The organism is Amycolatopsis sp. NPDC049252 (assembly GCF_043197175.1).
Lineage (GTDB): Bacteria > Actinomycetota > Actinomycetes > Mycobacteriales > Pseudonocardiaceae > Amycolatopsis.
Genome location: NZ_JBICSQ010000012.1, coordinates 3,785 through 61,455, shown reverse-complemented (window position 1 = coordinate 61,455; position 57,671 = coordinate 3,785). Strand labels below are relative to the sequence as shown.

At 71.3% G+C, this 57,671-nt stretch carries 53 protein-coding genes and 1 riboswitch (1 of these 54 cut by a window edge); of the genes, 19 read left to right on the top strand and 34 right to left on the bottom strand.

Features of this window, described 5'->3' with window-relative positions; translation table 11 throughout:
- On the top strand, positions 1-367 hold the 3' portion of the coding sequence (locus ACGFMK_RS16905; protein WP_392763423.1) for an SDR family oxidoreductase. The gene continues 1,613 nt to the left of window position 1, outside the view; 367 of the gene's 1,980 nt are visible here — the last part of the coding sequence; its start codon lies off the left edge, out of view; the stop codon is at positions 365-367.
- A gap of 314 nt (positions 368-681) precedes the next feature.
- Positions 682-2,478, top strand: coding sequence for a hypothetical protein (locus ACGFMK_RS16900; protein ID WP_392763420.1), 1,797 nt, complete (start codon positions 682-684; stop codon positions 2,476-2,478).
- On the opposite strand, the gene ACGFMK_RS16895 is transcribed toward ACGFMK_RS16900, so the two are convergent.
- The 3 genes from ACGFMK_RS16895 to ACGFMK_RS16885 form a co-directional block, all read right to left on the bottom strand.
- On the bottom strand, positions 2,479-3,117 hold the full coding sequence (locus tag ACGFMK_RS16895; RefSeq protein ID WP_392763417.1) for a S1 family peptidase: 639 nt from the start codon (positions 3,115-3,117) through the stop codon (positions 2,479-2,481).
- Between the two features lie 336 nt (positions 3,118-3,453).
- Positions 3,454-3,651, bottom strand: coding sequence for a hypothetical protein (locus ACGFMK_RS16890; RefSeq protein WP_392763415.1), 198 nt, complete (start codon positions 3,649-3,651; stop codon positions 3,454-3,456).
- A gap of 72 nt (positions 3,652-3,723) precedes the next feature.
- Complete coding sequence (locus tag ACGFMK_RS16885) at positions 3,724-5,052, bottom strand: PLP-dependent aminotransferase family protein (RefSeq protein ID WP_392763412.1); 1,329 nt, start codon at positions 5,050-5,052, stop codon at positions 3,724-3,726.
- Between the two features lie 80 nt (positions 5,053-5,132).
- On the opposite strand from ACGFMK_RS16885, the gene ACGFMK_RS16880 reads away from it, so the two are divergent.
- The gene (locus ACGFMK_RS16880; protein ID WP_392763409.1) at positions 5,133-5,789 is read left to right on the top strand and encodes an O-methyltransferase; all 657 of its coding nucleotides are present in this window, start codon (positions 5,133-5,135) and stop codon (positions 5,787-5,789) included.
- A gap of 4 nt (positions 5,790-5,793) precedes the next feature.
- Here ACGFMK_RS16880 and ACGFMK_RS16875 read toward each other — a convergent pair whose 3' ends face one another.
- On the bottom strand, positions 5,794-7,755 hold the full coding sequence (locus tag ACGFMK_RS16875; protein WP_392763407.1) for a transglycosylase domain-containing protein: 1,962 nt from the start codon (positions 7,753-7,755) through the stop codon (positions 5,794-5,796).
- Between the two features lie 89 nt (positions 7,756-7,844).
- Positions 7,845-8,573: a GntR family transcriptional regulator gene (locus ACGFMK_RS16870; protein ID WP_323331756.1), complete on the bottom strand. Its 729-nt coding sequence runs from the start codon at positions 8,571-8,573 to the stop codon at positions 7,845-7,847.
- 201 nt (positions 8,574-8,774) lie between these two features.
- Between ACGFMK_RS16870 and ACGFMK_RS16865 the strand changes: the two genes are divergently transcribed.
- A complete protein-coding gene (locus ACGFMK_RS16865; RefSeq protein WP_392763404.1) occupies positions 8,775-9,002 on the top strand; it encodes a hypothetical protein in 228 nt (75 codons plus the stop codon).
- Here ACGFMK_RS16865 and ACGFMK_RS16860 read toward each other — a convergent pair.
- The 11 genes from ACGFMK_RS16860 to ACGFMK_RS16810 all read right to left on the bottom strand — a co-directional run bounded on the left by ACGFMK_RS16860 (position 8,989) and on the right by ACGFMK_RS16810 (position 23,119).
- Positions 8,989-10,356: an L-serine ammonia-lyase gene (locus ACGFMK_RS16860; RefSeq protein ID WP_392763401.1), complete on the bottom strand. Its 1,368-nt coding sequence runs from the start codon at positions 10,354-10,356 to the stop codon at positions 8,989-8,991. The two genes, ACGFMK_RS16865 and ACGFMK_RS16860, sit on opposite strands and share 14 nt — an antisense overlap.
- 14 nt (positions 10,357-10,370) lie before the next feature.
- The gene (gene lipA / locus ACGFMK_RS16855) at positions 10,371-11,372 is read right to left on the bottom strand and encodes a lipoyl synthase (protein ID WP_392763398.1); all 1,002 of its coding nucleotides are present in this window, start codon (positions 11,370-11,372) and stop codon (positions 10,371-10,373) included.
- Positions 11,369-12,643: a serine hydroxymethyltransferase gene (gene glyA / locus ACGFMK_RS16850; protein WP_392763395.1), complete on the bottom strand. Its 1,275-nt coding sequence runs from the start codon at positions 12,641-12,643 to the stop codon at positions 11,369-11,371. The genes lipA and glyA overlap by 4 nt, the downstream gene beginning before the upstream one ends.
- The gene (gene gcvH, locus ACGFMK_RS16845; RefSeq protein ID WP_392763392.1) at positions 12,643-13,020 is read right to left on the bottom strand and encodes a glycine cleavage system protein GcvH; all 378 of its coding nucleotides are present in this window, start codon (positions 13,018-13,020) and stop codon (positions 12,643-12,645) included. The genes glyA and gcvH overlap by 1 nt, the downstream gene beginning before the upstream one ends.
- A gap of 12 nt (positions 13,021-13,032) precedes the next feature.
- Positions 13,033-14,136 carry a glycine cleavage system aminomethyltransferase GcvT gene (gene gcvT, locus ACGFMK_RS16840; RefSeq protein ID WP_392763389.1) on the bottom strand — a complete coding sequence of 368 codons (1,104 nt, stop codon included), beginning with the start codon at positions 14,134-14,136 and terminating at the stop codon, positions 13,033-13,035.
- Between the two features lie 8 nt (positions 14,137-14,144).
- A complete protein-coding gene (gene gcvP / locus ACGFMK_RS16835; RefSeq protein WP_392763681.1) occupies positions 14,145-16,976 on the bottom strand; it encodes an aminomethyl-transferring glycine dehydrogenase in 2,832 nt (943 codons plus the stop codon).
- Between the two features lie 44 nt (positions 16,977-17,020).
- A riboswitch (glycine riboswitch) is annotated at positions 17,021-17,118 on the bottom strand.
- Positions 17,119-17,799: 681 nt separating this feature from the next.
- On the bottom strand, positions 17,800-18,444 hold the full coding sequence (locus ACGFMK_RS16830; RefSeq protein WP_392763387.1) for a hypothetical protein: 645 nt from the start codon (positions 18,442-18,444) through the stop codon (positions 17,800-17,802).
- Positions 18,445-18,932: 488 nt separating this feature from the next.
- Complete coding sequence (locus ACGFMK_RS16825) at positions 18,933-19,700, bottom strand: 3-oxoacyl-ACP reductase (protein ID WP_392763384.1); 768 nt, start codon at positions 19,698-19,700, stop codon at positions 18,933-18,935.
- Entirely contained in the window at positions 19,700-21,064 is a 1,365-nt protein-coding gene (locus tag ACGFMK_RS16820) for an aldehyde dehydrogenase family protein (protein ID WP_392763382.1), read from the bottom strand. Before ACGFMK_RS16820 ends, ACGFMK_RS16825 begins: the two co-directional genes overlap by 1 nt.
- The gene (locus ACGFMK_RS16815; protein WP_392763379.1) at positions 21,061-21,774 is read right to left on the bottom strand and encodes a gamma-glutamyl-gamma-aminobutyrate hydrolase family protein; all 714 of its coding nucleotides are present in this window, start codon (positions 21,772-21,774) and stop codon (positions 21,061-21,063) included. Before ACGFMK_RS16815 ends, ACGFMK_RS16820 begins: the two co-directional genes overlap by 4 nt.
- Positions 21,755-23,119, bottom strand: a complete 1,365-nt coding sequence (locus ACGFMK_RS16810; protein ID WP_392763376.1) for a glutamine synthetase family protein — start codon at positions 23,117-23,119, stop codon at positions 21,755-21,757. The genes ACGFMK_RS16815 and ACGFMK_RS16810 overlap by 20 nt, the downstream gene beginning before the upstream one ends.
- Before the next feature lie 225 nt (positions 23,120-23,344).
- On the opposite strand from ACGFMK_RS16810, the gene ACGFMK_RS16805 reads away from it, so the two are divergent.
- Positions 23,345-23,866, top strand: a complete 522-nt coding sequence (locus tag ACGFMK_RS16805; protein WP_392763373.1) for a general stress protein — start codon at positions 23,345-23,347, stop codon at positions 23,864-23,866.
- Positions 23,867-23,970: 104 nt separating this feature from the next.
- Here the strand turns inward: ACGFMK_RS16805 and ACGFMK_RS16800 are convergent, their stop codons facing one another.
- From ACGFMK_RS16800 to ACGFMK_RS16785, 4 genes are all read right to left on the bottom strand, one after another.
- Positions 23,971-24,870: an alpha/beta fold hydrolase gene (locus ACGFMK_RS16800; protein WP_392763678.1), complete on the bottom strand. Its 900-nt coding sequence runs from the start codon at positions 24,868-24,870 to the stop codon at positions 23,971-23,973.
- A gap of 185 nt (positions 24,871-25,055) precedes the next feature.
- On the bottom strand, positions 25,056-26,291 hold the full coding sequence (locus ACGFMK_RS16795; protein WP_392763371.1) for a DUF1700 domain-containing protein: 1,236 nt from the start codon (positions 26,289-26,291) through the stop codon (positions 25,056-25,058).
- Positions 26,288-26,614 carry a PadR family transcriptional regulator gene (locus tag ACGFMK_RS16790; RefSeq protein ID WP_392763368.1) on the bottom strand — a complete coding sequence of 109 codons (327 nt, stop codon included), beginning with the start codon at positions 26,612-26,614 and terminating at the stop codon, positions 26,288-26,290. The genes ACGFMK_RS16795 and ACGFMK_RS16790 overlap by 4 nt, the downstream gene beginning before the upstream one ends.
- Before the next feature lie 88 nt (positions 26,615-26,702).
- Complete coding sequence (locus tag ACGFMK_RS16785) at positions 26,703-27,146, bottom strand: Lrp/AsnC family transcriptional regulator (protein WP_392763365.1); 444 nt, start codon at positions 27,144-27,146, stop codon at positions 26,703-26,705.
- A gap of 69 nt (positions 27,147-27,215) precedes the next feature.
- Between ACGFMK_RS16785 and ACGFMK_RS16780 the strand changes: the two genes are divergently transcribed.
- Complete coding sequence (locus ACGFMK_RS16780; RefSeq protein WP_392763363.1) at positions 27,216-28,118, top strand: SMP-30/gluconolactonase/LRE family protein; 903 nt, start codon at positions 27,216-27,218, stop codon at positions 28,116-28,118.
- 952 nt (positions 28,119-29,070) lie between these two features.
- On the opposite strand, the gene ACGFMK_RS16775 is transcribed toward ACGFMK_RS16780, so the two are convergent.
- From ACGFMK_RS16775 to rsmD, 11 genes are all read right to left on the bottom strand, one after another.
- On the bottom strand, positions 29,071-30,237 hold the full coding sequence (locus ACGFMK_RS16775) for an MAB_1171c family putative transporter (RefSeq protein WP_392763361.1): 1,167 nt from the start codon (positions 30,235-30,237) through the stop codon (positions 29,071-29,073).
- Positions 30,234-30,755 (bottom strand): hypothetical protein, encoded by a 522-nt coding sequence (locus tag ACGFMK_RS16770; protein WP_392763675.1) that lies wholly within the window; start codon positions 30,753-30,755, stop codon positions 30,234-30,236. The genes ACGFMK_RS16775 and ACGFMK_RS16770 overlap by 4 nt, the downstream gene beginning before the upstream one ends.
- A 1,268-nt stretch (positions 30,756-32,023) precedes the next feature.
- Positions 32,024-32,458, bottom strand: coding sequence for a helix-turn-helix domain-containing protein (locus ACGFMK_RS16765; protein WP_392763359.1), 435 nt, complete (start codon positions 32,456-32,458; stop codon positions 32,024-32,026).
- 58 nt (positions 32,459-32,516) lie between these two features.
- Positions 32,517-33,386: a bifunctional DNA-formamidopyrimidine glycosylase/DNA-(apurinic or apyrimidinic site) lyase gene (mutM, locus tag ACGFMK_RS16760; RefSeq protein WP_392763357.1), complete on the bottom strand. Its 870-nt coding sequence runs from the start codon at positions 33,384-33,386 to the stop codon at positions 32,517-32,519.
- 142 nt (positions 33,387-33,528) lie between these two features.
- Positions 33,529-34,296, bottom strand: a complete 768-nt coding sequence (gene rnc, locus ACGFMK_RS16755; RefSeq protein WP_392763356.1) for a ribonuclease III — start codon at positions 34,294-34,296, stop codon at positions 33,529-33,531.
- A 14-nt stretch (positions 34,297-34,310) separates the two neighbouring features.
- The gene (gene rpmF, locus ACGFMK_RS16750) at positions 34,311-34,493 is read right to left on the bottom strand and encodes a 50S ribosomal protein L32 (protein WP_247062158.1); all 183 of its coding nucleotides are present in this window, start codon (positions 34,491-34,493) and stop codon (positions 34,311-34,313) included.
- Positions 34,494-34,563: 70 nt separating this feature from the next.
- A complete protein-coding gene (locus ACGFMK_RS16745) occupies positions 34,564-35,172 on the bottom strand; it encodes a YceD family protein (protein ID WP_392763355.1) in 609 nt (202 codons plus the stop codon).
- A 77-nt stretch (positions 35,173-35,249) separates the two neighbouring features.
- Complete coding sequence (locus tag ACGFMK_RS16740; RefSeq protein WP_392763353.1) at positions 35,250-35,978, bottom strand: DivIVA domain-containing protein; 729 nt, start codon at positions 35,976-35,978, stop codon at positions 35,250-35,252.
- A 219-nt stretch (positions 35,979-36,197) separates the two neighbouring features.
- Positions 36,198-36,902, bottom strand: coding sequence for a ribonuclease domain-containing protein (locus ACGFMK_RS16735; protein ID WP_392763351.1), 705 nt, complete (start codon positions 36,900-36,902; stop codon positions 36,198-36,200).
- Between the two features lie 136 nt (positions 36,903-37,038).
- Positions 37,039-37,524: a pantetheine-phosphate adenylyltransferase gene (gene coaD, locus ACGFMK_RS16730; protein WP_392763348.1), complete on the bottom strand. Its 486-nt coding sequence runs from the start codon at positions 37,522-37,524 to the stop codon at positions 37,039-37,041.
- Between the two features lie 42 nt (positions 37,525-37,566).
- The gene (rsmD, locus tag ACGFMK_RS16725; protein WP_392763346.1) at positions 37,567-38,127 is read right to left on the bottom strand and encodes a 16S rRNA (guanine(966)-N(2))-methyltransferase RsmD; all 561 of its coding nucleotides are present in this window, start codon (positions 38,125-38,127) and stop codon (positions 37,567-37,569) included.
- Between the two features lie 123 nt (positions 38,128-38,250).
- On the opposite strand from rsmD, the gene ACGFMK_RS16720 reads away from it, so the two are divergent.
- Positions 38,251-40,365 (top strand): HelD family protein, encoded by a 2,115-nt coding sequence (locus ACGFMK_RS16720; RefSeq protein WP_392763343.1) that lies wholly within the window; start codon positions 38,251-38,253, stop codon positions 40,363-40,365.
- Positions 40,366-40,566: 201 nt separating this feature from the next.
- Here ACGFMK_RS16720 and ACGFMK_RS16715 read toward each other — a convergent pair whose 3' ends face one another.
- From ACGFMK_RS16715 to ACGFMK_RS16705, 3 genes are all read right to left on the bottom strand, one after another.
- Entirely contained in the window at positions 40,567-44,316 is a 3,750-nt protein-coding gene (locus ACGFMK_RS16715) for a hypothetical protein (RefSeq protein ID WP_392763673.1), read from the bottom strand.
- Between the two features lie 93 nt (positions 44,317-44,409).
- The gene (locus ACGFMK_RS16710; protein WP_392763340.1) at positions 44,410-44,850 is read right to left on the bottom strand and encodes a Clp protease N-terminal domain-containing protein; all 441 of its coding nucleotides are present in this window, start codon (positions 44,848-44,850) and stop codon (positions 44,410-44,412) included.
- Positions 44,851-44,856: 6 nt separating this feature from the next.
- A complete protein-coding gene (locus tag ACGFMK_RS16705; protein WP_392763338.1) occupies positions 44,857-45,060 on the bottom strand; it encodes a hypothetical protein in 204 nt (67 codons plus the stop codon).
- Between the two features lie 60 nt (positions 45,061-45,120).
- On the opposite strand from ACGFMK_RS16705, the gene ACGFMK_RS16700 reads away from it, so the two are divergent.
- From ACGFMK_RS16700 to ACGFMK_RS16645, 12 genes are all read left to right on the top strand, one after another.
- Complete coding sequence (locus ACGFMK_RS16700; RefSeq protein ID WP_392763335.1) at positions 45,121-46,515, top strand: FAD-dependent monooxygenase; 1,395 nt, start codon at positions 45,121-45,123, stop codon at positions 46,513-46,515.
- 8 nt (positions 46,516-46,523) lie between these two features.
- Positions 46,524-47,516, top strand: coding sequence for an LLM class flavin-dependent oxidoreductase (locus tag ACGFMK_RS16695; protein WP_392763333.1), 993 nt, complete (start codon positions 46,524-46,526; stop codon positions 47,514-47,516).
- 494 nt (positions 47,517-48,010) lie between these two features.
- Positions 48,011-48,805, top strand: coding sequence for an MlaE family ABC transporter permease (locus ACGFMK_RS16690; protein ID WP_392763330.1), 795 nt, complete (start codon positions 48,011-48,013; stop codon positions 48,803-48,805).
- A 2-nt stretch (positions 48,806-48,807) separates the two neighbouring features.
- A complete protein-coding gene (locus tag ACGFMK_RS16685; protein ID WP_392763327.1) occupies positions 48,808-49,659 on the top strand; it encodes an MlaE family ABC transporter permease in 852 nt (283 codons plus the stop codon).
- Complete coding sequence (locus tag ACGFMK_RS16680) at positions 49,656-50,930, top strand: MCE family protein (RefSeq protein ID WP_392763324.1); 1,275 nt, start codon at positions 49,656-49,658, stop codon at positions 50,928-50,930. Before ACGFMK_RS16685 ends, ACGFMK_RS16680 begins: the two co-directional genes overlap by 4 nt.
- Positions 50,927-51,931 carry an MCE family protein gene (locus ACGFMK_RS16675; protein WP_392763322.1) on the top strand — a complete coding sequence of 335 codons (1,005 nt, stop codon included), beginning with the start codon at positions 50,927-50,929 and terminating at the stop codon, positions 51,929-51,931. The genes ACGFMK_RS16680 and ACGFMK_RS16675 overlap by 4 nt, the downstream gene beginning before the upstream one ends.
- On the top strand, positions 51,928-52,920 hold the full coding sequence (locus ACGFMK_RS16670) for an MCE family protein (RefSeq protein WP_392763319.1): 993 nt from the start codon (positions 51,928-51,930) through the stop codon (positions 52,918-52,920). The genes ACGFMK_RS16675 and ACGFMK_RS16670 overlap by 4 nt, the downstream gene beginning before the upstream one ends.
- Positions 52,917-53,948 (top strand): MCE family protein, encoded by a 1,032-nt coding sequence (locus ACGFMK_RS16665; RefSeq protein ID WP_392763316.1) that lies wholly within the window; start codon positions 52,917-52,919, stop codon positions 53,946-53,948. The genes ACGFMK_RS16670 and ACGFMK_RS16665 overlap by 4 nt, the downstream gene beginning before the upstream one ends.
- The gene (locus ACGFMK_RS16660) at positions 53,945-55,027 is read left to right on the top strand and encodes an MCE family protein (protein WP_392763314.1); all 1,083 of its coding nucleotides are present in this window, start codon (positions 53,945-53,947) and stop codon (positions 55,025-55,027) included. Before ACGFMK_RS16665 ends, ACGFMK_RS16660 begins: the two co-directional genes overlap by 4 nt.
- Complete coding sequence (locus tag ACGFMK_RS16655) at positions 55,027-56,235, top strand: MlaD family protein (RefSeq protein ID WP_392763311.1); 1,209 nt, start codon at positions 55,027-55,029, stop codon at positions 56,233-56,235. The genes ACGFMK_RS16660 and ACGFMK_RS16655 overlap by 1 nt, the downstream gene beginning before the upstream one ends.
- Entirely contained in the window at positions 56,223-56,723 is a 501-nt protein-coding gene (locus ACGFMK_RS16650; protein WP_392763308.1) for a hypothetical protein, read from the top strand. The genes ACGFMK_RS16655 and ACGFMK_RS16650 overlap by 13 nt, the downstream gene beginning before the upstream one ends.
- Positions 56,723-57,671 (top strand): hypothetical protein (locus ACGFMK_RS16645; RefSeq protein WP_392763305.1); only part of this gene is annotated, 949 nt, incomplete at its 3' end. The genes ACGFMK_RS16650 and ACGFMK_RS16645, both read left to right, overlap by 1 nt.

Genomic DNA, 57,671 nt, shown 5'->3' with positions numbered 1-57,671 from the left:
CGGGCTGGCCGCCGGGCGCGAAACGCTCTCGGACGGCGTCACCTTCACGTCCGTCCGGATGCCGCTGGTGCGGACGCCGATGATCGCGCCGACCGGCTACCGCGGGATCCCGTCGAGCAGCCCGGAACGCGCGGCCGCGCTCGTCGTCAAGGCTCTCGAAGAGCGGCCCGCGATCCTCAGCCTTCCCGAAGGACGGGCGGCCGAGCTGGCCACGCTCGCCGCGCCGCGGCTCTCCCGCTTCGCCGCGCACCTCGCCTACAGCGCGGCGCGGGAGTCGGCGCCCGAGGCCCGCGGCCTGCGGAGCCGGCCCGCACCGGCGGCCGTCGCGGCGGCGATCACCCGCGTTATCTGGCGCAATCGTGCTTGATCCGTGCGAATTCCGGCAAAACCCTGGTTTCCCGGCGACGGTACTTCTACCCTCGCGCGAGTCTCGTTCATCAGGACGAGCGTGAACTGGGGAGTTCGAAATGCCGAATTTCAGTACCGGGGAACGCAGCGCGGTCGCGGACCAGACCGCCGCGATCGGCACCGCCCGCACCACGACCGGGTGACACTCACCAAGTCCGTGAAGGCCACCTTGAGGGACTCTGAGTCCCTCAAGGTGGCCTTCACGGCATTCGGGACGACCCCGGCCGCTACCATCGCTTCCCGGGTGTGATCGGGAGCGGAAGGCGGGCGGGCGTGGACGTGGCGAGTCCTGTGCGCGCCACCGCCGCCCCGGAACCCGCTCCCCCGGCGCGGTCCCGGCCGCTGCTGCGCTGGAGCGTGCACGCCTGCTGGGTCGTGCTGCTCGCGCTGGCCACCGAACTGCGCGTCGGCCGCTTCGGCTTCCACCCCTCCGACCAGGGCTTCATCCTCGCCCAGGCGTGGCGGGTGCTGCAGGGGGAAGTGCCGCACGCCGAGATCATCTCCGCGCGCCCGCTCGGGTCCGCGGTGCTGCACGTCGTCGACTTCGCGCTGCCGATGCCGCTGTTCTTCGGGTCCAGCTTCCTGTCCATGATCGAGATCATCGTGGCGACCATCGGATTCGCCGCGCTGGTCACCCGCCGCCGCGTGCTGGCCTGGGGGCCGGGCATGACGGCGATGGTCGCCGCGGCCTCGCTGATCAACCTCAACGCGTTCCCGCTGATGGCCTGGCACACGGTCGACGGCATCACGCTCACCGCGTGCGGCGCCTGGGCCCTGGACACGGGCCTGCGCGGCGACCACGCGCTCGCCCGGCGCGGCGGCCTGGCCCTGCTCGGCTGCGCTGTCTTCGTCAAGCAGAGCTTCGCGCTCGCCGCGGTGATCGGCGTCTTCTGGCTGCTGCTGCACCCGTCGACCCGGGCCGGCGCGCTGCGGACGGCACGCTGGTGGCGCCGGCTCGTCCTCGACCTCCTGTCCCTCGGTGCGCCCGGGCTGGCGTACGTGGCCTGGGTGAGCCTGGGCGGCGGGTTCTCCGAGATGGTCGAGCAGCTCACCGGCGGCGTGCCCGCGTACGGCGAACGGCTGCTCGGGCTGTGGCTGGACGATCCGGAGGTGCTGACCCGGGCGCCGGTGCGGGAACTGAGCTTCTTCGCCGCGATCTCGGTGGTGCTGCTCGCGGTCCGGCTGCCGGGCGACCGGCTCGGCGCCGCCGGGCGCGCGGCGTCCTGGGTCCTGGTGCTGGGCGGCGCGACGGCCGTGGTCCTGACCGTGGTCGACGGCCGGTTCACCGGCTCGTCGCGCTGGGCGGACGTGCTGTGGTGGATCGTCGCGCTGAGCGTGCTGGTCAACGCGGCCGTGACGCGGAAGGTCCCGTGGGCCGGGCTGCTGGTGCTCGCCACCGGCTTCATGACCAGCCTGTCGTGGGGCAACGACACCCCGACGCTGCTCACCGGCACACTCGCGCTGACGACGTTGCTGCTGCTGAGCGCCGTCGTGCCGCCGCGCCCCCGGCTGGCCCGGCGCTGGGTGACGGCGACGGCCGGCCTGACGGCGGTGGCGGTGTGCGGCTGGGTCGTCGTCGCGCGGCACGACCAGGCGGCCTACCTCGACCTGGGCCACGACAAGCTGACCGAGGACCTCGGCGCGGTGACCCCGGCGATGAGCGGGATCCGCACGAACCCCTCGACGTTCCGGTACGTCCAGCAGATCCGCGACTGCCTGACGGAGTTCCCGGCGGGCCGGACGGCGATCCTGCCGGACAGCTCGTTCGCCTACCCCGCGTTCGGGCTGCGCAACCCGTTCCCGCTGGAGTGGCCGCTGCCGCTGGAGATCGTCGGCGACGCCCCGCAGCGCATGCTGGCCGAGGCGGACGCCCTCAACCGCGAGGGCGACTACCTGGTGCTGTTCCAGACGGATTCGATCCGGCAGCTCGCGACCGGCGGCCCGGTGCCGACGCAGATCCCGCTCGACACGCCGGTGTTCGACTACCTCGGGCTGGAGAAGGCGATCCAGGCGAAGCTCACCGGGCAAGCGGTGACCTGCGGCAGTTTTGTCGGGAAGTACGCGCGCTGATCAGCCTTCGGTGATCTGCTGGTGGATCCAGCCGGCCACGACGTCGACCCGGGCGATCACCTCGAGGCCGGGCTGGGGGCACGCCGGTCCGTCGTTGACGATCGCCACGAGGGTGCCGGTGCGGTCGTCGTCCGAGGTGAAGAACGGGCCGCCCGAGTCGTCCTTGCACGGGCTGTTCTCGACGGTCCGCGTCACCACCGGCGCGGCTTCGAGGGTGGTCTGCCGGATCTTCGCGACGGTGAAGTTCCCGCGCTTGAGGTGATCCGACGGCGCGACGACGGTGGCCGACACCGACCCCCAGCCGGCGAACTTGAGCGGCTGCCCCTTCGACGGCGGCTCGTCCGCCAGCTTCAGCGGGGTGATGCCGGTGATCGGCTTGCTCAGCTTGACGACGGCGAGGTCGTTGAGCGCGGACTGCCGGACGTCGACGACCTGCGCGGATTCGCCGCCGGTGTCGCTGTCCTTGAGCTTCCCGAGCGTCACGGTCATGTGGTAGCGCGGCTTGCCCCCGACCCGGACGTCGTTGACGTCGTGGAAGCAGTGCCCGGCGGTGACGACCCACTCGGGATCGACGAGCGAGCCGCTGCACGCGCCGCTGCGCACGCTGCCGTCCGGGACCGGAATGTCCTGGGAAGTCAACTTCGCGTTGAACGGAAGGACCGGATCGGGCACCGGACGGCTGAGCACCGGAGTCGTCGGACTACTCGCGGTAGTACTGCTGGGGGTCACCGCCGTGTGCCGTGGCGCATCGGCACTCGCGATCAGCGACGCGCCGAAAGTGGTGTATGCGCAGGCCAACCCGGCTCCCACGACAGCCGCGACAGCGGCAGCCCCCAGCCTCGGCCCGCGGCGGCCGCGCGATTTCGTCCTCACTCTTATGAGTACGTATGCCAGGCCGAGATGGTTGCGTGATCTAATCCACGAACAGCTCGTCCGGGCCGCCAGACGCCAACGTAACGAGGGCTTTCAAGGCCGCTAGTCCACGAACAAGTCGTCCGGCGTGCCGGAGGCGAGAGCCGCGAGGGCTTCCAGGGCCGCAGCCAGGGTCTCGACCGGCGGCGCCGACACCGCGATCCGCACCGCGTTCGGCGCGTGGCCCGGCAACACCGCGTACGCCGACGCCGGCGACAACGCGATCCCCCGGCGACCCGCCGCCGCGACCGGAGTCTCCACCACCGCAATCCGCACCGCGTTCGGCGCATGCCCTGACAACACCGCGAACCCCCTCCGGCCGAGACCGGCGAGCTAGTCCACGAACAAGTCGTCCGGCGACCCGGAGGCGAGAGCCGCAAGGGCCTCCAAGGCCGCAGCCAGGGTCTCGACCGGCGGCGCCGACACCGCAATCCTCACCGCGTTCGGCGCGTGGCCTGGCAACACCGCGTACGCCGACGCCGGCGACAACGCGATCCCCCGGCGAGCCGCCGCCGCGACGAACGTCTCCGCTCGCCACCGCTCCGGGAGCACCCACCAGCGGTGGTACGACGCCGGGTCGCCCAGCACCGTGAAGCCGGCCAGCTTCTCTTCCAGCACCGAAGCCCGCGAAGCCGCGTCGCGGCGCTTCGCCGTCTCGACCTCCGCCAGGGTGCCCGTGGTGATCCAGCGGGTCGCCGCTTCAAGCGCGAACCGCCCAGCCGCCCAGCCGCCCGACCGGACCGCCGACGCCAGCCGCGTGGTCCACGCCGGCGGGGACACCAGGAAACCCGCCGTCAGCCCCGGTGCGACCCGCTTGGACAGGCTGTCCACGAACACCGTCCGCTCCGGCGCGAACGCGGCGAACGGGCGGAAGTCACCCCGGAGGAACGTGTAGATGCCGTCCTCGATCACCGGGATGTCCAGCCGGGTCACGGTTTCGGCGAGGGCCGCCCGCCGGGACGGGGGCATCGTCGTGCCGAGCGGGTTGTGCAGGGTCGGCTGGACGTACAGCGCGCGCACCGGCCCGGCCGCCTCCAGCGCCGCGGGCACCAGCCCGTCTTCATCCGTCTCGACCGGCACCAGCTCGACGCCGAGCCGCGCGGCGACCCCCTTGAGCACCGGGTACGTCAGCGACTCCACCGCGAGCCGCTCCCCCACCGGCACGAACGCGGCGATCGCCGCCGCGATGGCCTGGCGGCCGTTGCCGGTGAACAGCACCGTCGCCGGGTCCGGCCGCCAGTCGCCGCGGGTGAGCAGCGCGGCCGCCGCCGTCCGCGCGGCCGGGGTGCCCGCCGCGCCGACCGGGTGCAGCGCCGCGGTCAGGACGTCCTGGCGCAGCAACGGTTCCAGCGCGCGGGCGAGCTTCGCGGACTGGCCGGGCAGCACGGCGAAGTTGAGTTCGAGGTCGACGCGGGCGTCACCGGGCTCGGCGAGCGCGGGCTCCGGCGGCGGCTTCGCGGCCCGGACGAACGTGCCCCGGCCGACCTCGCCGACGGCCAGGCCGCGCCGGACGAGCTCGCCGTAGACGCGGGCCGCGGTGGAGTTCGCGATGCCGTGCTGCCGCGCGAAGCGGCGCTGCGGCGGGAGCCGGTCACCGGGGCGCAGGCGGCCGGCTTCGATGTCGGCGGCGAGGGTGTCCGCGACGACGCGGTAGTCGTCCATGTCCACCTTCCACGTCCACCTTCCGGACCGGCCGTCCCGGTCATGATCCCACCGGCGCGGATCCCGCTAGGTTGGGTCCCATGACCGACAACACCTGGGCCGCGGTCGACGCGTACTTCGCCGACGCCGTGCTGAGTCCCGATCCGGTGCTCGACGCCGCGCTGGCCGACTCCGCGGCCGCCGGGCTGCCGTCGATCGCCGTCGCCCCGAACCAGGGCAAGCTGCTGAACCTGCTGGCGCGCCTCGCCGGCGCGCGGTCGATCCTCGAGATCGGCACGCTCGGCGGGTACAGCACGATCTGGCTGGCCCGCGCCCTCCCGGCCGGCGGCAGGCTGGTCACTTGCGAGTACGAGCAGAAGCACGCCGACGTCGCGCGGGCGAACCTGGCGCGCGCGGGCTTCGGCGAAGAGATCGTCGACATCCGCGTCGGTGCCGCGCTCGACACGCTGCCGACGCTCGACGGGCCGTTCGACTTCGTGTTCATCGACGCGGACAAGATCAACCTGGCCGGGTACGTGAGCGCGGCGCTGGAGCTGTCGCGGCCGGGCACGACCATCGTGGTCGACAACGTCGTCCGGCAGGGCACCGTGGTCGACGCGGAGAGCACCGACCCCTACGTCGTCGGCGCGCGGCGGATGTTCGAGCTGCTCGCCGCCGAACCCCGGCTGGACGCGACCGCCGTCCAGACCGTCGGCGGCAAGGGCCACGACGGGTTCGTGCTCGGCTTGGTGCGCTGAGGTCTCACCGCCTCGGACGGACTTCCGGAGGCGGCGGCGCGAGCACCTTCCGCTCGCCCCCGCCGCCGAGCGGGCGGATCGGCAACCCGTCGAGGGCCGCCGCCATGAACGTGCGCCAGATGTCCCCGGGGACGACGTCACCGGTGAGCTTGGCGCCGTTCGCGTCCTTGAGCAGCCGCTCGTCGTCGGAGCCGATCCAGACCGCGGTGGCCAGCTGCGGCGTGTAGCCGACGGCCCAGGCGTCCTGGTTGTCCGGCGAGATGCCGTGCTCCGCCTCGCCGGTGCGCAACGCCGCCGGGCGGCCGTCGTCGAGCTTCGTGACGAGCGTGCCGGTGACGTCCTGGGCGATGCGGCGGCTCACGTCGCCATCCCCGTCGAAGGCCGGGCGCGCGGCGTCGGTGTGCTCCCAGACGACCGCGCCGCTCTCGTCGCGCACCTTCGCCACGAGGTGCGGGGTGACACGCCGGCCGTCGGCGGCGAAAGTCGCGTACGCGCCCGCCATGTCCAGCGGCCGCAACGGGTACCGGCCGATCGCGATGCCCGCGCCGATCAGGAAGCCGTCCTTCTCCCGCATGGTCGGCACACCGTCGACGGTCTCCGGGATCCCGGCCTGCCGCGCGGCCTCGCTCACCGCGTCCGGGCCGAGCTGTTTCGCCAGGGCGATGAACGGGCCGTCGGCGTGGTTTTCCATGGCGGCGCGCGGGGTGCACACGGGGCCGCAGAGGGCCGGGTACTGGAAGGTCTCGCCGAGGAACTGCTGCTTCTCCGGTGACGGGAGCGGCTGGTCCGGGCCGAACCCGCGGCGCAGCGCCGCGACGAGCGTGAACGGGTAGAACGCCGAACCGGCCGCGTGCGGGGTGCTCGCGTAGTCGCGGACGCCCTGGTCACCGCCCTGGTAGGCGCGCACGGCCCCGGTCTCCGGTTCGACGGCGACGACGGCGCCGCGGAACTCCTGGGGCTCGCCCTTCAGCCTGTCCTGCAACGACTTCCTGGCGGCGTCCTGCGCCTTCCGGTCCAAAGTGGTCTCGACGGTCATGTTGCCCTGCTGCAGCCGGCCGAGCGGGAAGCCGTCCTGTTCGAGCTCGGCCAGCACCTGCTGCTTGACGTGGAACTCGTCGTAGGTGACGCGGCCCGCGCGGGTTTCCGACGGCGGCTGGATCTCCCGGCCGGGGTAGCTCATCTCTTCGTCGCTCTTCACGTACCCGCGCGCGACGAGCTTGTCGTGCACGTACTGCCAGCGCCGCGCGGCGTGCGCGTCGCCGGAGGCCGCCGGGTCGTGCACCGACGGCGACTGGATCATCCCGGCCAGGAACGCGGCTTCGCTCCAGGTCATGGAGTCGTCGAGCGGCTTGCCGAAGTAGGCGTTCATCGCCGCGGCGGGCCCGAACGTGCCGCGGCCGAAGGAGATGATGTTGACGTAGCTCTCGAAGATCTGTTCCTTGCTCTGTTCCTGGGTGATCTTCGTGGCCAGCACGAGCTCGGCGAACTTGCGCCCGATCGTGGCGTCGTCGTCGCCGGTGGACTTCTTGATGTACTGCTGGGTGATCCCGGACCCGCCGCCGACGCCGGTGAGGAACGCGCGGCCGATCCCGGTGGGGTCGAACCCCTGGTTGTCCCAGAAGGTCGGGTCTTCGGTGGCGATGATCGCGTCGCGCAGCTTCGAGGGCACCTGCGCGTAGGGCACGAACATCCGGTCGCCGTCGGCCGGGATCACCTTGAGCAGCGGCGAGCCGTCCGAGTAGTTCAGGACGACGGTCTTGTCGAGCCCGGCGAGGACTTCCTGCGGGCTGCGGACGTCGAGCACCAGGTAGGCGATCCAGAAGGCGATCAGGGGACCGCCGATGAGCACACCGGCGGTCCAGTACCCGATGCGCCGGATCCGCCGCCACCGCCGTCGCCGCGGGGTGCCGGGTTCGGCGTCGTCGGCGTCATCGGCACCGTCGGGTTCCGTCGTCGTCGAGGTCACGAATGGATGACGCCCGGTTGGCTGAAAAGGTTCTGTGGAGAATTAACGAGGTTGTTCGAATCCTGTCAAGACGCCCTGACGGCGTCAGGTCAGGCCAGGAAGGCGCGCAGCAGGGAGGCCGTGCCCTCGATGTGCTCCGCCATCACCTGGCGGGCCGCTTCGGCGTCGCCCGCCAGGATGGCGTCCACGATGGCCTCGTGCTGGGCGTTCGAGTGCTCCAGGTTGGGCTGCAGCAGCGGGATCCGGTCGAGCAGCTGGTTCACCTTGGTCCGCGCGTCGGCCATCGCCGTGGTCAGCGAGCCCGATGCCGTGACCTCGGCGATCGCCAGGTGCAGGCGGGAGTCCTTGCGGCGGTAGTCCTCGAGGTCCGCGCCCGCCGCCTCGGCCAGGGTGCCCGTGAGGTGCTGGCGGTCGGCCGGGCTCAGCGACCTCGCCGCGGCCATCTCCGCCGCGCCCGTCTCCAGGACGTAGCGCAGGCTCAGGGCGTCCTCCAGCACCACCGAATCGACGGCGGCCGCGTCGGGTGAGCGCTCGGGTGGGCCGGGCAGGGTCTCGTTCACGAACGTGCCGCCGTAGCGGCCTCGTCGTGACTCGACGTAACCGGCGTCGGAGAGGGCGCGGATGGCCTCGCGGAGCGTGACGCGACTGACCCCGAGCCGTTCGGCGAGCTCGCGCTCCGACGGAAGCCGCTCCCCCGCGCCCACCACGCCGAGGCGGATCGCCTGCAGCAGCCGCTCGACGGTCTCCTCGAAGGCGTTACCCGCGCGGACCGGCCGGAACAGCGCTTCGCCGGCATTCACCACCGAGGTCGACTCCATCCCGCGAGTTTAGGCCGCGGGCCGCGGGGGCCGGGTGGTTCACCCGCCTCGGCCACGCCGGACACACTCGGTGTCCGTTCCGGCACGGATCGCATCTTCGGAGTGGACCATGCGAGGCCCCGGCCGTCACACTGTGTTCGTTGTGCGAAAAACCGGTGGAACCGGACGGGCACCGTCGGCGACGATGGTCCCACGACACCGATGAACGACGCAGGGGGCGATCCGGTGCATTTCCTGATGGCCGAGGACCTGGTCCACGAGCGCGAGAACGAGTTGCGCCACGGCGTGCGCAACCGTCCGCCGGGCCGGGCGACGCCCCGGCGCCACACCGGGACCCGGCGCCAGCAGTTCGGCTGGACCCTTGTGGAGGTCGGCCTGCGGCTGGCCACCGAGCCGGAAGAGCCGGAGGCTCCGGCTAGCACTCGATGACGTTCACCGCCAGGCCGCCGCGGGCGGTTTCCTTGTACTTGACGCTCATGTCCGCGCCCGTCTCGCGCATCGTCTTGATCGCCTTGTCCAGCGTCACCACGTGACTGCCGTCGCCGCGCATCGCCATGCGGGCCGCGTGGATGGCCTTCGACGCGCCCACCGCGTTGCGCTCGATGCACGGGATCTGGACCAGGCCGCCGACCGGGTCGCAGGTCAGCCCGAGGTGGTGCTCGACGCCGATCTCGGCCGCGTTCTCCACCTGGGCCGGTGAGCCGCCGAGGACCTCGGTCAGGCCGGCCGCCGCCATCGCGGACGCCGAGCCGACCTCACCCTGGCAGCCGACCTCGGCGCCGGAGATCGAGCCCGTCTGCTTGAGGATCGAGCCGATCGCGCCGGCGGTGAGCATGAACGTGACGATGCCGTCGTCCGACGAGTGCCGGATGAACCGCTGGTAGTAGTGCAGGACCGCGGGGATGATCCCGGCGGCGCCGTTGGTCGGCGCGGTGACGACCCGGCCGCCCGCGGCGTTCTCCTCGTTGACCGCCAGCGCGTACAGGCTCACCCAGTCCATCGCGTACAGCGGATCGCCGACGCCGTCCTCGGCCAGGAGCTTCTCGTGCAGCGCGCGGGCCCGGCGCGGCACCTTCAGCCCGCCCGGCAGCACACCTTCGTGGACGCAGCCGTTGCGGACGCACTCGGCCATGACGGCCCAGATCCGCAGCAGGCCGTCCCGCACCTCTTCGCGCGAACGCCACGAAAGCTCGTTCGCCAGCATGATCTCGCTGATCGGCAGCCCGGTCGACGCGCAGTGCCCGAGCAGGTCCGCACCGGTGCGGAACGGGTACGGCACCGGCGTCGCGTCCTCGACGAACACCGCGTCCGTCTCGTACGACTCGTCGCGGACGAAACCGCCGCCGACCGAGTAGTACGTCCGCTCACGCAGCACGTCACCGGACGCGTCGAACGCGCGGAAGATCATGCCGTTCGGGTGCGCGGGCAGGGACTTGCGGCGGTGCATGGTGAGGTCGGTGTCCTCGTCGAACCCGATCTCGTGCGTGCCGGCCAAGAGCAGCCGCCCGGACTCGCGGATTTCCGCGACGCGCACCGGGACGGTGTCGGTGTCGATGTCCTCGGGACGTTCACCGGACAGCCCGAGCAGGACGGCTTTGTCGCTGCCGTGGCCGAAGCCGGTCGCGCCGAGCGAGCCGAACAGCTCGGCCTGCACCCGCGCGGTCCGGCCGAGATCGTCGCCCAGCCCGTCCACAAAGGTCAGTGCCGCTCGCATCGGGCCGACGGTGTGGGAGCTCGACGGCCCGATGCCGATGGAAAACAGGTCGAAGACGCTGATCGCCATTGATCCGCCCCTTCCTATCGCGCCAGCAGGGAGCTGGCTTCTTGCGCGGCCGGCCCCTGGTCGGCGAGGTGCCGCAGGTTCTCCGGCAGCTCCTCATTACGGTGGGCCTTGGTCTGGGCGTAAAGCCGTCCCGCGCGGTACGACGACCGCACCAGCGGACCCGCCATCACACCGGCGAAACCCATCGCCTCGGCGGCGTCCGAATGCTCCACGAACTCCTCCGGCTTCACCCAGCGGTCCACCGGGTGGTGCCGCGGGGAAGGCCGCAGGTACTGGGTGATCGTCAGGATCTCGCAGCCCGCGTCGACCAGGTCCCGCATCGCCGGGGCGACCTCGTCCGGGGTCTCCCCCATACCGAGGATCAGATTCGACTTTGTGACGAGCCCGAACTCACGCGCCTTGGTGATGACCTCGAGCGAACGCGCGTAACGGAAGCCGGGACGGATCCGCTTGAAGATCCGCGGCACCGTCTCCACGTTGTGGGCCAGCACCTCCGGCCGCGAACCGAACACCTCCGCCAACTGCGCCGGGTCCGCGTTGAAGTCCGGGATCAGCAACTCGACACCCGTACCCGGATTCAAAGCGTGGATCTGACGCACGGTCTCCGCGTACAACCACGCCCCACCATCGGCAAGGTCGTCACGCGCGACACCGGTGACCGTCGAATACCGCAGACCCATGGCCTGCACGGACTCCGCGACCTTCCGCGGCTCGGTCCGGTCCAGCTCGGCCGGCTTGCCCGTGTCGATCTGGCAGAAATCGCAGCGGCGGGTGCACTGGTCACCGCCGATGAGGAAGGTGGCTTCGCGGTCTTCCCAGCACTCGTAGATGTTGGGACAGCCCGCTTCTTCGCACACCGTGTGCAGGCCTTCGCGGCGCACCAAACCCTTCAGCTCGGTGAACTCCGGACCCATCCGCACCCGCGTCTTGATCCACGGCGGCTTCTTCTCGATCGGCGTCTCGCTGTTGCGGACTTCCAGGCGCAGCAGCTTCCGGCCCTCGGGCAGAGCGCTCACCGGGACAGGTCCGCGTACAGCGGGTGCTTCTTGGCCAGCGTCTCGACGCGGTCGCGCAGCTTCGCGCGCACGGCGTCGTCGAAGTCCGGCTTGAGCGCCTCGGCGATGACGTCGGCGACCTCGGTGAAGTCCGCCGCCTGGAAGCCGCGGGTGGCCAGCGCCGGGGTGCCGATCCGCAGGCCGGAGGTGATCATCGGCGGGCGCGGGTCGAACGGGACGGCGTTGCGGTTGACCGTGATGCCGACCTCGTGCAGCCGGTCTTCGGCCTGCTGACCGTCCAGAGTGGACTGAACGAGGTCGACCAGGACCAGGTGGACGTCGGTGCCGCCGGTCAGCACGCGGACGCCGGCCTCGGCGAGGTCCGGCTGCGACAGCCGTGACGCCAGGATGCGGGAGCCGTCCAGGGTGCGCTGCTGGCGCTCCTTGAACTCCTCGCTCGCGGCGATCTTCAGCGCGACGGCCTTGGCCGCGATGACGTGCTCCAGCGGCCCGCCCTGCTGGCCCGGGAACACCGCCGAGTTGATCTTCTTCGCCAGCTCCTGGCGGCAGAGGATCAGCCCGCCGCGCGGGCCGCCGAGGGTCTTGTGCGTGGTCGTGGTGACGATGTCGGCGTGCGGCACCGGCGACGGGTGCAGCCCGGTCGCGACCAGCCCGGCGAAGTGCGCCATGTCGACCATCAGGCGAGCGTCGACCAGGTCCGCGATGCGGCGGAACTCGGCGAAGTCGAGCTGACGCGGGTACGCGGACCAGCCGGCGATGATCAGCTTCGGCTGGTGCTCGACGGCCAGGCGCTCGATCTCGGCCAGGTCGACGATGCCGGTCTCTTTGTCGACGTGGTAGGCGACGACGTTGTAGAGCTTGCCCGAGAAATTGATCTTCATCCCGTGCGTGAGGTGGCCGCCGTGCGCCAGGTCGAGGCCGAGGATCGTGTCGCCCGGCTTGAGCACGGCGAACATCGCGGCGGCGTTGGCCTGCGCGCCCGAGTGCGGCTGCACGTTGGCGTGCTCGGCGCCGAACAGCGCCTTCGCGCGGTCGATGGCGAGCTGCTCGACGACGTCGACGTGCTCGCAGCCGCCGTAGTAGCGGCGGCCGGGGTACCCCTCGGCGTACTTGTTGGTCAGCACCGAACCCTGCGCCTCGAGCACGCCCACCGGGGCGAAGTTCTCGGAGGCGATCATCTCCAGGGTCGACTGCTGGCGGGTCAGCTCGTCGGCGACGGCCGCGGCGACCTCGGGGTCGACGTCGGCGAGATGAGCGTCGAAAGTCGTCATCAGTTCTCCTGGGTGAGGGCGGCGTAGGCGGCGGCGTCGAGCAGCTCGGGCACGTCACCGGACAGACGCACCTTGAGCAGCCATCCTTCGGCGTACGGGTCCGAGTTGATCACCTCGGGGGTGTCCGATGTGGTGCCGTTCACCTCGACGACCTCGCCGGAGACCGGCGCGTACAGCTCGCTGACCGACTTGGTCGACTCGACCTCGCCGAACACCTCGCCGGAGGTGATAGTGGCGCCGACCTCGGGCAGCTGGACGAACACGATGTCACCGAGCGACTCGGCGGCGAAGGCGGTGATGCCCACGGTGGCGACGTCCCCTTCGACGTTCAGCCACTCGTGTTCCTTGGTGTACTTCAGGTTCTCGGGGATGCTCACGGTGAAAAGTCCTTACGCGCGGGAGTAGAAGGGCAGGGCGACGACCTCGACGGGCTCGATCCTGCCCCGGATGTCGACGGAAAGTTCGGTGCCGGGCTCGGTGTACGCCCGATCGACGTACGCCATGGCGATCGGGTGACCCAGCGTGGGCGACAGCGCCCCGCTGGTGACCTCGCCGATCTCGACCCCGTCGGCCAGCAGCTTGTACCCGTGCCGCGGCGCGCGACGCCCCTGGCCCTTGAGCCCGACGCGCACGCGCGGGACGTCCGCCTTGGACCGCTCTTCCAGGGCCGCGCGACCGACGAAGTCACCCGGCTTCTCGAACTTGACCACGCGCCCGAGCCCGGCTTCGAACGGGCTCTGCTCGAGGGTGAGTTCGTTGCCGTACAACGGCATCCCGGCTTCGAGCCGCAGCGTGTCGCGGCAGGCCAGCCCGGCCGGGACCAGCCCGTGGGCCTCCCCCGCCTCGGAGAGGATGCGCCAGACCGCCGGGGCCTCGTCGGCCGGGACGAACAGCTCGAAGCCGTCCTCGCCGGTGTAGCCGGTGCGGGCGAGCAGGACCTCGTGGCCCTTCACGACCGCCGGCACGCTGGCGTAGTACTTGAGCCCGTCGAGGTCGGCGTCGGTGACCGCACCGAGGATCTTGACGGCGTTCGGGCCCTGGACGGCGATCAGCGCGGTCGTCTCGGACCGGTCGTCGACCACCGCGTCGAAGCCCGCGACCCGCTCGGCCAGCGCGTCGGCGACGACCTTCGCGTTGCCGGCGTTGGCCACGACCAGGTAGTGCTCGTCGGCCAGCCGGTAGACGACCAGGTCGTCGAGCACGCCGCCGTCGGCGTCGCAGATCATCGTGTAGCGCGCCCGGCCCGGCTTGACCCCGGTGAGGTTGCCGACCAGCGCGAAGTCCAGAACGTCGGCGGCCTGCTTGCCCGTGACGTGGATTTCGGCCATGTGCGAGAGGTCGAACAGCCCGGCCGCCTCGCGGACGGCCTTGTGCTCGGCCAGCTCGCTGGCGTAGCGGACCGGCATGGACCAGCCCGCGAAGTCGGTGAACAGCGCACCAAGTCCTTTGTGGACTCCGTGCAGGCTGGTCTCTTTCGACGCTGTGGAATTCAAGGGAGAACTCAGCCTTCGTAAGCGTTGAGGGGCGGGCAGGAGCAGACCAGGTTGCGGTCACCGCGGGCGCCGTCGATGCGGCGGACCGGCGGCCAGTACTTGTTCTTGCGAGAGACACCCGCCGGGAACACCGCGAGCTCGCGGTCGTAGGCCTTGTCCCACTCGCCGACCAGCGTCTCGGCGGTGTGCGGGGCCCCGCGCAGCGGCGACGCCTCCGCGGTCCAGGTGCCCTTGGCGACCTCGTCGATCTCGCCGCGGATGGCGATCATCGCGGCGACGAACCGGTCGATCTCGCCCAGGTCCTCGGACTCGGTCGGCTCGACCATCAGCGTGCCGGCGACCGGGAACGACATGGTCGGCGCGTGGAAGCCGTAGTCGATGAGCCGCTTCGCGACGTCGTCGACCGTCACGCCGGTCTCCTTGGTGATCTGGCGCAGGTCGAGGATGCACTCGTGCGCGACCAGGCCGTCCTGGCCGGTGTAGAGCACCGGGTAGTGCGGGGCCAGCCGCGAAGCGACGTAGTTCGCGGCCAGCACGGCGACCTTCGTCGCGGCGGTCAGGCCGGGCGCGCCCATCATCCGGACGTAGGCCCAGGAGATCGGCAGGATCGACGCCGAGCCGTAGGGCGCGCCGCTGATCGGGCCGACACCGGTCGCCGGGCCGGCCTGGTCCAGCAGCGGGTGGTTGGGCAGGAACGGCGCGAGGTGCGCGCGCACCGCGACCGGGCCGACGCCGGGGCCGCCACCGCCGTGCGGGATGCAGAAGGTCTTGTGCAGGTTCAGGTGCGAGACGTCGCCGCCGAACTCGCCCGGCTTGGCCAGGCCCAGCAGGGCGTTGAGGTTCGCGCCGTCGACGTACACCTGGCCACCGCCGTCGTGCACGATCTTGGCCAGCTCGTCGATCGAGTGCTCGTACACGCCGTGCGTGGACGGGTAGGTGACCATGATCGCGGCGAGCGTGTCCCGGTGCGCGTCCACTTTGGACCGCAGGTCGGCCAGGTCGACGTTGCCCTCGTCGGTGCACTTGACGACGACCACGCGCATCCCGGCGAGCACCGCGGACGCGGCGTTGGTGCCGTGCGCCGACGACGGGATCAGGCAGACGTCACGGGCGTCGTCGCCGTTCGAACGGTGGTAGGCGCGGATGGCCAGCAGCCCGGCCAGCTCGCCCTGGCTGCCCGCGTTCGGCTGCAGCGACACCTTGTCGTAGCCGGTGACCTCGGCCAGCCACTCGGCCAGCTGCGCGACCAGGACGTGGTAGCCCTCGGCGTCCTCGGCCGGCGCGAACGGGTGGATGCCGGCGAACTCGCGCCAGCTGATCGGCTCCATCTCGGTGGTGGCGTTGAGCTTCATCGTGCAGGAGCCGAGCGGGATCATGCCGCGGTCGAGCGCGTAGTCCAGGTCGGACAGCCGGCGCAGGTAGCGCAGCATCGCCGTCTCGGAGCGGTGGCTGCCGAAGACCTCATGGCCCATGAAGCCGCTCTCGCGGGCCAGGCCGTTCGGCAGCGCGACGCCGTCCTGGACGTCTCCCTCGACACCGAAGGCCTTCAGGACCTTCTCGGTGATCGCCGGCGTGCTGACCTCGTCGAAGGCGACGCGGACGTGGTCGGCGTCGACGTGGCCGAGGTTGATGCCGGCCGCGCGGGCGGCGGCGTGGACCTCGGCCGCCTGGCCCGGGACGTGCGCGACGACCGTGTCGAAGAAGGACTCGTGCACGACCTCGACGCCGGTCTTGCGCAGCGTGTCGGCGAAGCCCGCGGCCAGGCCGTGGACGCGCTGGGCGATCCGCTTGAGACCGTCCGGGCCGTGGTAGACCGCGTACATCGCGGCGAGCACGGCCGGCAGGACCTGCGCGGTGCAGATGTTGGACGTCGCCTTCTCGCGGCGGATGTGCTGCTCACGGGTCTGCAGCGCCAGCCGATAGGCCGGGTTGCCGTCCGCGTCGACCGAGACGCCGACCAGGCGCCCGGGCAGCGAGCGCTCGAGCCCGGCGCGGACGGACATGAACCCGGCGTGCGGGCCGCCGTAGCCGAGCGGGACGCCGAAACGCTGCGTCGACCCGGCGGCGACGTCGGCGCCGAACTCGCCGGGCGAGGTGATCAGCGTCAGCGAGAGCAGGTCGGCGGCGACGGTGAACAGCGCGCCCGCGGCCTTCGCCGACTCGGAAATCGCGTGGTAGAAACCGCGGCCGCGCAGCACACCGGACGCACCCGGGTACTGGACGACGACGCCGAAGAAGTCGTCCGGCAGGCCGGTCAGCAGGTCGCGGACCTCGACCTCGATGCCCAGCGCCTCGACGCGGGTCCGCACCACGGCGATGGTCTGCGGCAGGCACTCGGTGTCGAGCACGACCTTGTTGGACTTCGACTTGGACGAGCGGCGCATCAGCGTGACGGCCTCGGCGACGGCGGTCGACTCGTCCAGCAAGGAGGCGTTCGCGGTGGCCAGCCCGGTGAGGTCGGCGACCATCGTCTGGAAGTTGAGCAGCGCTTCGAGGCGGCCCTGGGAGATCTCCGGCTGGTACGGCGTGTAGGCGGTGTACCAGGCCGGGTTCTCGAGGACGTTGCGGCGGATCACGCCGGGGGTGACGGTGTCGGAGTAGCCGAGCCCGATCATCTGCGTCATCGGCCGGTTACGCGCGGCGAGCGCGCGCAGCTCCGCGGTGGCGTCCTCTTCGGACGCGGCGGGCGGCAGGACGAGGTCGCGTGTGGCGCGGATCGCACTCGGTACGGCCGCTTCGAGCAGCGCGTCCAGGGATCCGTAGCCGCACTCGGCGAGCATCTTGGCGCGTTCGGCCTCCGACGGGCCGATGTGGCGGGCGTCGAACTGCGTAGAGGTGATCGGGAGCTCCTCGGGCCGGGCACCGGGCACAACGGTGCGCTGGGAACTCCCCCTCTGTCATGGCACCTGAGAGTTTCACCGTGCGGGCACGGCTTTCACCTTGGGTGAGGCGCGGGTGCGCCTGCTTTCCAGAGTGGCCTCGCGCGAAGCGGTAGCAGGTACCTGAGAGATTCCGGGGAGTTTGCTCCTTCGGTGCCCCACTGACTTCGTGAGGGCTCTCCCGCCTCGGCTCGACGGCCCGATCTGCAGTTATGGCGGCTACCGTACCCGCCGCGTTCGGCCCCCGTCTACTTCACCCGGGCAACGCCACACCGGTCCTCGATCCCGCCTCGACCGCCGGGGCGCCGGGTGACCCGTCCGATCGCATCAGCCGTTCATGGCCAAACGTCGCCTCTGGGTCCGCGGCTCGGAAGCGGGGCCGACTCGGATCCAACGACGGAACCGGTGCCAAAGCGGCTCGCGGCCCGAGGTCTGAACGCTGCGCGAATCGATCTCCACTTCTCGCGCCGGCGCCTCCGGGGCAGGCACTGCCGAGCGGGCAGGTGAGCCCACCGGCTCATGGGTCGACGTCAACGCAAGTTCCCGCAGGGCCGGGGCAGACATGTCCTTGATGATCGAAAAGAACCCGCCGATGCCCGACATGCGCCGTACAGCCCCGCACCACGCGCTACGCCCGCGCGGGGCGCCGGGTGACCCGTCCGGCCAGCGGTGGCGGGCGGCGGACCCGGCCCGACGGCAGCACCAGGCGTGTCAACGGCCCGCCCAGCGGCACCGGCGGGAGGCCCGCCCCCAGCAGGACCTGCTTGACAATCTGCTCGGCGGATCACGCCACCGTGTCGTTCAGCCGGTCGAGGTCCGGGCGGTCGCCGTCGAAGACATCGGTGTCGTCGAGGACCACCTCGAAGTACTCGCCGGGCAGCCGGGCGACGACCGCGTCGACGGCGGCCTCGATCGCCCGCGTCCCTTCCGCGGGGTCGGCGCACCCGGCCTCGAGCAGCGGCTCGCGGTAGATCCGGGCGGCGCGGGCGCGCATCCGCGGGCCGTGGCGGACCACGACCGGGAGCCGCCCGGTGAGGTCGGGCATGAACGGCGGCACGCTGTGCACCAGCCGCGGCGCCGGCTCGGCCAGCTCGCGCGCGGTGATCCGGAGCCGGTCGGCCATCGCGTCCGGCAGGCCGAAGTAGCGGAAGTCGACGTTGCCGAACCCGAGGCCGTCGGCGACCAGCGACGCCAGCAGCTCGCCGTACCCCCAGATCGGCGACAGCACCACGACCGGCGGCGACGGTGAAGGCGGGCGCGACGCCTCCTGCTCGGGCGCCTGGATCACCAGCCGCGGCAGGTCGTGCCAGTCGTGCGGCTCGGCGACCCGCCAGTACAGCCCGAGCGGCTGCCAGAGGCCGCCGAGGATCTCGCGCTCGATGATCCGGCGCGTCTCGGCGTCGGAGTGCGGGAAGCCGCGGGGCGGCACGATGCCGACGTAGTGACTCGGGCAGCACCCCGGCGACCCGCGGCAGCTCGGCCTCCCCGAGCCCGGTGACCTCGGCGAGCTGAGCCCAGTGGTCGAACACGGTCACCTTCGGCGCGTGCCGGTGCTCGATCCAGCTGCGCAGGGTCGACGTCGGCACGATCCGCCGCGCGGCCTCGTCCAGGGAGAGACCGCGGGAGCGGATCCCGGCCCGGACCGCTTCCGCCCACTCGTCGGCGCGCCAGTGCGCCACTCGACCACGCTAAGAGGAACCCGAGGGGCGGCCCCGGCGATGCTGTCGCGTGCGACAACCTCGCTCACATGCCGCGACGTGCCGTCGTCGAATGCCCCGCGTCACCTCACAAAGCTGACGAAACCCGCTAGCTTCGCGCAGGGACAAAACGCCCACGCCGCGCCGAAGAGCGCAAGAAGATCAACGCCGCCTGGATGTACCTGCGGGAGGTCTACGACGTGAAGAAGTCCACGCGCCGTTAGATCGGGGTGACGTACGCGCCCGAGATGCCGCCGTCCACGAGGAACTGGGACGCCGTGATGAAGCTGGCGTCGTCGCTGGCCAGGAACGCCACGGCCGCCGCGATCTCCTCCGGCTCGGCGAACCGGCCGACCGGGACGTGGACCAGGCGCCGCGCCGCGCGTTCCGGGTCCTTCGCGAACAGCTCCTTGAGCAGCGGCGTGTTCACCGGCCCCGGGCACAGCGCGTTGACGCGGATGTTCTCCCGCGCGAACTGCACGCCCAGCTCGCGGCTCATGGCGAGCACCCCGCCCTTGGACGCGGTGTAGGAGATCTGCGACGTCGCCGCGCCCATCACCGCCACGAACGACGCCGTGTTGACGATCGAGCCCTTGCCCTGGCGCTGCATGTACGGCAGGACTTCCTTGCAGCACAGGTAGACCGACGTCAGGTTGACCCGCTGTACCCGCTCCCAGGCGTCGATCCCGGTGGTCAGGATCGAGTCGTCCTCGGGCGGCGAGATGCCGGCGTTGTTGAACGCGACGTCGATCGTGCCGTACTGGTCGGCCGTGGTCCGGTAGAGGTTCTCCACCTGCTCGGCGTCGGTGACGTCGGCCTGCACGAACAGGCCGCCGACCTCGTCCGCCGCGGCCTTGCCGGACTCCGGCGTCAGGTCGCCGATGACGACCTGCGCGCCTTCGCTCGCCAGGCGGCGGGCGGTCGCGAGCCCGATGCCGCTCGCGCCGCCGGTGATCACCGCGACGCGGCCTTCGAAACGCTGGACCATTACTCCTCCGTGCTGATGAAAACGTTCTTGGTCTCGGTGAACGCCGTCGGGGCGTCGGGGCCCAGCTCGCGGCCGAGGCCGGACTGCTTGAAGCCGCCGAAGGGCGTCCAGTAGCGCACCGACGAGTGCGAGTTGACCGACAGGTTGCCGGACTCGACAGCTCGCGCGACGCGGAAGGCGCGGCCGGTGTCGCGGGTCCAGATCGACCCGGACAGGCCGTACTCGGTGGCGTTGGCCTGGCGCACCGCGTCCGCCTCGTCGGTGAACGGCACGACGGCCACGACCGGGCCGAAGACCTCCTCGGCCGCGGCGGGGTGCCGCAGGTCCGGCGGGGTCAGCACGGTCGGCGGGAACCAGAAGCCGGGCCCGGCCGGCGCGGTGCCGCGGAACGCGACCGGCGCGTCGTCGGGCACGTAGGAGGCGACCTTTTCCCGGTGGGCCGCGGAGATCAGCGGCCCCATCTCGGTCTTCTCCTCGGCGGGATCGCCGACGACGACGCCGTGCACCGCCGGCTCCAGCAGCTCCATGAACCGGTCGTAGACGCTCGCCTGCACCAGGATCAGCGACCGCGCGCAGCAGTCCTGCCCGGCGTTGTCGAAGACGCCGTAGGGTGCGGTCGCCGCGGCCTTCTCCAGGTCGGAGTCGGCGAAGACGACGTTCGCGTTCTTGCCGCCCAGCTCCAGCGTCACGCGCTTCACCCGCGCCGCGCAGCCGGCCATGATCTGCTTGCCGACCTCGGTGGAGCCGGTGAAGACGACCTTGCGGACGGCCGGGTGCTCGACGAACCGTTGTCCCACCACGGATCCCTTGCCGGGCAGCACCTGGAAGACGTCTTCGGGGAGGCCGGCCTCCCGGGCCAGCTCGCCGAGCCGGATCGCGGTGAGCGGGGTCAGCTCGGCGGGCTTGAGCACGACGGTGTTGCCGGCGGCGAGCGCGGGCGCGAAACCCCAGCCGGCGATCGGCATCGGGAAGTTCCACGGCACGATCACGCCGACCACGCCGAGCGGCTCGTGGAAGGTGACGTTGACCCCGCCCGGCACCGGGATCTGCTGCCCGATCAGGCGTTCCGGCGCGGCGGAGAAGTAGTTGAGGACGTCGCGGACGTTGCCCGCCTCCCAGCGGGCGTTGCCGATGGTGTGGCCGGAGTTCTCGACCTCCAGCCGCGCGAGGTGCTCGATGTCCGCCTCGACGGCGTCGGCGAAGCGGCGCAGCAGCCGGGCCCGATCACCGGGGGCGACGTCGCGCCACGCCGCGAACGCCGCGTGGGCGCGGGCGATCGCCGCGTCGGTCTCGTCGGCGCCGGTCAGCGCGACCGACCGCACCACCTGCTCGGTGGCGGGGTTGATCACATCGAAACTGGTCATTCTTGCCTCCTGCTCGCGTCGACCAGGGCTTGGAACAACCGGACGTCGTCGGTGTCCTGCTCGGGGTGCCACTGGACGCCGAGCAGGAAGTCGTCACCCGGCGCTTCGGCGGCCTCGATCGTGCCGTCGGCGGACCAGCCGACCGGGTCGAGACCGGCACCGAGCCGGTCGATGGCCTGGTGGTGGTAACACAGGGTCTTCGTTTCCGGGCCCAGGATCCGCGCCGCCCGGCTGCCGTCGGCCAGCGTGACGATGCCTTTGCCGAACGTCGCGGGCGCGGGCTGGTGCTCGGTGGACTCCCGGGCCTCGGGCAGGTGCTGGACCAGGGTGCCACCGAGGGCGACGCTGATCACCTGCAGGCCACGGCACACGCCGAGCACCGGTTTGCCCTGCTCGCGCGCGGCGGCCAGGAGACCGAACTCGAAGGCGTCGCGGTTCGGCCGGGTGTAGGTCGCGGGGTGCTGTTCCTGGCCGTAACGCTCCGGCTCGACGTCGGCGCCGCCGGTCAGCACCAGGCCGTCCACTGTGGACATCAGCCGGTCGTACGCGTCGCTCACCGGCGGCAGCAGCACCGGGACGCCGCCCGCGGCGACGACGCAGTCGACGTAGACGCGGTGCAGCAGCGCGGCTTCGGTCTCCCACACGAGGAACTTCGCGGGCTCGAGGTAAGTGGTGAGCCCGATGACCGGCTTAGAGGCGCTCGAAGCCACGAACCCGCTCCCAGTCGGTGACGGCGGCGTTGTAGGCGTCCACCTCGATCTTCGCCGCGTTCAGGTAGTGCTCGACGACGTCCTCGCCGAAGGCCGCGCGCGCCAGGTCGCTGCCGGCCAGGGCGGCGGCGGCTTCGGGCAGCGTGGTCGGGACCGTGGCGCGGCCGGAGTTGTAGGCGTTGCCGACGAACGGCTCTTCGAGCTCCAGCTCGTTCTCGATGCCGTGTAAACCGGCCGCGATCAGCGCGGCGACGGCGAGGTACGGGTTGACGTCGCCGCCCGGCACGCGGTTCTCGACGCGCAACGACTCGCCGTGCCCGACGACGCGCAGCGCGCAGGTGCGGTTGTCGGTGCCCCAGGCGATGGCCGTCGGCGCGAAGCTGCCGGGCACGAACCGCTTGTAGGAGTTGATGTTCGGCGCGAGGAAGTAGGCCAGCTCGTGCAGCGCGGCCAGCTGGCCGGCGAGGAAGTGCTCCATCAGCTTCGAGAAGCCGTGTTCGCTGTCGCCGGCCAGCACCGCCCGGCCCTCGGTGGAGCGCAGGCTGATGTGGATGTGGCAGGAGTTGCCCTCGCGCTCGTTGTACTTCGCCATGAAGGTGAGGCTCTTGCCCTCCTGCGCGGCGATCTCCTTGGCACCGTTCTTGTAGACGCTGTGGTTGTCGCAGGTGGCGAGCGCGTCGGTGAAGCGGAAGGCGATCTCCTGCTGGCCGGGGTTGCACTCGCCCTTGGCCGACTCGGGGTAGAGCCCGGCGCCCGCCATGTCGTTGCGGATGCGGCGCAGCAGCGGCTCGAGGCGCGCGGTGCCGAGCATCGAGTAGTCGACGTTGTACTGGTTGGCCGGCTTGAGGCCGTGGTAGCGCTTGTCCCAGGCGGCTTCGTAGGTGTCGTCGAAGACGATGAACTCGAGCTCGGTCCCGACGAAGGCGCCGAGCCCGCGCTCGGCGAGCCGCTCGAGCTGGCGGCGCAGGATCTGGCGCGGCGACACCGACACCGGCCCGCCCTGCACGCGCTCGACGTCGGCCAGCACCAGCGCGGTGCCCTCCTGCCACGGCACCAGCCGCAGGGTGTCGAAGTCGGGACGCAGCACGAAGTCGCCGTACCCGCTTTCCCACGACGAGAGCTCGTAACCGTCGACGGTGTTCATGTCGACGTCCACGGCGAGCAGGTAGTTGCAGGCCTCGGTGGCGTGCCCGACGACCTCGTCGAGGAAGTACTCGGCCGCGCAGCGCTTGCCCTGGAGCCGCCCCTGCATGTCCGTGATCGCGACGAGCACGGTGTCGATCGTGCCCGCGTCCACGCGCTCCCGGAGTTCGTCGAGGGTGAGCATGCCTCGCCTGCGTGCCATCAGCCACCCCAAAGGTTTGATGCGAATCCTTTGCCGGTCCTTCCTACCCTGGTGGCGAGCTACGGGTCAACCCTCGAAAAGGTACTTTTTTGATCCATTGCGGTGACACTCGGACGGCGTGGTGGAATGTCCGGGATGCCCGGCTGAGAAGAGCCTGTGAATCGTGCTCGACCGGGAGGAATCCGGGGTACTTCCACGTTGTAAGGGGCAGGAGAGGTGAGATCGATGACCACAGCATTCACGCAGACCACGATCGGACAGCAGCAGGCCCGGCCCCAGTTGCCGACCCTGCCCACCGGCTGGCCGATCGGTTCGTACGAGTCCTACGAGCAGGCACAGAGCGCGGTCGACCACCTCGCGGGCACGGACTTCCCGGTCACCGACGTCACGATCGTGGGCGTGGAGCCGATGCTCGTCGAGCGGATCGCGGGCAAGATGTCGTGGGGCAAGGTCCTCGGCAGCGCCGCGATGTCCGGCGCCATGTTCGGCCTGTTCCTGGGCGTCGTGCTGAGCCTGCTCAACCCCGGCGCCGGGCTGGTGCCGATCGCCATCGGCCTCGTCGCCGGCCTCGGGTTCAACCTGCTGTTCGGCGCTCTGGGCTACGCGGCGAACCGCAACAAGCGCGGGTTCATCTCGCAGAGCCAGCTGGTCGCCCGCCGCTACGACGTCCTGTCGCAGCCCCGCAACGCCGAGAAGGGCCGCGCACTCCTGGCGGACCTGGCCGCGCGGAGCGCGTTCGGCCGCTGACCGTCACCCTTCGAAGGCCGTCTCCCCTCGGGAGGCGGCCTTCGTCGCGTCCGGGCCCGGCGGAACCGTCGGTGCTCGCCGGTAGCGTGGAAAACGGGGGCTGCTCAGGTGCCGGACGACACCGTCGGGATGTCCGACGACGGGTCCGGGAGTTCCGACGGCCGGCCCGACCGCAGCAGCTCGCCCCAGCGCGCGCGGTCGTAGCGGGCCGGCGGGGTGCTCGTCAGGAACTCGCGCAGGATCTCCAGGAACCGCTGCGGGTCCGAGCGGTGGGGGAAGTGGCCCGCGCCCTCGAACAGCACCAGCTTGCTGCCCGGCATCGCGCGGTGGGCGCGCAGCGCGTGGCCGCTCGGCACGACCACGTCGTCGGTGCCCCACGCCAGCAGCGTCGGGATTCCCTCGGTCAGGTAGCACCGGTCGAGCATGTTGACCACCTGGCCGCGCCAGTCGACGACCGAGCGGAGCGTCCGCAGGAACGCCGTCCGGCTGCCCGGTTCGAGGAGCCGGACGTAGCGCGTCAGCACGTAGTCGAGGTCCGGGCCGAGCCCGAGTCCCTCGGAAACCCGCAGCAGCTCGGCGATCCCGCGCATCGCGGCCAGCGCCGGGCGGGTGCCCAGCAGCGGCATCACCAGCCCCGCGCCCGGTGCGGCCGCCAGGCGCAGCAACGGGTGCACACTCGCCCCGACACCACCGGAACCGACCAGCACCAGGCGTTCGCAGCGTTCCGGGAACTGGTACGCGAACTGCATCGCGACGCCGCCGCCGAGTGAATGCCCGACCACCGTCACCCGGTCGACGTCCAGCGTGGTCAGCAGGTCGCGCATGCCGCACGCGTAGGCGGCGACCGAGTAGTCGGCGCGCGGCTTGGCCGAAGCGCCGTGGCCGAGCAGGTCCGGCGCGATCACCGTGTAGTCGCCGGACAGCGAGGCCAGCAGGTCCAGCCAGGTCGACGAGTCGTCGCCGATGCCGTGCAGGAACAGCACGGCGGGACCGCGCCCGGCCATCCGGTAGGCGCGCTCGTACCCGTGGACCACCCGTGTGCGCGGGGCGAACGTGTCCGCCCCGATCCCCGTCAATGCCGGCACGTACCCAGCTCACCACGGGTGCGTTCGCTGGACGTTTCCGGCACGTTCGGATCGGGTGAACGCCAGGAGCGGCCCCGACCTCCGCTCCTGGCGTCCGTTCCCCCCTACCTTGTCGGCGTCGTCGTGGGAGCCGGCGTCGACGAAGGAGCACTGGGTGAGGGCGACGTCGTCGGTGGTGTCGTCACCTTCGGGATCGCCGCGCTGAACGGCACGTTCGGGTCTTCGCGGCAGGCGGAGCGGTAACCGTTGTAACCGTCGAAGTTGCCCTGGTCGTCGGTGACGCCCTGCTGGATCCGCGGCCGCGGGAACCGGTTGTCCGACCCGATCTTCTCCTTGGTGCCGGACGAGCGCTCGCAGCCGTAGCGGGTCAGCGTGATCGGCCTGCCCTCTTCGTCGTAGAGGTAGACCTCGGTCAGCGGCTTGCCCTCGGCGTCGAAGGCGTAGACGTTGCCGACCGCCTGGCCGCCGTAGGTCAGCTGGTCGGTGCCGTACTGGTCGGACGACGACGGGTAGTACGGCGACGACGCGCTCTGGTAGGGGCTGCGGTTCGAGATGAGGTCGACCGCCGCCCCGAAGCCGCCGAGCGCCCCGCCGATCACGAACGCCGAAACCGGCACGGCGACCCACAGCAGCCGCCGGTCGGCGCGCAACCGCGGCCCGGCCCACACGGCCGCGACACCCGCGAGGAGCAGGAAAGGCAGCAGCAGCACGGCTTGCCGGTGCCGCAGCATGAGCAGCACCCCGAACGTGAGCAGCGCGAGGGCGCAGATGACCCACCACGCGGGCTTCAGCGAACCCAGGTAGCGCAGCGCCTTCCCGCCTTCCTCCTGCTCGCGGAGCCTGCCCAGTGACGTGCGCAGCCGCGCCAGCTCCGGCAGCGCCAGCACCGGCTCGACGCCTCCGCGCAGCAGCAGCGCCAGGCTGATCAGGAACACCGGCGCGGGCACGACGATGCCGATCAGCGCGTCGGGCTCCACGTTGATGGCGGCGGTGAAGGCGATCAGCGTGAGCGCCAGCGCGCTGATCACCAGGCCCCACAACGCGATCCGCGGCTTCAGCAGGCTCGGTGACGCCGGCGCCGTGGTCAGCACCGTGGCCGCCCCCTCCCCCGCCGGCGGGTAACCGCCCGAAGCCCGCAGCTCGGCCGCGTAGCTCTCGGGGGTGCCGAGCCGTTCGATGAGGGCCTCGACGCGGGCGCCCTCCCCCAGCTCGCCCTCGAGCTCCGCCAGGTGCGGGCGGACGTCCTCGAGGATCTCTTCGATCTCGCTCGCGGGCAGGTCGGCGAGCGCGGTCCGGACCCGCGCCAGATAAACCCGCACGGCGGTCGGCTTGTCGCTCATGCTGCTGCCTCTCCCAAAAGCACGTTCATCGTCGAAGCGAAGCTGTGCCAGGTCTTGCCCGACTCCGCCAGGCGGAGCCGGCCCGGCTCGTTCAGGCTGTAGTACTTGCGGTGCGGCCCCTCTTCACTGGGCACCACGTACGAGGTGAGCAGGCCGGCCTTGTAGAGCCTGCGCAACGTCCCGTACACCGACGCGTCCCCGACCTCCTCCAGGCCCGATGCCCTGAGTCTTCGCAGGACGTCGTACCCGTAGCCGTCTTCCTCGCGGAGCACCGCGAGGACGGCGAGATCGAGCACCCCTTTGAGCAGCTGACTGATCTCCACTGCACCCTCCAGTCTTACGCTTAGGAAGGTACCACGCATTGCGCAGTAGTGCGCACGGCAGAGGGCCATCCGGCGCGTCGCCGAGGGATCACCCGGGGTCGACGGGCCGCTCGAAGAAGGACTCCAGCACGACGATCGTCTGCGTCCCGGTGACGCCGTCGATCGTGAACAGCCGCCGCAGCGCTGCCTGCAGCTCCTCCGTCGACGCCGTGCGCACCTTCACCAGCAGCGACGCCGGCCCCGCGACGACGTGCGCTTCGATGACCTCGGGCAGCGCTTCGAGGGCGGTCTTCACCGAACCGTCCCCCATCCAGGCGTTGGCCTCGACGAGGACGAACGCCGCGACCGCGCGCCCGACCGCGACCGGGTCGACCTCCACGGTGGTCCGCCGGATCACGCCCTGCTCGCGCAGTTTGCGCACGCGCTCGTGGGCCGCACCGGCCGAGAGCCCGACCGCCCGACCGAGCGCCGTGTACACCTGCCCCGCGTCCCGCTGGAGTTCCGCCAGCAACATCCGATCCACGTCATCCACTGGTTGACCATATCAGGTTCGGTGTAGCATGATCGGCACAGGATGGTATTTTGATTGGGGAGGTGTTCGGTGGATCTGGTCAAGGCGGACTTCGCGGTGCTTGACGAGCGCTTCGCGCGCGTCAACGGCGACGAGTGGATGCAGCGCCTGCACACCGGCTGCCGCTGGACCGAGGGGCCTGCGTACTTCCCGGCCGGGCGCTACCTGGTGTTCAGCGACATCCCGAACAACCGGACCCTGCGCTGGGACGAGACCACCGGCCAGGTCGGGGTGTTCCGGCAGCCGTCGGACTACGCGAACGGGCACACGGTCGACCGGCAGGGCCGGCTGATCAGCTGCGAGCAGGGTCCCCGCCGGGTGACCCGCACGGAGCATGACGGGTCGATCACCGTGCTCGCTTCGTTGTACCAAGGAAAGCGGCTCAACAGTCCCAATGACGTCGTCGAGCACTCGGACGGGTCAATCTGGTTCACCGACCCGAGTTACGGCATCGACAGCGACTACGAGGGATACCGCGCGGAGAGCGAGATCGGCGCGTGCCACGTGTACCGCGTCGACCCGCAGGACGGCGAGGTCCGCATCGTCGCCGACGACTTCTCCCGTCCGAACGGCCTGGCGTTCTCGGCCGACGAGTCGCAGCTGTACATCGCCGACACCCGCCAGGATCCCAGCCACCTCAGGGTGTTCGGCGTAGCCGACGGCGGAACCCTCACCGACGGCGAGATCTTCGCAACGTCCGACGCGGGCGGCTTCGACGGAGTCCGAGTCGACAGCGAGGGCAACGTCTGGGCAGCGGCCCACGACGGCCTGCACTGCTTCGCCCCGGACGGCACCCGCATCGGCAAGCTCCGCATGCCGGAGGTCTGCTCGAACTTCACCTTCGGCGGCGCTCGGCGGAACGAGCTGTTCATCACGGCATCAAGTTCGCTGTACACCCTGCGGGTGACGGTGAACGGGGCTCGGTACCCATGAGTGGACGTCTTTGGCCCCGGAGTCATGGGGGTGCCCTCATGACTTTGGTTCCGGACTGGTCGAGCGCCCGGTTCAGCGCGACGCCAAGCTCGCCGTACACGCTGCGGATCAGGATGAAGGGCGCCCGCCATTCGTGAGGGGCACCCTCATGGACATAAAAGCCATGAGGGTGCCCCTCACGATTTCAGAGCTGGGCTTGTCGAGCGCCTGGTTTAGCAGCGCGCCCGCACGGGCTTCGGTTCCGGACTCGTCGATCATCTACCCGGCAACAAGCCCTGCGCGACTTCAGACCCCAACCAGCCGAACACCTGGCTCGGCAGCGAACCTCGCACGGCTCTCATTCCGAGCTTGTCTATCGCCTACCCAGCAGCGATCCCACGCAACCTCGGACCCAGCCAGCTGAACGCCCGGCACGGCAGGGCGTCCCACGGCTCCCGTTCCGCGCTCGTCACTCGCCTGCACAGCAGCGATCCCACGCAACTTCGGACCCAGCCAGCTGAACGCCCGGCACGGCAGGGCGTCCCACGGCTCCCGTTCCGCGCTCGTCACTCGCCTACCCAACAGCGATCCCACGCAACCTCGGACCCAGCCAGCCGAACGCCCGGCACGGCAGCGTACCCACGACTCCCGTTCCGCGCTCGTCACTCGCCTGCACAGCAGCGATCCCACGCAACCTCAGAACCCAACCAGCCGAACGCCCGGCACGGCAGCGTACCTCGCGCGGGCTTCGCTCCGGGCTCGTCGATCCCTTGCCCAGCAACGATCCCTGCGCGACTTCGGACCCCAGCCAGCCAAAACGCACGACTCAGCAGCGTGCCCCGCACGGCTTCCGTTCCGAGCCAGCCGAGCGCCCGGCCCAGCCCGACGTACACCCTACGAGTCACGGTAAGCGGCGCCCGCCGCCCATGAGGGGCACCCTCATGGCCATGCCCCTCACGACTTCGGTCCCGCGCTAGTCGAGCGCCTGGTTCAGCTGGGTGCCGCGGCGCCAGGCGCGGCTGACCCGAACCAGCCAGTCCGCCTCGGCCGCGACGTCCGCGTCGGCGTCCGCCAGGGGTTCCGGTGTGTCGTCGGCTGGGGCGAAGCGGCGGCCCGCCCGTTCCGCCTCGATCGCCGCCGCCAGGGTGACCGCCTCCACCGTCGCCGCGACTTCGGCTTCGGGGACTCCCGCACGTCGGGCCTCCGCCGCCGCTCGGGCCGGGAGGCCGGGGTCGAAGTGGGCGCGCAGGGCCAGGTGACCGTCGCGGATCTCGATCACCCGGCGGTACAGCGCGAACTCGGGTCCGGCCGCCAGCCCGCGGCCCGGGTCGAGCGCGATGCCCGGCACCGCCGCGCGCAATGCCGCCCACAGCGGCTCGATGCGGCGGTACGCCCGGTAGGCGCGCACCCGGCCGAGCACCGACGACACCGCCGGCGACCACGCGCTGAGCGTCGCCCCCGCCGCGATCAATCCGACGGTCACCGCCGCCAGCACCGACGACACCAGGTCTTCGCGGGCCTCGATCCGGGACGTCTGCGCGAGCCTGCGGACGTCGTCGACACCCCACAGCGTCCACACGAACGCCGAGCCGACTCCGATCACCAGCAGCCACAGCCCGGCGCGCAGCGGGCCGGGCTCCGCGTGCCGCGCGCCGCGGGCGAACACCGAGCTGAGCAGACCGAGGCTGACCAGGCCGTAGACCAGGAACAGGATCTTGTCGCCGATCGCGAACGGCAGCCCGCCGGCCGGGAACACCGTGTCGTCGCCGACCCGCTCTGGCGAGGACAGCGCGTAGCACGCCGCGAGCAGGACCATCGTCGCGCCGGTGAACAACGCGTGCGGGACGAGCCGGGCGCCTTCGCCTCGCCACATCGCCTGGCCGAAGGCGACCGCGAAGCCGATCGCGCCCAGCTTCAGCTCCTCCCCCATCAACGGCGCGACCCACGCGAACACCGGGCCCGGGCCGGCCAGGACCTCCATCGCCGGGGTCAGCACGACGATGCCGGCGGCGATGCACATGCCGAACCCGGCGAGGAACCACATGGTGCGCGCCGGCTGGCTGTGGCGTGATTCGATCAGCTTGTACCCGAACCCGGCGCACCCCAGCAGGCACAGGTGATAGGTCAGGGTCTCGATCACGGCGCGCGGCGGCGGGACCGGCCGCCGAACAGCGAGTCGAAGCGCCGCAGGTCTTCGGGGACGTCGGGCGCCGGTTCTTCGGGCCGGACGATCCGCTGCGCGAGCAGGGTGGCCACGAGTTCGGCCTCGCGTTCCTCGACCTCGGTGTAGGTGGTGCGGCCCAGGACCCGGCGGACCAGCTCGGGCGAGAGGTTGGGCATCAGCTGCCGGCCCGCGGCGGCGTCGATGGCCACGCCGTCGGGGCCGCCGTCGGGCCCCGTGTGCCCGCAGACCAGGTGCCCGACCTCGTGCAGCAGGATGTGCCGCCGGTGCAGGGCGGTCGTGTTGGTCGGGTAGAGGATGTAGTCCGCGCGTTCGGTGCTCATCAGCAGCCCGCAGGGTGCGCCGTCGGGCGCGCTGACCGGCATCAGCTCGATCGGACGGCCGCGCTGGGCGGCCAGGGCCGCGACGAACGCCTCGGGATCGAACGGTTCCGGCAGGCTGACGGTGCCGGCCACCTCACGGGCCCGCTGCCACAAGGCGCGGCCCGGTCCCCGCGCGGAGAGCCGCCGCAGAGATCGTCGCTCCGCCACGTCAACCCTCCTTCTCCACGCCACCGCGGCCGGATCTCGTCCCGGCACGCGGCCACGCGGGCCCACTGGGGCCCGGTACCGAATCCGGTTCGCGTCCGCACCGCCATGCCGACCCCGCGAACCTACCGCGACGACGGTCGCCACGGGACCACCCCGCCGGTAATTACCGGCGCAGACTCCTCGGCGCCCGGGTTCCCGCTGGGCCAGCCGCCTTTTCTCACCATCGCTGTGGCCGGACCACACAGCTGGCCGGCCGGAGAGATCCGGTAGCGGTCGGCTGGTCCGGCAGCCGGATCGCGCACGATTGTGAGATCGCCCGGTTCTAGCGGACCGCGGGCTTCCTGGGTGGTCCAGCAGTGCCGGAAGAGCGGCCGACCGGGCGGCCGGAAAATACGCAGCGGCGAAGACGCCGAGCGGGTTGGCTCGGGTTGACTGTGACGGGAAGGGTTGGTTGCGCCGCGGCCGGATCGGCTGCTGTCTTGGGGTCGCCGGTTCTCGCGGGCGCCGCCGGCTTTCCTCGGTGGTCCGGTATTGGCGGAAGAGCGACCGACCAGGCGGCCAGAACATGCGCAGTGGCGAAGTCGCCGAGCCGGTTGGCTCGTCCAGGCGGTTCGGCGGCTGTGGCGGAAGGATAGGTGCACCGCGGCCGGACCGGATGTTGTCTTGAGGTCGCCGGTTCTCGCGGACCCCGCCGCCTTTCCTGGGTGGTCCAGCAGTGCCGGAAGAGCGACCGACCAGGCGACCGGAACATGCGCAGTGGCGAAGTCGCCGACCCAGTTGGCTCGACCGGGCGGTTCGGCGGCTGTGGTGGGAAGGGTTGATTGCGCTGAGGCCGGACCGGATGTTGTCTTGAGGTCGCCCGTTCTCGCGGACCCCGCCGACTTCCTGGGTAGTCCGGCAGTGGCAAAAGAGCGGCCGGAACATTGCGCTGTGGCGAAGACGCCGAGCCAGTCGACAGGTCCGCGGCGGTTCGGCGGCTGTGGCGGAACGATAGGTGCGCCGGAACGGATGTGGTCGCGAGGCCGCCGGTTCGCGTGTTGTGGCGAAGTCGCCGAACCAGTCGGCCCGGTCGCCGAGGCTGTCGGGCTCCTCGCCACTGCCGCCGGACTACCCACGCGACCGGCCGCGATCGATCCAGCCTCCAGGACAGTCAGTCTCTTCGCCGCCGCCGGCGAACTGTCCGGACAAGCCGGCGCGCGGGATTCGGTGCTGGGTCAGCTGTCCTTCTTCGGGGCTCCTCGGCCGGCTTCGCGGCGGGCGATGGCGTCGATCATGTCGCTGATCGTGTCCAAACCGTCGGCCGACAGGGTCACCGCGCGCAGCGCCAGGTCGCGGACGCCCGCGTCGCGTAGCGCTCCCAGCAGGGCCAGCTCCTCGGCGATCTTGCGGCTCTGCTCGTCGTCGAAGAAGTAGGCCGGGGGGACTCCGAAGAACTGGGCCAATGCTTCCAGGTGCCGCTTGGTCGGGTTGGTGCGCCGGCCTGTGCGGAGTTGCCACAGGTAGGTCGTCGAGAAGCTCTCGCCCGTGGCCTCGCGGCAGGCCGTCGCGACCTCCTCGTTGCTGTACGGCTCCCGATCGGCCCTCCGGACCACGTGGAACAGCTGGTCGATCTTGTCGGCCAGCGTCGACTTGCCGGGCTCCTTGACCACGTTGCACTCCCTCAGCTACCAGGCGTATTCATCCTAGCTGAAAGGCGAACACCTGTTATCAACGCGAGTTCGTTCTCGGCCGCGGCTGGCACCGCGGGCACGAGAACGACGACCGGTTCATGAACGGCTCGCGCCGGATCGGCGAGCCGCAGCGGTGGCAGGGCAGGCCCTCCTGGCCGTACGCGTCGAGCGAACGGTCGAAGTACCCCGACTGCCCGTTGACGTTCACATACAGCGCGTCGAACGACGTGCCGCCCTGGCCCAGGGCCGCGTTCATCACGTCCGACGCCGCGGACAACAGCTCGCGGCCCTTCGCGAGGGTGAGCTTCTCCGTCGGCCGCGCCCAGTGCAGCTTCGCGCGCCACAGCGCTTCGTCGGCGTAGATGTTGCCGATGCCCGACACCAGCGTCTGGTCGAGCAGGGCACGCTTGATCTCGGTGCGGCGGGACCGCAACGCGCGAACGGCCGCTTCTAGGTCGAACGCCGGGTCCATCGGGTCGCGCGCGATGTGCGCGATCGAGCCCGGCAGCAGCACGCGCTCACCGATGTCGGTCAGGTCGTCCAGCACCAGGCCGCCGAACGTGCGCTGGTCGACGAAGCGCAGCTCCGGGCCGTCGTCGTCGAAGCGCAGCCGCACGCGCAGGTGCTTCTCGTCCGGTGCGTCCTCGGGCTGGACGAGCATCTGCCCGCTCATCCCGAGGTGGGCGACGACGGCTTCCTTGTCGGACAGCTCGAGCCACAGGTACTTGCCCCGCCGCCGCGCGGCTTCGACGCGGGCACCGGTGAGCCGCTGGGTGAAGTCGCCGGCACCCAGGACGTGCCGCCGGATCGCCCGCGGGTGCAGGACCTCGGCGTCGCGAATGGTCCGGCCGGCGACGTGCGCCTGCAGGCCCACTCGGACGACTTCGACCTCGGGAAGTTCGGGCATGACGTCATTGTGCCCCGGGGGTACGACAGTTCTCGCACGGCACCGGAGGCGGAAAAGGAGAAATCCGCCTGTCTCCCGGAGAATTCGTGGCGGACGGCCACGAACGCCTCTGGGCTACAGGCGGATCAGGAGAACGCGAGCTTCAGGCGTCCTCGTCGGGCTTCTCGGAATCCGCGGCCTTCTTCTCGGCTTCGAGTTCGCCCGACAGCGAGCGCCAGGCCGTCTCGGCGGCCTTCTGCTCGGCTTCCTTCTTCGTCGAACCCGAACCGGTGCCGAGCGGGCGGCCGCCGACGAGGACCGTGGCCGTGAACTCCTTGCGGTGGTCCGGACCGGTGTCCTCGACGCGGTACTCGGGCACGCCGAGACCGGCCGACGCCGTCAGCTCCTGCAGGCTCGTCTTCCAGTCGAGCCCGGCACCGCGCAGCGGCGCCTCGGCGAGAAGACCGTCGAAGAGGTGGTGCACCAGCTTGCGGGCGATCTCGATGCCGTGCGCCAGGTACACCGCGCCGATGACCGCTTCCAGGCCGTCGGCGAGGATGCTCGCCTTGTCCCGGCCGCCGGTGAGCTCTTCGCCCTTGCCCAGCAACAGGTGCGCCCCGAGCCCGCCCTCGCCGAGCCCGCGGGCCACCCTCGCCAGCGCGTGCATGTTGACGACGCTGGCGCGGAGCTTCGCGAGCTGACCTTCGGGCAGGTCGGGATGCGTGGTGTAGAGGTGATCGGTGACGACCAGGCCGAGCACGGCGTCACCGAGGAACTCCAGCCGCTCGTTCGGCGGCAGACCGCCGTTTTCGTACGCGTACGAACGGTGGGTCAGCGACAGCTCGAGCAACTCGGGGTCGAGTACGACCCCGAGCGCTTCGAGCAACGGCGCCGGATCGGCTGGTGGTCCCCCGGGCGTCTTGCCCCCCATTGTCGGCTACCCGATCAGGCGGGCTCGACGACCTGGCGGCCGTTGTGCTGGCCGCACGACGGGCACGCGATGTGCTGGAGCTTCGGCTGCTTGCAGGCGCGGTTGGAGCAGGGCACCAGCTGAACCGGAGCCGCCTTCCACTGGCTGCGGCGGGCGCGCGTGTTGGATCGCGACATCTTCCGCTTCGGGACGGCCACGAGTAGATCTCCTTAAGACGGTCTGCTCGCGGTGCGAGCGAACTTTCCTCACCGGCGAGCTGGACGCTCGTCAGGCTTGCTCTTGCTCAGCGGGGTCCTGCGCAGGCTTTTCGCCCGCATTCTCGTCGAAGCGCTCGACCAGTGCGGCCCACCGAGGGTCTATCTTCTCATGCCCGTGTCCGGGCTCGAGATCGGCCCACTTGACGCCGCAGTCGATGCAGAGCCCGGCGCAGTCTTCGGTGCACAACGGCGCCAGCGGCAGGGCGAGCACGACGGCGTCGCGGACGGTCGGCTCCAGGTCGATCCGGTCGTCGACCAGCCGCGGGATCTCGTCCTCGTCGGTCGTCTCCTCGGTGGCCGACCCCGGGTAGGCGAACAGCTCCTGGACCTCGACCTCGACCTCCTCGGTCAGAGGGTCGAGGCAGCGCGCGCAGTTGCCCTGCGCGGTCGCCGTCGCGGTGCCGCTGACCAGGACACCCTCGACGACGGATTCGAGGAGCAGGTCGAGCTTGAGTTCGGAACCGGCGTCGATGGTGATGACGTCGGGGACGCCAAGCGGCGTCTCCACCGGCACGCTGCGCTGAAGAGCGCGGCTGAGACCGGCGTGACGGCCGAGCTCACGGGTGTCGATCACCCACGGGCTGCGGTCGTCGAGCTGGGGGGTCTTGTTCTCGGACATCCCGTCCAGAGTACGCACGGGGTGCCACCCCTTTCGAGCTGGCACCCGCGCACGTCACGCAGCCGCTGAGAGGCTGGTCACACCTGGTAGTCGTAGAGCGTCGGGCGGCCGCCGCTGTTCGGCAGGTTCGCCGGGGAGCGCAGGTGGTTGCGGCCCGAGTCGACCGTGCGCAGCGTCGTCGCCAGCAGCTCCGAGAACTCGGCCAGCTTGCCGTCGACGTAGGCGTCGCAGTCGCCGCGCTGGCGGTCCGCTTCCGCGTGGGCTTCGTCGACGATGCGGGCCGATTCGGCGTGCGCCGCCTGGACGACCTCCGTCTGCGCGACCAGCCGGGCCTGCTCGAGACGGCCGTCTTCGATGGCGCGGTCGTAGGCGTCGCGGCCGGCCTGGATCATCCGCTCCGACTCGCCGCGGGAGCGGTCGGTGAGGTTCTGGTACTCGGCCTGGCCCGCCGCGACCGTGCGGTCGGCCTGGTCGTGGGCGTCGGCGAGCATCTGCTCGGCGCGGGCCCGGGCGTCGGCCAGGATCCGCTCGGCCTCGTCGGTGGCCTCGGCGATCGCCCGCTCGGCTTCGGAGTTCGCCCCCGCGACCGTTTCCCCGGCCTCCTTGCGGGCGGCGTGGATCAGGTCGTCGCGCTTGTCCAGCACGTCCTGGGCGTCGTCGACCTCCGCGGGCAGTGCGTCGCGGACGTCGTCGAGGAGTTCGAGGACGTCGCCGCGGGGCACCACGCAGCTGGACGTCATCGGGACGCCGCGCGCCTCCTCGACGATGGTGACGAGCTCGTCGAGCGCCTCGAAAACCCGGTACACGGCAACTCCAATCCCCTGTCGCTGGCACCAGTCTGCCCTCATCCGGCGCCGAAGCGGTGAAGGCGCACGGCACCGGGCGTGTCCGCGTCCCACGGCAGGGTGAACGCCGGATCGGTGATCACCTTCGCGGCCTGCTCCCGGGTCAGCCGGATCACGTCGGTGCATCCGTGCCTCCCCCGTCCGTGTCCCGGAAGGCCACGGACGAGGGAGTCACCGCGTTCAGGAATTCAGGTCGATCGCCTTGAACGTGACGTAGTGGTCGGGCGTGTAGGCCAGCTCGCCGGCCTTGCCGGAGATCACGCGGTCGTTGGTGCCGACGGTGAAGAGCTGGTAGTAGCCGGACGAGCAGGCCGGGAGCACGCCTTCGCGGTTCTCGTAGGTCGTGCCGGTGGACGCGCCGCCGCGGACGTCGTCCACGACGGTCTTGGCGGCCGAGGACAGCTGCGAGTAGCCGATCTTCGCCAGGCCGGACAGGTCGCCGCACTGCCGCGTCGGCGTGCCGCCGCCGTCGATGTCGATGACCTGGAACGTGGCGTAGTGGTCGCCGGTGTAGAAGTACTCGCCGCCGCTGCCGGTCACGATGCGGCGCGTGCCGCGGTTGCTCGCGCCGGGGGTCGGCACCGTGTACTCGTGGTAGTAGCTCGTCGCGCAGGACGGCAGGACGCCTTCGCGGTTGTCGAAGACGACGCCGTCGTTCTGCGGGTAGGGGAACGGCCCGCCCTTCTGGATCAGGTCGTAGGTCGTCGTGGCCTCGGCGGGCAGCGACGAGAGCGCCTTGTGGGTGAACCCGGCGAGGTCGCCGCACCGGTTCTGCGCCGCGACGGCCGGTGCACCGGTGACCGCCTCGGCGGCGGTGACCCCCATGGACAGCGTGGCCAGGAGCGCGAACAGGACCGCGACCAGGCGAGATCGGTAGTTGGTCATTTTCGGACCGTAACCCGATCGCGTGATCGTCAGAAGGCGGAAAGGTGAACTCCCGCGACGCCGGCGCCAAGTCCCGACGTTCGTAGGGGGCCGTTGGAGGGGAACCGGACGCGCGCGGGTCCCTGGTGGAGGACGCTCAGCGCCCGAGCTTGGGGAACTTCGACGCGAGCCGCTCGTAGACGATCGGCGGGACCAGGTTCTCGACGTCGCCGCCGAGGGCCGCGACCTCCTTGACCAGCGAGCTCGACACGAACCCGTACGCCGGGTTGTTCGCCATCAGCAGCGTCTCGACGCCGGTGAGCTCGCGGTTCATCTGCGCCATCTGCAGCTCGTAGTCGAAGTCGCTGACCGAGCGCAGGCCCTTGGCGATCGCCGCGATGCCGTTCTCACGGCAATAGTCGACCAGCAGGCCTTCCCACGAGTCGATGCGCACGTTCGGTTGCTTCGCCGTGATCTCGCGCAGCATCTCCAGGCGCTCTTCGATCTCGAAGAGGCCCTTCTTGCTCTTGTTCACCCCCACCGCGACGACGACCTCGTCGAACAGCTGGGCCGCCCGCTCGATGATGTCGAGGTGCCCGTTGGTGGCCGGATCGTAGGAACCGGGACAGACCGCACGCCGCATGGCGCGGACGCTACCGTGCCCGCGCGCTCCACGCGGGGTGGTTCACACCACAGCCGCGAATTCCGCCCAGTGGACCGCCGTGTCGCCGTACTTCTTCACGCGCGAGGGCTCGAAGCCGTCCGGCCAGTCCGGGGCGCCGTCCCGCGCGGCGCGTTCGACGACGACCAGCGCGCTCTCCCCCAGCCAGCCGCCCGCGGCGAGCGCCGCGAGCACCCTGCCGAGCGCGGCCGAGTCCACGGCGTAGGGCGGGTCGGCGAGCACGAGGCCGTACGGCCGCGGCGCGGGCGCGGCGACGACCGCCTCGACCTGGCCGGCCCGGACCGCGCCGCCCAGGCCCAGCGCCGCGACGTTGCCGCGCAGGACGTCGACGGCGCGCCGGTCGGCTTCGACGAACAGCGCGTCGGCGGCGCCGCGCGAGAGAGCTTCGAGACCGAGCGCACCGGAGCCCGCGTAGAGGTCGAGGACGTGCGCGCCGTCCAGCTCGCCGGCCGTCTCCAGCGCGTTGAACAGGGCCTCCCGTACGCGTTCCGACGTCGGGCGGGTGCCCTTCGGCGGCACCTTCAGCCGCCGCCCGCCCGCCGTCCCGGCCACGATCCTGGTCACCCCCTGATTGTGCGGGGATGACACGAAGCACTCATCGCCGGGACACGGGTGAACCCGCCGGGCGCAACGCGTAGAGTCGTTCTTCGCCCTCGGAGGCGATCCAGAGCTGTCAAGGAGCCATGCGTGTCGGAACCTCGGGTCAGACGGGCCGAGATCGCCATCGAACAAGCCCACGTCGATCGCGTGTACACCCGTCTGGACGAACTGCGGGCCCAGGCCGAGGCGATGCGCACCAAGGGCTACGAGATCGGCCAGGGCGCGCAGCGCGAGGCGATCTTCGAGCAGGCGTCGATGCTGTTCGAGCGCGACATGATGGTGTACCACGCCAACCAGACGCTGCAGTCGCTCGACGCCGAGTACGAAGGCCTGGTCTTCGGGCGCCTCGACCACCGCGAGGACAACGAGCGCGTCTACGTCGGCCGCCTCGGCATCCGCGACGCGGAGTTCGACAACCTCGTCACCGACTGGCGCGCCCCGGCCGCGGCGGCGTTCTACCAGGCCACCGCCGAAGAGCCGATGGACGTCGTGCGGCGGCGCGTGATCCGCTGCTCCGGCCAGAACGTGCTGGACGTCGACGACGACGTGCTGATGGCCGAGGCCGTGCCCGAGGACATGCAGATCGTCGGCGAGGGCGCGCTGATGGCCGCGCTCGGGCGCTCGCGCGGCGAGAAGATGCGCGACATCGTCGCGACCATCCAGAAGGAGCAGGACGAGGTGATCCGGGCGCCGTGGCGCGGCGTCACCGAGATCACCGGCGGGCCGGGCACCGGCAAGACCGCCGTCGCCCTGCACCGCGCCGCCTACCTGCTCTACCGCCACCGCCGTCAGCTCGGCGGCGCCGGCGTCCTGGTGATCGGGCCCTCGGGCGTGTTCACCAGCTACATCTCGCGTGTCCTCCCCTCGATGGGTGAGACGAACGTCGAGCTGCGCGCGCTGGGGGAGGTCCTCGACGGCCTCGAAGCGACGCGGCAGGACGCGGCGCCGCTGGCCGCGATCAAGGGTTCGCTGCGGATGCGGAAGGTGCTGCTGCGCGCGCTGCGGGACACGCCGCCGGGCGCGCCGGAGGAGATGCGGATCGTCTACCGCGGCGAGGTCCTCAAACTGGACGCGCGCGAGCTGGAGAAGGTGCGCCGCAAGGCCCACACGCAGGGTGCGCCGCCCAACCGGTCGCGGATCCGGGCGGCGGAGCTGCTGCTGGACGCGCTGGCGACGAAGGCCGAGGGGTACGCGAAGGCCGACGGCAAGCCGTTCGAGCGGGCGGAGCTGATCACCGACCTGGGCGAGCGGATCGAGTTCCACCGCTTCCTGGTGGTGTGGTGGCCGGTGCTGTACCCGGCGCAGATCCTGAAGTGGCTGGGCGAGGAGAAGCGGCTGGCGGCGGCGTCCAAGGGCGTGCTGAACCGGCCGGAGATCTCGCTGCTGGCCGCGGACTTCGCGGACCGCTCGCGGGGCTGGTCGATCGCGGACGTCGCACTGCTCGACGAGCTGCGCGTGCTGCTCGGGGCGCCGCCGAAGCGCAAGCGCCGTCAGGTGGTCGAGGGCGAGGTCGAGCGCGGTGGCGGCACCACCCGGCCCGAGCACTACGACGAGTACTCGCACGTGGTCGTCGACGAGTCGCAGGACCTTTCGCCGATGCAGTGGCGGATGGTCGGGCGCCGCGGGAAGTACGCGAGCTGGACGGTCGTCGGCGACCCGGTGCAGAGCTCGTGGCCGGACCCGGCGGAGGCGGCACAGGCACGCGACCAGGCCTTCGGGATCAAGACGACCCGGCGGCGGTTCACCCTGCGCACGAACTACCGCAACTCGGCGGAGATCTTCGACCTGGCGGCCAAGGTCGTCGCGGGCCACGCGGAGGCGGGCGAGCTGCCGGTGGCCGTCCGCAAGACGGGTGTCGAGCCGGACGTCCGCCCGGTGGACGCAGCCGGCCTGTCGTCGGCGACCCAGGCGGCGGTGAAGGAGCTGCTGGGCGCGGTCGAGGGCACGGTCGGCGTCATCACGGCGATGGACCGGGTCCCGGAGGTCACGGGCTGGCTGTCGGGTGAGGCGGACGAACGGCTGAAGGTCGTGGGCAGCCTGGATTCGAAGGGCCTGGAGTACGACGCGGTCGTCCTGGTCGAGCCGATGGACCTGGTCACGGAGTCGACGACCGGGCGGCGGGTCCTGTACGTGGCGCTGACCCGGGCGACGCAGCAGCTGACGGTGCTGGCCTCGAACCCGGACTGGATCCCGGCGGGCTGACCCCGCTCCGGCCGCAAGTGCGGGCAAAGCTGAAGGGCTCCTTCGAGGGGCGGGAGGCAACTTCCCGTGCCCTTGAAGGAGCCCTTCAGACCCCCGGTCAGCGAAACGTCGTGGGACGTGTCCGTCCGAGGGCATGTCTAGTCGATCCGGGTTGTTCGGTGTCCGCGCGCTGCTACCGAACAACAACGCCGAACAACTCGTTCAGGGGCACGGCGGCCGGTAGTCCAGGCCCGGCAGGCTCGCCGTCCACTCCTCCGGCGTGATGCGCGGGGCCGCGATCGCGCAGATCCGGTCGGCCGCCCGGTCGGGATCCGTCTCCTGCAGGCGGACCGTCCCGTCCGCGACGGTTCCGGCCAGCGTATGGCCGTCCGGTGCGTACCGCACGGCGTAGACGCGGTCGCGTTCCTCCGGCAGGACGGCGCGCGGGGCCGCAGCGCCGGTGTCCCAGGTGCCGACGTCCCACAGCCGGATCGTGCGGTCGTAGCCGCCGGAGGCGAGTGTGTGGCCGTCGCCGCTGAAGGCCACCGACATCACGACGTCCGTGTGCCCGGTGAGCACCACCGGCGGGTGCGCGAGCGTGACGTCCCAGAGCCGGACCGTGCGGTCGGCGCTGGCGGTGGCGACGCGCTTGCCGTCCGGGCTGAAGGCGATCGAGAAGATCGTGTCCGTGTGCCCTTCGAGCGTCGCCAGCGGCTTCGGCGCGCGCGGGGCCGAGACGTCCCACAGCCGGGCCGTGTGGTCCCAGCCGGCGGTGGCCAGCGTCCGGCCGTCGGGGCTGAAGGCGAGGGTGTGGACGTCGTCGGCGTGCCCCTCGAGCCGCGCGATCTCCACCGGGTGGGCGCGGTCGGCGAGGTCCCAGAGCCGGGCGGTGTGGCCCTGGCCGGCGGTGGCGAGGAGCCGGCCGTCCGGGCTGAACGCCACCGCGTCGATGTCGTCGCCCGGCCGCGCGAACACCACCGGCGACCCCGGCCGGCCCGGGTCGGTGATGTCCCGCAGCGTCATCGTGTGGTCCCAGCTGCCGGTGGCCAGGGTCCGGCCGTCGGGGCTGATCGCGACACCGCACACCGCGTCGCCGAAGCCGCCGATCGTGGCCAGCGGCCGCGACGTGCTCCAGTCGAGCAACCGCACCGTCTTGTCGTAGCCGCCGGTGGCCAGAAGTCCGCCGGGACCGAAGGCCGCGGCGCACGCCTTGTCCGTGTGCGCGGGAATGCCGGGACCGGGCAGGTCCCAGAGCCGGGCGGTCTGGTCGTCGCTGGCCGTGGCGAGGGTGCGCCCGTCCCGGCTGAACACGGCCGAGCCGACGGCGCCGGTGTGCCCCGGCAGCGGCGGCAGCTCGCGCGGCCGCCGGGGGTCGGCGACGTCCCACAGCCGCGCGGTGCGGTCGAACCCGGTGGTCGCGAGGGTGCGCCCGTCGGCGGTGAACGCCACCGACCGCACGATCGCCTGGTGCGACGTCAAAGCCGCAAGCTGCGCCGGGCGGTTCGGGTCGGTGACGTCCCACAGCCGCGCGCTCTGGTCGGCGCTCGCCGTCGCGAGGGTGTGGCCGTCCGGGCTGAAGGCGACCGAGTGCACGACGTCGGTGTGCCCGGCCGCGATGCCGAGCGGGCGGCGGCCGCCGACGTCCCAGAGCCGCGCCGTCTTGTCGGCCGACGCCGAGGCGAGCAGCCGGCCGTCGGGGCTGAAGGCCAGGTTGTTGACGTACGACGTGTGCCCGGTCAGCTCCCCCACCTGCTTCCGGCTCGCGGTGTCGTACAGCCGGAGCGTGCCGTCGACGTCGCCGGTGGCCAGCAGCGGACCGGCCGGACTGAACGCGACGGCGTACGCCTTGCCGTCGTGGCGTTCGAGCACGGCACCGGGCCCGGGACGGCTCGGGTCGGTGACGTCCCAGACGCGGACGGTGCCGTCGAAGCCCGCGGTGGCGACGGTCCGGCCGTCGGCGGCGAAGGCGACGTTGTTGACGTTGCCGGTGTGCCCGCTCAGCGTGCCGAGCGGCACCGGGTGGTGCGGGTCGTGGACGTCCCACAGCCGGGCGGTGCCGTCCCAGGCGGCGGTGGCCAGCACCTGCCCGTCCGGGCGGAGGGCGACGGTGTTGATCCGGCCGGTGTGCCCGGTGAGCCGCGTCGAATACGGCGTCGCGAACATCCCGAGGACGGCGCCGCGCGCGTCGGCGCTCGGGTCGAGGCGGTACGCGGCGAGCGCGAGCTGGGCGGCGAGGGCGGGGTTGGTGGCGCGCACGGCCAGCGCCTGGCCCGCGACCTTCTGGGCGAGCGCGCTGTTGCGCTGGCCGGTGGCCGTCGACTCGGCACGCACCGCGTAGGCCGTCGCGGCGACGGCGACGACCAGCAGCACCGCCAGCAGCGCGACCAGCTGCCGCAGCCGCCGGGTCCGGCCGCGCTCCCGCTGCTGCTCGGCGTGCTCGACGGCCAGGCTGGCGTCGAGGAACCGCCGTTCCCGCCGCGACAGCGCGGAGTCCTGGCGCGCGGCCCATTCGCGGGCGATGGCCAGCCGGGTGCCGCGGTAGAGCCAGCCGGGGTCGCGCTCGACCGACTCCCACGCGTCGGTCGCCTCGGTCAGCTGGCGGTGCACGCGCAGGCCCTCACGATCTTCGGTGAGCCACTCGCGCAGCCGGGGCCAGCCGCGGATGAGGGCTTCGTGCGCGATGTCGATGCCGGTGTCGTCGAGGGTGACCAGCCGCGCCGCCGCCAGTTCGCCGAGGACGACGGCGGTGTCGCCGTCCTCGGTGTCGAGCTCGTCGCGGCTGAGCCGGCGCTTGGTGTCCTCGGTGCCCTCACCGAGCGCGGTCATCCGGAGGAAGATCTGCCGCGCGAGCCCTTGCTGGCGCGCGGAAAGCGTGGCGAACGTGCCTTCCGACGTCTGCGCGACGGCCCGCTCGATGCCGCCGGTGGACTCGTAGCCCGCCAGGGTGAGCGTGGTGCCGCGACGGCGTCGCCACGTCTCCAGCAGCGCGTGCGAAAGCAGCGGCAGCACGCCGGGCTGGCCCGTGGCGTCCGCGACGAGCCGGGAGACGAGGGCGTTCTCCACGCGGTAACCGGCGTCGACGGCGGGCCGCGAGATCGCCTGCCGGAGCTCTTCCGTCGTCATCGGGCCGACCAGGATCTGCGCGTCCTGCATGGCTTCGGCGAGGTCCGCGTGGCGCGCGCAGTGGGTGTAGAAGTCGGTGCGGATGCCGAGCACCACGCGGGTCCGGCTGGCGGGTTCGGTGGTCGCGGTGACCAGCGCGGCGAGGAATCCGGCGCGCTCGCCGGCGTCCTGGCAGAGCGTGAAGACCTCTTCGAACTGGTCGACGACCAGCACGACGTCTTCGGCTTCCGCACCGGCGAGCTGCCGCGCCGCGAGGCCGAGGTTGCGCGGGTGCGCGGCAAAGTCGTCGAGCAGCGCGCCGGGGGCGACACCGAGCGCGGCGGCGAACTTGACGGCGCATTCCTGCAGCGGCCGGGCGCCCGGGGTCAGCAGCACGGTACGGCCCGTGACGGCGGGCAGCAAGCCGGCACGCAGCAACGAGGACTTGCCCGAGCCGGACGCGCCGAGGACGGCGAGAAAACGCTGTCTCGAAAGGCGGCCGGTGAGCTTTTCGACGAGTCGTTCGCGGCCGAAGAATCGGCGGGCGTCGGCGGGACCGAATGCGGCCAGGCCGACATAAGGCGGTGACTCCCCGGATTCCGGCTCGGCCGGTGAATCGGCACCGGCCTGGTCGTCCGCGACCTTGTGCCAGCGCTCTTCCCAATCACCGGGCTCGCCGCCACAGGCGCGGACGTAGGCCAAAGTGACGGCCAGGCTGGGAAGTTTCCGCCCGCCGGCGGCCTCGGAGAGCGTGCCTGCCGAATAGTGCGCGCGCCGCCCCAGCTCGCGGTAGGTGGGATTCCCGGCGCTCTCACGCAACCGCCGGAGATCGGCGGCGAAGTCGGTCAGCAGGTCGTCCCCGGGATCCAGCGGTCGCTCCGGACGCGGCACCCGTCCTCCTTTTCGGTTCCGGTGCGGCACACGGTAGCCAACAACGCGTGGCTCGGAGGGAAAAGGCGGATTTCACAATCGGCGGCGGACTTCTTCGCGATCGACGCCGAGCGCGGCGAACAGGTCTGCCGCCGGGTCCGGCGGGGTCACCGACAGCAGCACCCGCAGCAGTTCCGCCGGATCCCGGCGCCGCGGCACCCCGCGGATCGCCTCGTTGACCACCGCCCGGGCGTTCGACGTCAGCGCGCCCAGCGTCAGCTTCGCCCGCTTCCGCGGTGCGTCCGCCGGCCGGAGGCCTTCGACGTCGATCCCCAGTGCCGCCAGGGCTTCCCGGTCCAGGCGGTCGAGGGCCGCGCGGGCGGTGGCCAGGTCGAGGCCGAGGGCCTGCGCGCAGGCGTCGTCGTGAAGCAGGCCTAGCAGCAGGTGTTCCGTGCCCAGCCGGCGGTCACCGCGGCGGCGCGACTCCTCCAGCGCCGCCGTCACCACCGACGCGAACGGGCTCTTCGCGATCATCGCGCCTCACTTCCCGTACTTCGCGTGCACGGACTGCCGGGCCACGCCGAGCGCGTCGCCGATCTGTTCCCACGACCAGCCGCGGTCCCGGGCGTGCGCGACCGCCGCCACCTCGACCTGCTCGGCGAGCCGGTGCAGCGCGCCGACGGCCCGCAGCGCGACCGCCGGGTCGGTTTCCGAAATCCGCCCGGAAAGCTCTTCCGCCTCCATGGCATGTCAGTCTAGCCTGACACACGACGTCAGTTCAAACTGACAAGAAGGAGGGGCGTCATGGACGTAGCAGTGATCGGGGCGGGCCCGGTGGGCTTGATGCTGGCGGCGGAGCTGCGGCTCGGCGGGAGCACGCCGGTGGTCCTCGACCGGCGGACGGCGCCGGACGAGCGGCCGCGGGCGAACGGGCTCGGCGGCCGGATCGTCGAACAGCTGGACCATCGAGGGCTGTTCGAGAGATTCGCGGCCGAGGCGGCGTTCGCCGGGCCGTTCCCCGGGTTCCCGTTCGGGCCGGTGCGGCTGAACTTCACGAAACTCGAAAGCCCGCCACTGCGCGGCTTGATGGTGCAACAGCCCCGGCTGGAAGCCGTGCTCGCCGAACGCGCGGCCGAACTCGGCGTCGAGATCCGGCGCGGGCACGAACTCCTGGACCTCGACACCGTGCGCGGCCCGGACGGCGAGTACCGGCTGGACGCGGAGTACGTCGTCGGCTGCGACGGCGCGCACAGCCGCGTCCGCGAGCTGGCCGGCATCGGCTTCCCCGGCACGACCGACGACGAGCTGCTGCGGTTCGGGCACTTCCGGACGGACCAGCCGTTCGACCTCTTCACCTCGGCGACGCCGGACGGCCTGAAGCAGGGCTGGAACCGGCGGCCGGCCGGGCGCGTGCTGGTGACGTCGCTGACGCCGGGTGTGGTGATCGTCGGCGTCCGCGAGGTGACGCCGGAGCCGCCCGGCGAGCCGACCCTCGACGAGTTCCGGGAGAGCGTCCGGCGGGTGCTCGGCGCCGACCTGCCGCTGGGCGAGCCGCTCTGGCTGTCCCGGACGGTCAGCTCGGCCCGGCTCGCCGAGCGCTACCGGGCCGGGCGCGTGCTGCTGGCCGGCGACGCCGCGCACGTCTTCCCGGCCGGTGGCTCGTCGCTGAACGTCGGGCTGCTGGACGCGGTCAACCTCGGCTGGAAGCTCGCCGCCGTCGTCCGCGGCGAGGCCGGGGACGCGCTACTCGACAGCTACGATTCCGAACGCCGCCCGGTCGCGGCCAGGACGTTGACCCAGACGCGCGTCCAAGCCCTGCTCGAACGGCTGACCGGCGAGGACGGCGACGCGCTGCGGACGCTCTTCGGCGAGCTGGCGGCGTTCGAAGAGCCGACCCGGCACCTGGCCGGGCTGCTGCGCGACGCCGACGAGCTGCCGTACGTCCCCGACCTGCCGCTGACCGTCGAAGGCGAGAAGACGCGCGTGGCGGAGATCATGCGCGACGCCCGGACCGTGCTGTTCGACTTCGCGGACCGCGCCGACCTGCGGGAAGCCGCCGGATCGCGGGTGAAGGTCGTCACAGCCACCTGTCCGGAGGCGGAGGCGGACGCGCTGCTCGTGCGTCCGGACGGCGTCGTGACGTGGCGCGGGGACGATCCGGCGGCGCTGCGGGAAGCAATCGGCGCACCGGGGCGTTGACCCCGGTTGTGAGCTCATTGCCTGACGTGCCGCTGTCCGTGCTCGATCTGTCCCCGGTGTCCGAGGGGATCAGCATCGGGGAGACGCTGCGCAACACCCTCGACCTCGCCCGCGCCACCGAGCGGCTGGGCTTCAACCGCTACTGGCTGGCCGAGCACCACAACATGCCCGGCATCGCCAGCTCGGCGACGGCCGTGCTGATCGGGCACGTCGCCGACGCGACCGAGCGCATCCGCGTCGGCTCGGGCGGGGTCATGCTGCCCAACCACGCGCCGCTGGTCGTCGCCGAGCAGTTCGGCACGCTGGAGGCGTTCCACCCGGGCCGCATCGACCTGGGCATCGGCCGCGCGCCGGGCACCGACCAGCGGACGGCGCTCGCGCTGCGCGGGCCGGGCGGCCTGTCGGCGGAGAACTTCCCGGAGCACCTGCAGGAGCTGATCGGCTACTTCACCCACTCGGAGGCCCGCGGGGTCAACGCCGCCGTCGCCGAGGGCAACCAGCCGCCGATCTGGCTGCTCGGTTCGAGCGGCTTCAGCGCGCAGCTCGCCGGACGGCTCGGGCTGCCGTTCTCCTTCGCGCACCACTTCGCCGCGGAGAACACCATCCCGGCGGTGCAGCTCTACCGCGACAACTTCCGGCCCGGCGTACTGGACGAGCCGTACGTCATGCTCGGCACGTCCGTCGTGGCCGCCGAGACCGACGAGCGCGCCCAGTTCCTGGCCGGGCCGTCCGGCCTGACGTTCCTCAGCCTGCGCCGCGGCCGCCCGATCGCCATGCCGACGCCCGAAGAGGCGGCGGAGTACCCGTACACCGAGATGGACCGCGCGTTCCTGGCCGAGCGCTTCGGCTCGAGCATCATCGGCTCCCCGGAGACGGTCCACAAGGGACTCCAGCAGCTCCTCGACGACACGGACGCCGACGAGCTGATGATCACGACGATGGTCCACGGCCACGCGGACCGCATCCGCTCCTACGAGCTGATCGCCGGCCTCAAGTCCTGACCCCGCGCTCACGGGCCCGCGGACGGACCCGACCGGCGAACACGCGTACCGGAACGGACGACACGCGTACCTGGACGGACGACACGCGTACCTGGACGGACGACACGGCTGCGCTTACCCTGCCGGGCGGGTCGTCCGGCAGGGTTCACGTGTCGTCCGTTCGGGTACACCGGGGAACCGGGAATGGGCACCTCCGTGCCGCCGTGAACGGCTTGCGCACCCGGGTCGGGAATTTCTTTTCCTCCACTGACAACAAGATCAGGGCCGTTTGTCAGTAATCGACAAGAAATGTGCGGTTACCAGGCCGTGACCGCGTGATCATGCTCAAGTTCTTGTCTCCCAGCAGGGCCGTGGTTAGCGTACCGACCAGTAGGAAACGGCACGGTGACCCCCGAGACCGTGAATGGCCGACATGAGATAGCCCGTTCGGACCAGTTCATTTGCTCACCTCGGGTCTATTCGGCGTGCCCGCGAAACACTGGGGAGGCACTCGAATGGCCGAACGGACGACGACGACGTCGTTCCCCGGGGCCGCCGCGCTGCGGCAGACCGGGCGGCTCTACGCGCTCGGCCTCGACGTCGTCCGGCTGACCTTCCGGCGCCCGTTCCAGGCGCGGGAGCTGATCCAGCAGTTCTGGTTCATCGCGAGCGTCTCGATCCTGCCGACGGCCCTGGTCTCGATCCCGTTCGGCGCGGTGATCGCGCTGCACATCGGCTCCCTCACCACGCAGATCGGCGCACAGTCGTTCACCGGCGCGGCGAGCGTGCTGGCGATCATCCAGCAGGCCAGCCCGATCGTGACGGCGCTGCTCATCGCCGGCGCCGGCGGCAGCGCGATGTGCGCCGATCTTGGCTCCCGCACCATCCGCGAAGAGATCGACGCGATGGAGGTGCTCGGCGTCTCGCCGGTCCAGCGGCTGATCGTGCCGCGGGTGCTCGCCGCGATGGGGGTCGCGATCTTCCTCAACGGCATGGTGAGCGTCGTCGGCGTGCTCGGCGGTTACTTCTTCAACGTCGTCATGCAGCACGGCACCCCGGGCGCGTACCTGGCGAGCTTCTCCGCCCTCGCCCAGCTCCCCGACCTGTGGATCAGCGAGATCAAGGCGCTCATCTTCGGCTTCGTCGCCGGGGTCGTCGCCTCCTACCGCGGCCTCAACCCCAAGGGCGGGCCGAAGGGGGTCGGTGACGCGGTCAACCAGTCCGTCGTCATCACGTTCCTGCTGCTGTTCGTGCTGAACCTGGTGCTCACCACCGTCTACCTGCAACTCGTGCCGCCCAAGGGGAGCTGAGCGTGACCACCACGGAAGTCCCCAAGACCGCGCGGGTGCGCGAAGCGCTCGACCGGCGGTTCGGGTTCCTCGACACCCTCGGCGACCAGATCCTGTTCTTCCTGCGCGCGATCGCCTGGATCCCGCGGGCGCTGCGCCGCTACCTGCGCGAAGTCGTCCGCCTGCTGGCCGAAGTCAGCTTCGGCAGCGGCGCGCTCGCCGTCATCGGCGGCACGATCGGCGTGATGATCGGGATGACCGTCGCCACCGGCACGGTCGTCGGGCTGCAGGGCTACTCCGCGCTCAACCAGGTCGGCACGTCGGCGTTCGCCGGGTTCGTCTCCGCCTACTTCAACACCCGCGAGATCGCGCCGCTCGTCTCCGGTCTCGCGCTGAGCGCCACCGTCGGCTGCGGGTTCACCGCGCAGCTCGGCGCGATGCGGATCTCCGAGGAGATCGACGCGCTCGAGGTCATGGGCATCCCCAGTGTCCCGTACCTGGTGACGACGCGGGTGATCGCCGGTTTCCTCGCCGTCATCCCGCTCTACGCGATCGGCCTGCTGTCGAGCTACCTCGCCTCAAGGCAGATCACCGTGTGGTTCTTCGGCCAGTCCGCGGGCACCTACGACCACTACTTCCTGCTGTTCCTGCCCCCCGGCGACGTTCTGTGGTCGTTCGGGAAGGTCCTGGTGTTCAGCGTCGTCGTGGTCCTGGCGCACTGTTACTACGGCTTCCGCGCGAGCGGCGGCCCGGCCGGCGTCGGCGTGGCCGTGGGCCGCGCGGTGCGCACCGCGATCGTCGCGATCAGCGTGCTCGACTTCTTCCTGTCCCTGGCCATCTGGGGCGCGACGACCACCGTGCAGGTGGCCGGATGAGACGGGAAACCCGCCGCAAGGCCGGGGTCCGCACCGCCGGGGTGCTGTTCCTGGTCGTGATGGGCGTGCTGGTCACGCTGTCCATCAAGGTCTACGACAAGGACTTCGTCGCCACGGTGCCGGTGACGCTCAAGGCGAGCCGCATCGGCAACCAGCTCTCCCCCGGTGGCCAGGTCAAGGCCCGCGGCGTGCTGGTCGGCGAGATCCGCGACGTCAAGGCGACGCCGGAAGGCGCGGAGATAGCGCTTGCTCTGGAGCCGGGCAAGGTCGACATGCTGCCGAAGGACGTCTCCGCGTTGCTGGTGCCGAAGACGCTGTTCGGCGAGCGGTACGTCCAGCTGTCCATCCCGGACGGTGACCGGGCGCCGCACCTGGCGGCCGGGGACGTCATCGCGCAGGACCGCTCGGCCAACGCGATCGAGCTGGAACGCGTCTTCGACAACCTGTTGCCGCTGCTCAAGGCCGTCCAGCCGCAGAAGCTCGCGACGACGCTCACCGCCGTCTCGACCGCGTTGCAGGGCCGGGGTGAACAGCTCGGCCAGACGATCGACACGGCCGCGAGCTACCTCAAGGAGTTCAACCCGAACCTGCCGCAGCTCACCTCGGACATCCGGGACCTGGCGACGGTTTCCCAGGTGTACGGCGACATCGCGCCCGACCTGCTCGACGCGCTGACCGACTCCGCCGTCACGCTCAACACCGTCAAGGAGAAGCAGGCGGACCTGGCCGGGGTGTACCAGCAGGTGACGTCGTCGTCGCAGGAGATCACGACGTTCCTGCAGAACAACCACGACAACCTGATCTCCCTGGCCGCCGACAGCCGCGCGCCGCTGGAAATCGCCGCGAAGTACTCCCCCAGCTTCGCGTGCACCCTGGCCTCACTGAACGCACTGAGGGGATCCATGGACAAGGTGCTCGGCGCGGGCACGAACGAACCGGGCCTGCACGCCGACGTCGCGGTGACCGCGAACAGCGGAAAGTACCGGCCCGGCCAGGACGACCCGCGGTTCACCGACGGCGGCGAGCCCCGCTGTTACCCCTCCGGCGTCGCCCCGACCGCCGGCACCGCCGCGGCTGCCCCGGGCGCCACCGGCCACCCGCTGCTGCCCGGCGGCCAGGGTGACCTCGGCGTCGCGAACTCGCCGCAGGAGCAGCAGCTGCTGGCCACGCTCGTCGCGCCGTCGATCGGCGTGCCGACCGCGCAGGTCCCCGGCTGGAGCAGCGTGCTCGTCGGCCCGCTCTACCGCGGCACGGAGGTGAAGCTCAAGTGAGGAACATCGCCTCCCCGCTGATCAAGAGCCTCATCTTCATCGTCGTCACCGCGCTCGCCACGACGTTGCTGGCCATCTCCATCACCAACTCCGGCCTCGGCGACTCGAAGCCGTACTCGGCCAAGTTCCTCGACGCGACGTCGCTCAACGTCGGGGACGACGTGCGCATCTCCGGTGTCCGCGTCGGCCAGGTCGAGTCGCTCGAGATCAGCGACCACAACCGGGCGCGGGTCGGGTTCTCCCTCGACAGCGGCCGCCGGCTGCCCGCCGACGTCCACGCGGTCGTCAAGTACCGCAACATGGTCGGGCAGCGCTACATCGCCCTCGAACGCGGCAGCACCGCCACCCGGGACCTGCTGCCCGAAGGCGGCGAAATCCCGCTGGACCGCACGACACCAGCCCTCGACCTCACCGACCTGTTCAACGGCTTCAAGCCGCTGTTCCAGGCACTCTCGCCCAACGACGTCAACGAGCTGTCGGGCGAGATCGTCCAGGTGCTGCAGGGAGAAGGCGGCACCGTCGAGAGCCTGCTCGCCCACACCGGCTCCCTGACCACCACGCTCGCCGGGCGCGACAAGGTGATCGGCGAGGTGATCGGGAACCTCAACACGGTCCTGAAGACAGTCAACGGCAAGGGTGACGCGCTCGCGAACCTGGTGTCGACGCTGCGGCAGCTGGTGTCCGGCCTGGCCGGCGACCGCGCCGCGATCGGCGACGCCATCAGCGGCATCGGCGACCTGACCCAGTCCACCGCCGGGCTGTTCGAGCAGGCCCGGCCGCCGCTGAAGCAGAGCATCGCGGGCCTGCAGGGCGTCGCCGCGAACCTCGGCGAGAACCAGTCCGATGTGGACAGTTTCCTGACGAACCTGCCGGTCAAGTTCACCGAGATCGGCCGGGTCGCTTCCTACGGCTCGTGGATGAACTTCTTCCTCTGCCGCGCCACCCTGGAAACCACGCCCGAGCGCGGTGTGTACGTCCCGACGCCGAGGTGTGAGTCGTGAAGTCCTTCAAGGAGCGCAACCCGCTCGTGCTCGGCGTGCTCGGCAGCGTCGCGCTGGCCGCGCTGCTGACCGTCACGTTCAACTACGACAACCTGCCGATCGTCGGCGGCGGCACCACGTATGCGGCCGAGTTCTCCGAGGCCGCGGGCCTGCAGGCGGACGACGAGGTCCGGGTCGCCGGCATCAAGGTCGGCGAGGTGCGCGACGTCGCCCTGTCCGACGACCACGTCCTGGTCCGGTTCCGGGTCAAGGACGCCTGGGTCGGCGACCGCACGACCGTGCAGATCAAGATCAAGACGTTGCTGGGCCGGAAGTTCCTCGCCCTGGACCCGAGCGGCGACGGCGTGCAGAACCCGGACCAGCCGATCCCGCGGACCCGGACCGTCACGCCCTACGACGTCACGGACGCGTTCAACGGCCTGGCCAACACCGTCGGCTCGATCGACACCAAGCAGCTGGCGAACAGCTTCACCACGCTGTCGGACACCTTCCGCAACTCCCCCGAGCACGTCCGCAGCGCGCTCGACGGCCTGTCCCAGCTGTCGAAGACGGTGTCGAGCCGCGACAGCCAGATCTCGGAACTGCTGGCCAACGCCCGGACGCTGACCACGACGCTGGCGAACTCGAACGACGACTTCGAGAAGCTGATCGACGACGGCAACCTGCTGCTCACCGAGCTGAACCGGCGCCGCGACGCGATCCACGACCTGCTCACCGGCTCGGCCCGGCTGGCCGACCAGCTCAGCGGGCTGGTGCAGGACAACACCGCGCAGCTCAAGCCGGCGCTGGAGGCGCTCAAGCAGGTGACCGACCTGCTCAAGCGGCAGAACGACAACCTGACCAAGGGCCTGCAGCTGGCCGGGCCCTACTTCCGCGTCGTCACCAACACGACCGGCAACGGCCACTGGATCGACGCCTACCTCTGCGGCCTGCTGCCCGAGAACCACGACCCGTGCGTCCCGCCGAAGAACCCGGGAGGGAACAGGTGAGCGCGCTGACCACCACCAGGGCCGGGGTCCTGACCAGCCGGTTCATCGCCGCCGCCCTGCTGCTCGCGCTGGTCGTGACGGCCGCGCTGTGGTGGGTGTTCTCCGGCAGCGGCCAGCACCACGTCACGGCGTTCTTCTCCCGCGCGGTCGGCGTCTACCCCGGCTCCGACGTCCGCGTGCTGGGCGTCCGGATCGGCCAGGTCGACGCGGTCACCCCACGCGGCGAGCAGGTGCAGGTCGACATGAGCGTCGACGGCTCGGTCGGCGTCGCCCAGGACACCACGGTCCTGGTGATCGCGCCCAGCGTCGTCGCCGACCGCTACGTCCAGTTCGCCAAGCCGGCCCGCGGCGGACCCCGGCTGCCGGACGGCGCGTCGATCCCGGTGCAGCGCACGGCCACCCCGGTGGAGCTCGACCAGCTCTACGCCAGCCTCGACTCGCTGACCAAGGCCCTCGGCCCGAACGGCGCGAACTCCCAGGGCGCGCTCTCGGACCTGCTCAAGACCGGCGCGGAGAACCTGCAGGGCAACGGGCAGGCGTTCAACGACAGCGTCAAGAACTTCGCGCAGCTGGCCCGGACCCTGGCCGGCAACTCGGGTGACCTGTTCGGCACCGTCGACGAGCTGCAGAAGTTCACGACCATGCTGTCCACCAACGACCAGCAGGTCAGCAGCGTCAACCAGCAGCTGTCCCAGGTCTCGGACACGCTGGCCGCCAACAGCGGTGAGCTCGCCCGGGCCCTCGAAGGCCTCGGCCGCGCGCTCGGCGACGTCCAGGCGTTCATCCGGGACAACCGCGTGGCGCTCAAGGCCAATGTGGACAACCTGGTGACGACCACGCAGACCCTCGTCGACCAGCGCGCGTCGCTGGCCGGGACGCTCGACGCCATCCCGCTCGCGGTGACGAACGTGCTCAACGCCGTCGATCCGGACACCGGACGGCTGCTGGGCCGCGCGAACCTCGACTACTACCAGGAACTTCCGTTGCCGGTCACCGGGGACGTCTACACCAACGGGGGTGGGCGATGAAGCGGGCCCTCGCCGCCGCGGCCGTCGGGTGCCTGCTGCTCACCGGCTGCTCCTCGGGTGAGTTCAAGGGCGTCTACGACCTGCCGCTGCCCGGCGGCGCCGACGTCGGCGACCACCCCTACGACGTGACCGTGCAGTTCGCCGACGTCCTCGACCTGGTGCCGCAGGCCGCGGTGAAGGTGGGCGACGTCCCGGTCGGGCGCGTGCGGGAGATCCGCCTGGGCAGCGACGGCTGGACGGCCGAAACGGTGCTGGAGGTCAACGGCAACGTCGCGCTGCCCGCCAACGCGGTCGCGCGGCTGCGCCAGTCCAGCCTACTCGGCGAGAAGTTCGTCGAGCTGGCACCGCCGGACGACACGGCGGCCGCGTCCACCGCCGGCCCGCGGCTCGCGAACGGCGCCACGATCACCCTGGACCGCACCAACCGCAACCCCGAGTTCGAAGAGATCTTCGGCGCGTTGTCGCTGCTGCTCAACGGCGGCGGGATCGGGCAGCTACAGACGATCAACCGCGAGCTGTCGAAGGTGATGGACGGCAACGAGGAGCAGATCCGCTCGTTCCTCGGCGGGGTGAACACCCTGATGACCGACCTGGACGCGCACCGCTCGGACATCACCGAGGCGCTCGACGGCCTCAACCGGCTGTCGGCCACGCTGGCCAACCGGCACGAGCAGGTGTCCGGCGCGCTGACCGACCTCACGCCAGGCCTGCAGTCACTGACCGAGCAGCGCACGCAGCTCGTCTCGATGCTGCAGTCGCTCGACCGGCTTTCGACGGTCGCCACCGACGTCGTCGACCGCAGCCGCGACGACCTGGTCGCCGACCTGCGCGCGCTCGCGCCGATCCTGGGCCAGCTGGCGAAGGCCGGCGACGACCTGCCGAAGTCGTTGCAGATGCTCCCGACGTTCCCGTTCCCGGACTCGGTGCTCCCCGCGGTGAAGGGTGACTACATCAACGTCTACACGTCGATGATCCCCGCGGCCGGCGTGCCGCTGCCCCCGCCCGGCCAGGGTGTTCCGCCCGGTCTCCCGCCGCTCCCGCTGGGCGGCAGCGACGCCCGCGTCTCCGGAGGCCGCTGATGCTGACGCGCAGAGTGCGGATCCAGGTGGTGCTGTTCGTCGTGATCGCGTTGGCGACCACGGCTTTCGTGGGTGCGAACTACGCCGGGCTCGGCCGGCTGTTCGGGTCCGGCAGCTACACGGTCAAGCTGGAGCTCGCCGAGGGCGGCGGGCTGTTCACCAACGGCGAGGTGACCTACCGCGGTGTCGCCGTCGGGCGGGTCGGCGAGCTGCGGCTCACCACCACCGGCACCGAAGCCGACCTGCTGATCGACGACGGCGCCCCGCCCATCCCGGAGAACTCCCAGGCCGTGGTGGCGAACCGGTCCGCGGTCGGCGAGCAGTACGTCGACCTGCAGCCGCGCACGGCCGACCGGCCCTACCTCGGCCAGGGCTCGGTGATCCAGCGCGAGTCGACGGCGCTGCCGCTGCCGGTGAACAACCTGCTGACGGATCTGGACTCCTTCACCGCGTCGGTGCCGACGCAGGACCTGCGCACGGTGGTGAACGAGCTCGACGACGCCCTGCGCGGCGCGGGCCCGGACCTGCAGACGCTGATGGACTCGGCGACGACGTTCACCCAGGAGGCGAGCACCCACCTGCCGCAGACGTCGAAGCTGATCGGCGACGGCGCGACGGTGCTGCGCACCCAGGTCGACTCCGCGGCCGAGTGGCGCTCGTTCAGCAGCAACGCCAAGGTGTTCGCCCAGCAGCTGGCCAGCTCGGACGGTGACCTGCGGCGGCTGATCGCGACCGCGCCGCCCGCGGCGACGGAGCTTTCCTCGCTGCTGAAGGAAAACGACCCCGGACTGCCGATCCTGCTGGCCAACCTGCTGACGACGTCCCGGGTGTTCGCCACCCGCACGGACGCCGAGCAGCAGCTGCTGGTCAACACGCCGAAGGCGGTGGCGGCCGTGGGTTCGGCGCTGAACCCCGCCGGCGACCAGCTTCGGATGGGGCTGGTGCTGAACTTCGACGACCCGCCGCCGTGCCGCCAGGGGTACGAAGACACGCCGCACCGGCCGAGCACCGACGTCACACCGCTGCCGTTCCACACCGACGCGGCGTGCACGCTGCCGTACGGGAACGAGAGCTCGGTGCGCGGCACGCAGAACGCGCCGCACCCGCCCGTGCCGGCGCCGGCGCTGCCGGGTGGGTTGACCGGCCCGCTCGGGCTGGGCACGCAGGCGACGTCGACGAGCCTCGAGGAGATGCTGTGGCTGCGGTGAGGTATCTGCCCGTGGTGCTGGTGGCGGCGGCCGCGGTGTTCGCCGGCGGGTCGGGCTACGCGTGGTACTCGGCCTCGCACGAGCCGGCCCTGACGTACGGGGCCGCGCGCGACGACGCCCTGGCGAGCGGCCGGACGCTGGTGGCGGAGCTGAGCAGCCTGGACTACCACGACGTCGACGGCGGCCTGGGCCGCTGGCTCGCGGCGTCGACGGGCCCGCTGCACGACCAGCTGGCCCACACGGACGACACGACGAAGAAGACCCTCGCGGCGAACGCCACGGTGGCGACGGGCCGCGTCCTGGACGCGGCGCTGAGCGAGCTGGACGAGCACGCGGGCACGGCGAAGCTCCTGGCCTCGGTGGAGATCACGATGGCGAAGCAGGGAACGGCCCCGGCGGTGAAGCGCAACCGCTTCGCGGCGGCGCTGACCCGGACCCCGGAGGGCTGGAAGCTCAGCGCTCTCGACCAGCTGCCGGTGGGTGCGTGATGAGCCGCACGGAAGAGATCACGACGGCCCGGGACGGCGCCAGGACCGGCGAGAACCCGGCGGCCGAGAGCGCAGCTCCCGACTCGACCTTCCGCACAGCCGGAACCGGATCCGGCGGCGACCACGGCCCGGCCGAGACCGGGTCCGAAGTGACCGGAACCGAACCGGCGACCGGCGAAAACCCGGTAACCGACACCCGGGTCGGCGACGCAACTCCCCATGCGGCCCCCCGCCTCGCCGAAACCGGCAAGGTCGGCCCCGGCGGCGACCACGAGCAGACCGAGGCCGGATCCGCATCGGCCGCGACCGGCAGCGCCGGTCCCGGCAGCCACCATCAGCCAGGCAAGACCGGATGCGCATCGGTCAAGCCAGCCGAGGCCAGTCCCGACCGCGACCGCCAGCCGGCCAAGACCGGATCCGAATCAGCCAAGCCGACCGAGGCCGGTCCCGGCGGCCACCACCAGCCAAGCAAGACCGGCTCCGCATCAGCCACGCCGACCGAGGCCAGTCCCGACAGCTACCACCAGCCCGGCAAGACCGAATCCGAATCGGCCGCGACCGAACTGGCGACCGGTGAAAACCCGGCAACCGACACCCGGGGCGGCGACGCAACTCCCCATACGGCCGCCCGCCTCGCCGAAACCGGCAACGTCGGCCCCGGCGGCGACCACGAGCAGACCGAGGCCGGGTCCGCATCGGCCAAGCCGACCGGCGCCGGTCCCCGCGGCCACCACCAGCCAGGCAATACCGGCTCCGCATCAGCCACGCCGACCGAGGCCAGTCCCGACAGCCACCACCAGCCCGGCAAGACCGGCTCCGCATCAGCCACGCCGACCGAGACCAGCCCCGACAGCCACCACCAGCCAGGCAAGACCGGCTCCGCATCAGCCACGCCGACCGAGGCCAGTCCCGACAGCCACCACCAGCCCGGCAAGACCGGCTCCGCAT

Bases quoted from the DNA above. Each gene is read 5' to 3' on its own strand.
- glyA (WP_392763395.1), bottom strand. From the start codon at position 12,643: ATGACGACTTTCGACGCTCATCTCGCCGACGTCGACCCCGAGGTCGCC.
- ACGFMK_RS16860 (WP_392763401.1), bottom strand. From the start codon at position 10,356: ATGGCGATCAGCGTCTTCGACCTGTTTTCCATCGGCATCGGGCCGTCG.
- ACGFMK_RS16795 (WP_392763371.1), bottom strand. From the start codon at position 26,291: ATGAGCGACAAGCCGACCGCCGTGCGGGTTTATCTGGCGCGGGTCCGG.
- ACGFMK_RS16735 (WP_392763351.1), bottom strand. From the start codon at position 36,902: ATGACCAACTACCGATCTCGCCTGGTCGCGGTCCTGTTCGCGCTCCTG.
- ACGFMK_RS16680 (WP_392763324.1), top strand. From the start codon at position 49,656: ATGAGACGGGAAACCCGCCGCAAGGCCGGGGTCCGCACCGCCGGGGTG.
- ACGFMK_RS16805 (WP_392763373.1), top strand. From the start codon at position 23,345: ATGACCACAGCATTCACGCAGACCACGATCGGACAGCAGCAGGCCCGG.
- mutM (WP_392763357.1), bottom strand. From the start codon at position 33,386: ATGCCCGAACTTCCCGAGGTCGAAGTCGTCCGAGTGGGCCTGCAGGCG.
- ACGFMK_RS16870 (WP_323331756.1), bottom strand. From the start codon at position 8,573: ATGGAGTCGACCTCGGTGGTGAATGCCGGCGAAGCGCTGTTCCGGCCG.
- ACGFMK_RS16705 (WP_392763338.1), bottom strand. From the start codon at position 45,060: ATGGAGGCGGAAGAGCTTTCCGGGCGGATTTCGGAAACCGACCCGGCG.
- ACGFMK_RS16825 (WP_392763384.1), bottom strand. From the start codon at position 19,700: ATGGTCCAGCGTTTCGAAGGCCGCGTCGCGGTGATCACCGGCGGCGCG.
- ACGFMK_RS16810 (WP_392763376.1), bottom strand. From the start codon at position 23,119: ATGGCACGCAGGCGAGGCATGCTCACCCTCGACGAACTCCGGGAGCGC.
- coaD (WP_392763348.1), bottom strand. From the start codon at position 37,524: ATGCGGCGTGCGGTCTGTCCCGGTTCCTACGATCCGGCCACCAACGGG.
- ACGFMK_RS16880 (WP_392763409.1), top strand. From the start codon at position 5,133: ATGACCGACAACACCTGGGCCGCGGTCGACGCGTACTTCGCCGACGCC.
- ACGFMK_RS16745 (WP_392763355.1), bottom strand. From the start codon at position 35,172: ATGTCCGAGAACAAGACCCCCCAGCTCGACGACCGCAGCCCGTGGGTG.
- rnc (WP_392763356.1), bottom strand. From the start codon at position 34,296: ATGGGGGGCAAGACGCCCGGGGGACCACCAGCCGATCCGGCGCCGTTG.
- ACGFMK_RS16655 (WP_392763311.1), top strand. From the start codon at position 55,027: ATGCTGACGCGCAGAGTGCGGATCCAGGTGGTGCTGTTCGTCGTGATC.
- ACGFMK_RS16660 (WP_392763314.1), top strand. From the start codon at position 53,945: ATGAAGCGGGCCCTCGCCGCCGCGGCCGTCGGGTGCCTGCTGCTCACC.
- ACGFMK_RS16700 (WP_392763335.1), top strand. From the start codon at position 45,121: ATGGACGTAGCAGTGATCGGGGCGGGCCCGGTGGGCTTGATGCTGGCG.
- ACGFMK_RS16800 (WP_392763678.1), bottom strand. From the start codon at position 24,870: ATGGCCGGGCGCGGTCCCGCCGTGCTGTTCCTGCACGGCATCGGCGAC.
- ACGFMK_RS16690 (WP_392763330.1), top strand. From the start codon at position 48,011: ATGGCCGAACGGACGACGACGACGTCGTTCCCCGGGGCCGCCGCGCTG.
- ACGFMK_RS16865 (WP_392763404.1), top strand. From the start codon at position 8,775: ATGAACGACGCAGGGGGCGATCCGGTGCATTTCCTGATGGCCGAGGAC.
- ACGFMK_RS16710 (WP_392763340.1), bottom strand. From the start codon at position 44,850: ATGATCGCGAAGAGCCCGTTCGCGTCGGTGGTGACGGCGGCGCTGGAG.
- ACGFMK_RS16820 (WP_392763382.1), bottom strand. From the start codon at position 21,064: ATGACCAGTTTCGATGTGATCAACCCCGCCACCGAGCAGGTGGTGCGG.
- ACGFMK_RS16885 (WP_392763412.1), bottom strand. From the start codon at position 5,052: ATGGACGACTACCGCGTCGTCGCGGACACCCTCGCCGCCGACATCGAA.